Origin of the sequence: Methanolobus sp. (assembly GCF_016278385.1) — an archaeon.
Classification (GTDB): Archaea; Halobacteriota; Methanosarcinia; order Methanosarcinales; family Methanosarcinaceae; genus Methanolobus.
Map to the genome: position 1 here is coordinate 1 of NZ_JADQBY010000015.1, position 57,671 is coordinate 57,671.

The following is a 57,671-nucleotide window of genomic DNA, read 5'->3' on the forward strand; positions in this document are numbered from 1 at the left end:
CCAGCTCCGGGTATATCAATTGGATTGCAGGTCTGGGATTTATTCTGATGCTTGGGCTCATCGTCACAAGGAGAAAAAGGGATGAAGGAGGGCTTTAAGACTTCCATTCATCTTACAAATTCATGAACTTGCCAAAAAGTTAAATCGGAGACAGAAATAGAACTATTAAAGAGGGTAAGCATTGGACTGCTCGTTGCGCTCTCTTCCTGAGCGTTGAATTTTTTTGTAGTTGTTTTTTTGGTTCTAACTGATATGCTGATGCAAGAATGAGGATAAACTACAAGATGAATCACATGATTATGTGTGTGCAGTTATAAGGATATTCTGAACACTCTTTTTTGGTAATGCTTTGTGATAATAATAGTAGTTATAGTCGAACGATGATTTCAATAAGTTTACTCCACAGAACCACAAAATAGAAAAATAGAAGCACTTCTCTTTCATAAAGTGCAGTCATTTTCAGTATTGGACAGGTCACTGTCCTCATTTATTATGATCTTATTCCGTAGTCTTTCCGTCGAATTCCTCGTCATTGGCTTCGGCTTCTTCCTTTGTGGCACGCACGATTCCATCCTTGTGATGCGCCGGTGAATAGATTGTATAGAGCTTCAGTTCCTCAGTTTCCGAAGTGTTGATTATGTTGTGCTGCGCACCTGCTGGCACTACTACTGCAACTCCATCACTGAGTTCATACTCATTGCCGTCAATTATGCACTTTCCATGCCCATTCTCAAAACGGAAAAACTGGTCATTTTCTTCATGTACTTCCATCCCGATCTCTTCCATGGGCTTGAGGCTCATAAGTACCAGTTGGCTGTGCTTTGAAGTGTAGAGAACTTTACGGAAATTGTCATTTTCCAAAGTAGCATCTTCGATATTGATTGAAAATCCTTTCATACTAATTAAATTGGAATTGATTGCATATAAAGTCATTCTCATTAATACTTGCTTAATATTAAATAATTAAACTATATATTAATACTAAAATAAGCAATGTATAGTTAATTTATTTTTATATTTTATCATGATCATAGGAACTATTTTGGTTTAATAGGCTGAGTTTGGAAACTCTGTAAATATTGATTTAAATATGTATTTTATATAACTAAGAAGATACCATAGTAAAAAATGCATATAAGTTTCAAGTCCGTTCTAAGTTTTAGAAGAGGCTAAATAATGCTAAATGCTAGTAGAATATGAGGAGCAAAAATACATGATGAGCCCAAGGAAAATACTGACTGTTCTTTTAATATGCGTTTTAGCCGCAGCCTCTCTTTTTGTATCCGGCTGTGCTGAAAACGGGACTGATGGTGGGGATGCTAATGATAGTGAAATAGAATCTGAAATCATCTCTATAGACGATATAGCTGAAGTAAATTGGGAGTGGTCAGGACTTTTTGAAAATGAAACTGCGAACCAATCAAACATCATTTATTCGGAAAGATACACTATTTCCTTTGCCAAGGATGGGGTATATTCCATAAAAGCCGATTGCAACAGTGGTAGCGGAAGTTACATTTTGGAAGGAAATGATCTCACTATAGAACCAGGAGTAATTACACTTATGTACTGTGGTTCCGATTCACTGGATAGCCAGTATCTTTCGCTATTAGCCAGCGTGACAACAGTCTCAATGGACAATGATCAACTTGTTTTTGGAATAGGGGAGAATGGCGAGAGAATGGTTTTTGTTAAGGAAAAGTAGTCGAGCAGTTAAACATTTGTATTGGCTATCTTTTTTTCTACTATTTTTACTCGAAGCTTTCATCATCCTCTTCATATTCGTTGTTATTAATATCCAATCCTATTCTTAATGTCCTTAACCAAATTTTAGGTATTGTCTGCCTGTTCTATATACGTTAACTCCATATAGGTGGTGTGGGAAATAGCTCTCAAAGGTGCTGCTTTAGACCTATATATTAGGAAATTTAGGGATATTTGTCATGGATGCAGCATTAATGGGATGTAAAATTTTCGGATCATAATTTGGAAGTCACCGAAATGAGGATATAAATGGCAGCAATTGAAACTCAGGAAAGATTAGGACGAAGTCTGGGCTTTTTCTCGACTTTTGCAATTGGTACTGGTACAATGATAGGGGCGGGAATATTCATCCTGCCGGGTGTAGCTATGGCAAATGCCGGTCCAGGAGCAATAATTTCATTCATGCTAGGCGGGATTATTGCAATTGCTACCGCTATTAGCATGTCAGAGCTTGCAACAGGAATGCCTTCTGCAGGTGGAAGCTATTATTACATTAGCCGGACAATGGGTGCAGTTTTTGGTGCAATTATCGGGCTTGGTTCATGGCTTGCATTGATTTTCAAAGGCTCATTTGCTCTTGTCGGGCTGGCGGCGTATTTTCAGATATATTATCAGTCCCCTCCATATCTAATTGCAGTTGCTGCAGGATTAATTCTACTTGTGATCAATTATCGTGGTGCAAAGGTCAGTGGCTCACTTCAAAATATTATTGTCGCGATGTTATTAGTGGTCCTTGTAGTATTCATATTTGAAGTAATGTTCAGCGCAAAACCAGGCAATTTCGTGCCTGTAGTACCTTATGGCCCGGTCTCTGTCCTGACAACAACCGGAATAATATTTATTTCATATCTTGGACTTGCAGAGATTTCCACCGTTGCAGAGGAAGTAAAGAATCCATCCCGAAACCTGCCACTTGCTTTTATTGCTTCAGCAGTGACAGTTACTCTGTTCTACGTCGGCATAATGGCAGCAGTTGTGGGAGGCTCAATCCCTGGCCAGGCTACATCTATGTTTACTCCACTTGCAGATATAGCCGGTCTGATAGCAGGAGACGTTGGCAGGATTGTTATTGTAGTAGGTGCACTGTTTGCCACGCTTTCCACAGCCAATGGAGCAATACTGTCATCTTCAAGATTTCCTTTTGCCATGAGCAGGGATGCATTAATGCCAAAATGGTTTATAACAATCCACAAGAGTTTCAAAACACCATCCAATGCAATACTGGCGACATCTATCGTTATGATTTTGCTCTTGTTCCTGTTCGACATTGAACAGCTTGCAAGGCTTGGAGGTGCTTTCAATGTCATTATCTTTGTTTTGCTTAATCTTGCTGTTATAATCCTCAGAAAGCGGACTTTACCTGGCTATGCGCCTACTTTCCGTGATCCGTTCTTTCCATTTACCCAGATCGTGGGTATTGTTGGAAGTCTGATGTTGCTACCATTTCTCGGTATTATGCCATTGTTTTTTGTATTAGTGATGGCTTTTGTTGGTGTTGGATGGTTCAGATACTATGGAAGGGGTAAAGCCATTCCAGAGTATAATTTATTCGATCTGCTGGAAGACACGGTTGAACAAAAGAAGGTAAAGCCAGAATCAATTGTTAAGGTTTTAGTGCCCATCTCCAATCCCTGGCATGAACAGGATCTTCTCAAACTTGCGGATTGTCTTGGGAGTGAGATAATTGGCCTTCATGTGATAAAGGTACCAGACCAGACAAGTTTGCAGGTGGCCCAAACCTCATATCATGATAAATGTATGGAGATAGATCACCATTTCAAAAAGGAGTTTGACAGATATCCTGCGATCGTTGGCCAGAAAAGAAATTATATTGTTGCATTTGACCATGACATTGCAAACTCAATAATAGAACAGGCAGAAATGGAGAACGTAGATACTATTATTATGGGATGGCATGAATCAGGCAAATTTCAGTATTCACTTGGGGAAGTTGCAAGCTCTGTCTTTGCTTCATCTAAAAAACAGATATTGCTCTTAAAAGACCATCTTCCGGATAAAATCAACCGGATACTTGTTGCCTATAATGGAAAAGAGAACTCAATATATGGATTTTATATTGCAAGAAAACTTGCTGCCAATACCGGGGCTAAAATAGTGGTACTAACAGTGATCAGCCCTGATGAGGAAGAGGAAAAGAAAAAGGAAATAGCTGCAGATGTTACCGAGTTGGTTGTGAAAGATGACATAATAAAGGTTGAATTCCGGATATTGGAAAAATATTCCGTAGAGGATGCCATATTGGATGCAGCTGTTGATAGTGATGTGACGATAATTGGAGATTCCAGCCGGAGATTCAAGATAGCCATGCTGGGGACCATGTCGCAAAGAATCGCCAAGCATTCCAAAAAACCGGTCCTTATCATTAAAAAACCTAGGCCGATATCAAAGGAAAGCCTGAATAATCTGATGAAAAAAATGGGCCGGTAGAATACCTACCTCCTATTTTATCTTAGTATGTTAATATATTGATAGTCCCTATACCTAACTTTCCCTTAACATAAATTTAAAGCAAATGACTTATCAGCTTCAGTGTTCCCTTATACTAATCTTCATGTTCTTAAATATACTAGATTTATCATGGTATCTAGAATATGACAAAGATGCTCATGAGGGAGTACTTCTGAAGATACCGATAGCTGCTTACAGGAAATAGAGGGAGGGGGACATTTGTAAGATTATCCAGATTGTCGTAAAGAGTTAATAAGCGTCCTTAAAATGCAGAGTTATTATGGGAAGTTTGAATATGAGGCCTTGCGCTCAGATGGTAGGCACATATGGCTATTAATCAATGCGAGAATAAGCAATGAATTAGAGGGAGATACATTTACAATCGATGATTTCGCCCCTGATCTCATCGTGTGCAAAAACGCAGAAAAGCAGATGTTGTTTGCAAGGACTGTTATTGAGAATGCAAATTACTTTAAGAATAAGTTTTTGTTTATCTGCCTCATCACTATTTTCGTCATCTCTTTATACTCAAACGTCGCAACTATTCATGTATAAGGGGGATTAGTTTGCAAAGAATCGTTCCACACTTGTGGTTTGACAAAGAAGCCAGCGAAGCTGCAAAGCTCTACACATCTCTTTTCAGTAACTCAAATATCAAGGACACAACAGTCATTCACAACACTCCGTCTGGAGATGCAGAAATAGTCACCATTGAGCTTGCAGGTCAGGAGTTCATGCTTCTTTCAGGAGGTCCTTTTTTCAAATTCAATCCAACCATATCGTTCCTCATTGCCTGTGACACAAAGAAAGAGGTAGATATGCTGTGGGAAAAACTATCCGAAGGTGGCACAGCACTTACACCTCTGGATGCATATCCTTTCAGCGAAAAGTATGGATGGGTGCAGGACAGGTACGGTCTTTCGTGGCAGATAATGTACCTTGAAAGCAATGATATGGTGCAAAAATTCACTCCTACGCTTATGTTCACAGGTGAGCAGTCCGGGAACGCAGAAATAGCAATTAATTTTTACTCATCTGTGTTCCATAATGCAAAAGTTGGGGACATCCTACGTTACAGTGCAGGTGAGGGACCCGATAGGAAAGGAACGATAAAGCATGTTGCTTTTACGCTTGAAAGCATGGAATTTGCGGCTATGGATAGTGCACGTGTGCATAATTTTGTTTTCAATGAAGCCATCTCATTTATAGTGTACTGCAATAATCAGGAAGAGATTGATTACTACTGGGGGAAGCTGTCGTCTGTTCCTGAGGCAGAACAATGCGGCTGGCTCAAGGACCAGTTTGGGGTTTCGTGGCAGATAGTTCCCACAGTTATGAACGAGATTATGCAGACTGAAGATTCAGATAAACTGGCACGGGTGACAGAAGCGTTCCTTAAGATGAAGAAGTTTGATATTGAAGACTTGAAAAAAGCATACAACGGACGATGAAGATTAATTAATCCAAACATAGTGACCTAGCTATCTGAGTATTTAAGAGTCGAATCACCATCGATCCATTGAATTCTTTCATTATCTTACCGATTATTTTTTGTTAGAATTCGGGATGCTATGTAGCCATAGACTATGGAGTCCGCGAGGGGTTCAATTGAGTGGTAGGGAGCGACTTCTGTAAGGACGCTTGTCTGTGTAAGACTTGAAAGAAGTGGTATGAATGCACCGGGGATGAAAAGGAGGGCTGCAGCCACTTTGATGTTTAATTTCTTTTGTTTTTTCAGGCTTGCAAAGACGGCTGTCAGAATAATTGCATATATTGCGCCTCTCAGAATCTCAACCGGTATCATGACTGAGAATGAGGGGATTTAAAGGCTATTTTTTGGGTCTGTGTATATCGGAACCACGACGAGGGATACCATAAGGCCAAATGTAAGTATACAGGGAAATAGACAAGAGCTGCAGTTGTAATTCGCAGCGGGTAGTTTTTCATTGTTTTTACGTGGCTGTTTATAGCAGTTTTCAGATCCATGCTGCCATTGGGTTTCAGAAGAATGATTGCCAGGGCACTCTGGATAAGGGTAGTTATTAACGAGATTACAATGGCTGCGACCAGAGTAAAGGTTTCGTTGAATATGTCCATATAAAAGTATGCTTCAATTAGATTATTAAGGTCCCTGACAATGAACAACATGATGCCTGTCAGGATATATGCATCTATTTTTCGCAGGTCAAGGACAGAAATGAACCATACCAAGTAGAATGCGAGTAGAATTGAACTTGCTATCGTTAGCAGATACGTCTCTTTGGCAATGTGGCTTCTGATTAGGACACACAATATGTTGAGATTACAAAAAAAGGAAAATCAAATAATTTCATAAAAAGCATTATATATTGTAGCATCAATATAACTAAAAGATATCTAGAAATGTACTATGTCAGCTGTATAGTTTCGCTAAGTGGTTAGTTGCCATTAATTCATCTTACATTGCCACAGTAAGATGCTGGTAAAGTGATAAAATCCTGGCACAATAGTCAGTTACTGATCATGTATCTAATTTCTGTACCAGGAAGGATTGAAACTCACAAAAATAGTATTATTGATAACTCAGGAAGTAGAGATGTATTTTAATATTTATTCCCTCCCTTTGTTCACATCGTGCTTCATCATTTGTGTTCTTCTGTATTATCTTAAAGACTACAGGACAACTCCCGGTTCAAAATACATTAATTTGCTTCTTTGTTTCATAGCATTTTACTCTTTCTTTTACGCACTTGAAATATCTTCCACCAGTATTGAAATGTTTCTGCTCTTTTACAAGATGGAATATATAGGAGTTTCCTTTATCCCTTTATTCTTCCTGCTGTTTGCAATGGGCTATAGTGGGAAAAAAAACTGGTTGCCTATTCCTTTGCTAGCTCTTTTTACAGGCATTTCCATCACGACAATTCTATTTGTCTTCACAACAGAATATCACGTATTGTATCACAGATCCTATTACATAAATTATGATGGCATCTTCCCGGTATTCGGCTACGATCCTGGTATGTGGTACTGGATACATTTTTCATATGCTAATCTCTGTATCATTCTTGGCCTCAGTTTATTGCTCGGCATGTTGCAGGGAACTCTGCCGGTTTTCCGAAAACAGATCAGCATTGTAATAATTGGTTCTTTGATGCCATTTCTGACCCTTCTTATTCATCTGAGTGGAATGGATCCGTGGGGTATTGATCCAGCTCCTTTTTCCCTCACGTTGAGTGCAATCATCATCTTTATAGGATTTACACGATACAAATTATTCAATCTAACTCCTCTGGCCCGAGGTCTGCTTTTTGAGAATCATCCTGACAGCGTTATAGTTTTTGATAAGGAACAGAGGATAGTGGATTATAATAATTCTGCTATGAAAAGCAGGTACATCGGAGCCAGGAATATAGGAATGCATGTATCGGAATTACCTGAGCCCTGGTGTACAGTTTTAAAAAGAAAACCAGATAAAAGCACCAGAAGCAGTATTGATGTTAGGGAAACAATCGAAAGGTTGGATTTCTGGTTCAATATTACATTCCTGCCATTGCACGACAAGCGCGGGAACACAATGGGACAGATGGTGATTATAAGTAATATAACTGAACGCAAGAATGCAGAGGCAGATCTCCGTGAAACAACTGTAAAAGCCAATTATCTGGCAGCTAAGGCAGAAACGGCAAATATTGCCGAAAGTTCTTTTCTTGCTAACATGAGTCATGAATTGCGTACACCACTTAATTCGATAATTGGTTTTTCAGACATCCTTCTTGAAAAGAATATAGGAGCACTTAATGAAAAGCAAACCCGGTATTTGAGTAATGTGTCTAACAGTGGGAAGCATCTTCTCTGTGTTATAAATGACATACTTGACATCTCCAAAATAGAAGCAGGAAAAATGGAACTTGTACATGAGAACATCCATCTTCAGAAGACTGTTGATGATGTTTTAACTGCTTGTTTTTCTCTTGCAGCAAGAAAAGATATCGAGCTTATATTGAATATGGATTGTAATATAGAAGTTATCAAAGCTGACAAGCTTCGATTGGAGCAGATATTATACAATCTTCTCAGTAACGCTGTCAAGTTTTCTCCGAACAACAGTAAAGTAACCTTGAATATAACATCAGATGACAAAAAAGTAATATTTGAGATCAACGATGCAGGCGAAGGCATCTCCATAGATGATCAGGAAAAGCTGTTCACAGTCTTTGGTCAGCTTGATGATGCAAATAATAAGAGATATGCAGGAACAGGACTTGGTCTGGCTATTGTAAAAAAACTAGTGGAAATGCACACTGGCACGATTTGGGTTGAGAGCAAAGTTGGAAAAGGATCGACCTTCTCTTTTGAAATACCAACTGAATGACAAGTATTTTTTGAGATTTTCGACAATTTAGATCCAAACACTTTATCATATGATGTACGATACCATATAGCAAAATAAACCTCTGGCCAAATCTGAGATCCGTTTTCCTTTTTGCTTACTCGATTGCGTTCTTTTCAGACAATATTAGCCTGATAAATCAGGCAAATATGGCGATACAATCGAATCTTACAGTACCTATATTGGTCCAGTAACCACATACTTTACAAAACTGTACATTTTCGTTTTCATGCAACTTTGAATTACATTCAGGACAATTCTCTAATTTTTTCATTATTTGTACCCCTTTAAAGCAGAAGGATTCCCTAATCCTGTTGCTATAATTTCAGCATTCATGCCGTATTTTTTACACTCTGGTTAATATGCCAGTCATGTAGCAGACATTTTGTTGACTTTATTGCATTCGATATTTGAATTACCCCCATAGTAATTCCTATATCTTTATTATTTAGAAGGCCAACGTTCTCCACTAACCAACTACAATTTGTCCATAATACTATTTATATCCACCATATGTACTACCATCTGTTAGTACAACAGATACTATAATGTCTATATAATGGTGCATAATTGTTTATTTTTATTTTGATTAAGTAGTCTAATTGTATTACACATCTCACAATTCAGAATAATTTATAAAAACTTAAATACATCTTTGATAATCCTCAAGATTGAGGCACGGTGATATGTGATGAAAACATGTCTTTAGCAAGAACTCGCATACCAACCAAATTTTATTGTGGGGCACGTGTCTTCTTAATCTCTTTATTATATTGTTTTTCCGCAAATTAGATCATTTATCTGTGGTATTATTTTTGATCTATTTGTATCGCAAAAAGTAGAAAGATGAAGAAGGACATTAAGTTCTTCTTTGTTATATTTTATAAAAAATATTTTCTATTATTCATTAGTACAGTTTAAATATTTGGTATGTTCATAATTTAAAGTATAAATGAAAATTATGGACATGCTTCTTTTATATGTCAACATAAATACCCATTATATTGCCAAAGGATTATTCCTGAAATCTTCAGTATAACTAAACCGGGATGAAATTGTAATATGAGTGAGGAACTTTTTTACCAGAATCAGCTCCAGAATCTTGAAGACATCAAAGCCACATACTTCAGTCAGCTTGATGAAATTGAGGTAAAGCGTGCTGAAATTGCTTTAAAGAAAGAACAAATAAAAGCAGATGAATCCTTGGTCATGGAAGAGTATCATAAGATTCGTGATGCAAAAAAACTGATTGCTGTGGAATATGAAAAACTGGTTGTTAAAAACGGTGAGCTTAAACTGGCAAAGAAGGAATATGAGAAAAAAAGAGTTGATTTTTTAAAGCAGGAAACCGAATTAGCAGTTTGGTTGGACAGGTATGAAATAAATCATGATGCACTTCAAAAAAGAAAGTCCGAGCATTACAAAGTTATGCACTCCCAATTAGAAGAAGAATTAGCTCTCAATAAAAGACAAAAAAGGCTTGTAAGGACTAAATCAAGGCTTGATGCAAAAACCAGGGATATTGCTGCTCAGTTGAAAGAAATAGATTCCTGTGGACTGGATATTGAAGTCCAGACTGAAAAGATAGAGCGCAGACGTGAGTACGTTAAGCATCTGCAGCAAACTCACTCTACAAAAGAGGAGGAATTTAAGTCCCGGGAAAAAGAGCTTTCAGAGCTGCAGCTTAAAACCGAAGAAGAGATTGGCAAGCAGGTAACAATCCACAAACAACAGATCAATGTCATTAAAAAGGATGCCAGAATAGAACAGCAACTTGCTTATATCAAAATACTTGAAGATGAGGTTTTTGAACTAAAAGACAAACTGGATAGCAGAAATAAGGAACTAATCCATCTTAAAATATGTTCTAAAATATTTGAACATAATCTCGAACTTTTAGTCAGTTAAATATCTGCCAGATGGGTTTGAGAAATCCATTTATCAGTTTCAAATTTTGAAAGTCAGTTCGAATTCTGATTATTTATAGTAAATGTAAAGGTGCTACCTTTACCCTCTTCACTTTTAAGCCATATTTTCCCGTGGTGCATATCCACAAATTGCTTGACAAGAGCAAGTCCCAGACCGGTTCCACCATATTTTCTTTTATTCGATGCATCAACCTGTGTAAAGGGGCTGAATATGTCTTCCTGCATATCCTCGGGAATTCCAATGCCTGTATCTGAAACAGAAACCTGTATATGATCATCGATCTTTTTAGCAATGATAGAAACTTTTCCTTCATCAGCAGTGAACTTAATGGCATTACTGAGCAAATTTAGCATTATCTGTCGGAATTTCATTTTGTCAGCATAAATATTATCATTTTCAATTTCATTGATAAATTTTAGTTGAATACTTTTCTTTCTTGCGAGTGGGCACATAGATGCTTTAACTTCATCCAACACATCAGAAACCGGAAAATCTTCACATTCAAGTTCCATTTTTCCTGATTCTATTTTAAAGAGGTCAAGAATATCATTTATTATTTCAAGCAGATGTCTCCCACTTTTGTTGATATGATTTACATATCCAAGCTGTTTTTCACTAAGATTACCGGCTAATCCTTCACCCAATATATCTGAGAATCCAATAACAGTAGTAAGTGGAGTTCGTAGTTCATGACTCATATTTGCAAGGAATTCCGATTTAATACGGCTATTCTCTTCTGCCAATATTTTTCCCTTTATCAAAGAGTGCTCTGCTTTTTTCTTTTCAGTTATATCACTTGCAAACACAATGTACCGATTATCCGAAAGTTTTGTAGCATCTCTTCTTACCCAGTTTAGTGTCCCGTCTTTATGCTTAAAAAGTAGTTCCGTCGATGTAAATCCAATATTTTTAAGTTCATCGAAACTCTGCCCTGCTTTAATCAGGGATTCAGGAGAGATGAGATCAATGACGTTCATTCCTGTCAGTTCCTTTTCATCATAACCAGTAAGTTTGCATGCAGTCCTATTAACTTCCAGATAATCTCCATGTTGATCTACAATAAAAACACCATACGGAGCATTTTCGATATAATTTCTGAATTTTCTTTCACTTTCACGCAGGGAATTTTCAGTTTTTTTGCGTTCAGTAATGTCATGGTAATTCAACATTACTCCATTGATAACAGGTTCGTATAAGAGGTTAGAGATTGTATATTCAATCCATTTATAACTACCATCTTTGCAACGATATCTGCTTTCTGAAGTCTGCATTGCTCCTGGTATAGTGAGGAACATGGGGAAAAGTTCCTTTGTATATTCAAGATCATCCGGATGAATGTTATCCCATACTGAATTACCGACAAGTTCCTCCGGCTTCCATCCAAACCATCTTTCTACATTTGGACTTTTGTATCTGTTCATTCCTTTCTCATCGATGATGGCAATAACATCGGTGCTGTTGGTAATCATTGCTCTCTGTTTTGCTTCACTTTCACGCAGAGCATTTTCAGCTTGTTTACGTTCAGTGATATCATGGTAATTCAACAAGAATCCTTTGATTGCAGTTTCTTCCAGTAGGTTAATAACTGTAAATTCAATCCATTTATAGCTGCCATCTTTGCAACGATACCTTGACTCTGCAGTCACTGTGGCACCAGGTCTCTCCATAATTGAGAAAAATACCTTTTGAATATGGTCCAAATCATCAGGATGGATGTTTTCCCATGTGGAAAAACCAACAATCTCTTCAGCTTTCCATCCAAACCATTTCTCGATATTGGGACTTTTGTATCTGTTTATTCCATTCTTATCGATAATAGCAATCACATCTGCAATATTTGCTATCATTGCACTTAGTTTTGCTTCACTTTCCTTAATGGCCTGTTCTGATTTTTTCTGCTCTGTTATATCCCTGAATTCCACAGATCTTATCTGTTTTCCTTTGTATGGAATCTTTTTTCCATGAATTCTTACTGGATATTCTGTTCCATCCTTTCGAAGCCCTACAGATTCAAATGATTCTTCGTAACCTTTCTGCATATTGCTTATTATTTCATCTCTGCATCTTTTGGTCACGAGGAGAAGTCCATTCATCCCTAGTAGTTCCTCAACTGAGTACCCGGATATTTCTGAAAGACCCAAATTGCAGTCAATAATGATACTATCCTTGTGTATGAAAATACCGCCAAAAGATGCTTTGTGAAGTGTTTTGAACCTTTCCTCACTCTCTATTAGAGCTTTCTCGGAGTCTTTCTGTTCTGTTATATCTCTTATTTCAGTTACTCTTAACTGTCGTCCTTTATGAGGTAGGTTTTTTGCTTGTACTCTGATGGGATACTCTGTTCCGTCTTTACGGCGACCAATTGCTTCATATGGTTCTTCGTATTTGGAAGCTAATTTATCCATGATTATGGCTTTTGACTCTTCAGCAACAAGTATGAAGCCGTCTTTTCCGATTAGTTCTTCCTTTGAATAACCACTCATGTTTATCAATCCCTGATTACAGTCAAGGATTATGCTTTTATCATGAATGAGGATTCCACCAAAGGTTGCATTGTGTAATATTTTGAATCTCTCTTCACTTTCTCTGAGTTCATCTTCTGCATTCCTGCGGTTAATCGATTCGCCGATAACGTAAGCAACTATTTCGAGAAGATTCATGTCATCGTCGTGCCATTTGCGAACTTCGCCACAATCATCAAATCCAATAAAACCCCATAAGTCCTTCCCTTTGAAAATTGGAATTATCAGTATCGAAAGAATACCCTGTTCAGCAAGAATAGTTTTTTCCGGACCGTCGAGCTCTTCTATAATATGAGCAAAGTGTTGTTTTGATTTTAAAATAGGCAGTATGGTTGGTGCACCTTCGCTGTATGATAGGTGCTGAAGGTTAGGGTTATCTATCTGTGGTTCAATACCTTCTGAAACAACTTCATATATCTGTGACATGCAAAGACCCAATTCTGGATCATCTTCGTTTTTGAAAATGTAGGACCTGCTATTTTTCACAGTTTCATGTATTATGCTAAGAATCCTGGGCATAATCTCATCCATACTTCCAGGCTCAAGTAATAAACGCATGCACTTTACTGTTGCCAGCTCATAAGCCAATCTTCTTTTGAGTGACTTTTCAATCTCTACCAGATCTTGAGTTTTATCAGAGATAGTCATTTCATCAAGTTTCCTTATTAATACCGGATGCTGGTGTTGTGCAAGTTAATATTTTATTAGAATGTAGTGATTTAAAATTGGGTATTTATGGAAATTTTGTTAATCTTCATATATAATGCATGTATTCCCTATTTATATAATTTTATGTATCTATTTTAACATTCTATCTGATTTTTTTGATATTCATCATATATTGAAACAAAACCTTTAAGCCTGTTTAGTAATATGGCACTAAAAGATGCTGTTTCTCAATGAGTTTCTGGTACTTGGAATAATTCTTGGTTTCACCGCAGGCATATCTCCGGGGCCATTGATGGCAATGACAATATCTGAAACTCTTCAGCATGGATCACGAGCAGGGGTAAAAGTTGCAATATCCCCATTGATAACAGATAGTCTGATAGTTTCATGTATTCTGTTTTTTCTGTTGAGTATTGAAAACCATGGTCCAGTGCTTGCTTGGATAAGTTTTGCCGGTGCATTTTACCTGATTTATCTTGGTGTATCGTCACTTAAGACCAGTGTCATTGACATTGTTATTACAAAAGAACGTGAAAATTCATTTAAAAGGGGTATTTTAGCCAATTTCCTGAGTCCTCATCCTTACCTGTTCTGGATCACCATTGGGGGTCCTATTCTATTTCAGGCTCTTGATGTTGATATATGGGCAACTGTTTTTTTCGTTGCCGGATTCTATTCTATTCTTGTAGGATCGAAGATTATGATTGCAATGGTTGTAGGAAAATCAAGATATTTCCTGAAAAGTAACTATTATCTTTATATAATTCGCTCTCTGGGGCTTGTTTATTTTATATTTGCCTTATTCTTCATTGAACAGGGTACGAATCTGCTGGGTTTGAAGATGTGATGTAACTAGATATATTATATATGACTAAGAATATAAAATAATACGTTTTTTACTGAGACTTTTCATTATTTTGTTAGAATTAAATTAAGCTTTGAATCTGCTTTGATATATGCTGTATTTGCCTCTGCCATTATCTGCGCAAACTCAGCTTCATTTACAGTGGCAGGAATTGTGCTTGTATTATCTTCACTTTTAATCTGTTCATCAACGCAACCTGCTATGAGGCAGGTTTGAGCATAATAGTAAGGCACAAGGGAAGTAACTTTAGTTTCATCGATTTGCTCCACTAAAAGCTAAGCTCTGCCACAATATAAATTGATATAATTCCATCACTTCTAACTCTTAATTTGATTCTGAGGTGTGTGTAGTAATTGACGTGAACAGCTAGGAGGATTCAGAGAAAGAAGCCACACCTCAGAACAAATGCTTACTATACCATGCCCTCATTATATTTCATGGTTTTAATAATTTATGGTATATATTTTAATAAATAATCCTTTTATTTAGAGGTACATTTTTGGTCCATATACTTAATACCCCGTTGAGCCAATGCTTACAGTACAGGAATAACCGTTCTTCTGAAATCAGTAAGTGAATATTCGACTCTAGGAGGATTTTCAAGATACATCTCACGACGGACAAGGCCATCATTCTCCAATTCCCTGAGTTGCTTTGTAAGCATTTTAAGGGATATTCCCGGTAGTGTCTGCTAAAGAGAATTAAAGCGCATTATATCTTCTTTCAGCTGCCAAAGGCTGAGTGGTTTCCATTTGCCTCCAATCACTTCAAGGGTGGCTTCAACAGGACAACTGTACTCTTGACCGTTTGCATTATTTGTGTTATCCTCAGTAACCATAATATATATACTATACTTTTTGTTAGCGAATAACAAAAATAAGTGTATGCATATAAATATAGCATAAGCTCATTTAATCTTCGAATACTTTGCATAAAAGTAATCATTCAAGCTTAAGAGGAAATGATCGAAATGAAAGTAGTAGGTTTTGTTGGAAGTCCTAGAAAGAATGGAAATACAGATGTACTTGTTCAGCAGGTTCTTGACGGGGCAATAGAAGCAGGCGCTGATGTAGAGAAATTCTATATCAATGATATGGACCTTAAAGGATGCCAGGGGTGCAATTACTGCAGAGCTGTGGAAGGATGTAAACTCAATGATGACATGACAAAAGCCTATGAAGCTCTCAAAAGTGCAGATGGTTTTGTTTTTGGCTCACCCATATACTTCTTCCAGTTAACCGGACAGATGAGACAGTTCATTGACCGCTGGTTTGCACTTATTAATCCCGATTTCACATCACGTCTGGATGCCGGTAAAAAAGCTGTCATAGTAGGTGCACAGGGTGCTCCGGATGCAGAAGCTTTTAAGCCAGTCTATGAGGAATTCTCAAGAGTTCTGCAAATGCTCGGTATGGATGTAAAAGGCACTTTTGTGGATATAGGACACCATGCACCGGGTGAGGTTAAGGAAAATGTTGAGCTCATGGAACAGGCAAAGATAGCTGGAACTCAAATTTTTGAGTGATTACCTGAAGAATGAACATGTATGTAAATGCGTGTTCTTATCATTTTTTAGTAAATTTATACTTATTCTTCAGCGTTTTTTCATTGCATAAAACTTGTCTTATAATCCCTGGTAAACGGATTGCTGACAAAAATAAAATTAGAATTGGTAAATCTGCACGGGCGTATCAAGACAGCAATTCTGTTCTCCTTTTCAAGAACAAAAATGATCTTTATTATCCGGTGACTTCTGTATATTGCATATTTTCCGATGTATTCAGACTGGTGTTTGAAACTGGACAGTCCAAATGTATACTTTCGTTAGCGGGAATAACTGGCACAGGATTAATCATTTCCGGATGTCCACAATAATAAGCGGTTCCGACTCTTGTCCTTCCTGGTATTCCTGCACATTTGGAATATAAAGGAATATGTTTTCTATAGTTGCATTTTGAGCATTCCATTTTTCTACTTCCTTGTTTTTTACAACCATAATATTGGTCGTTTTTATATTCTCTCTTTATATTAGTCAGAAAATCTGAATTATATGCATAGAAAATATATTTATGTTTATATTGTATTATGTTTTATAATATTTAGGTTAATCCCTTGGAGAACTATCAAAATATATTAATATGTATCTTTTATAGTGATGCTTATGTATGATTTACATATTATACATGCATGTAATATATTAACAAACCGAGAGTATTGTATAATCACCATCATCTCTCATTATTGTACCATACTAACCAGTTTTTCGTATTTTGAGAATACGGTCCTCCCTAATTGTCATTTGTTTTTGTTCCTGAACGCAGAGATAATAATAAGAAATATGGATGGATATATTGTCTTTATTGAGGGAAATTTCAGATGGAAAGAGTTTTGTATGGATTAGTGATTCTGTTCGTGGGAATTTTAATTGGTTCGAGTGGAGATACTTTATCGTGTGGCCCCGTACCTGTGGAAGGGTTACTTATTGTTGATGGAAGTGCATGGGGAGGTTCTTCAGATGAGAATCAGTCTATTCATCGTTATAACTATGAATTTACTCTCTACAATAATGGTCAGGATGATATCTATATAACAAAGGTTGAGCCTTTACTAGCCGAAAGTCGATTTATCATTTCATCACAGGATTCAGTTTCTCGACTGATTAACAGCAATGTCGCAGCAGGGTACAATATATCAGTTAATGGTAGCATTGAATTGTTTACTGAAAACTTATCAAAAGAGGAAATATTGGATATTCAGCCTATAGTGTACGTGAACATTTCTTCTACACAGACAATACCATATTTAATCCATGAAACATAAAATAAATGCATTTTAAATTTTTGCCGAGCGATTTCAAAATGAATATATGTACACTTATTTTCAATAAAGGAAATTAAGTGCGTGATACATAATATTTGTGTTTAAGGAAAGTTAGTTGTGTATACCTTACTTTTTATGATGTACCTCATACAATATAGATTCAGGGTTTAATTATAACCAATGTGTCAGGTTTATAATTGATAAAACTAATTTCCTCCAGATTATAAGTAATAATTTAATAATCAGATTGATATTTTTCTTTATTTTAACAGATGATTACAGATATATAATTAAATGCCATAAGCCTCATTATAAGCGCAGGTGTAAAAATGAAACTCAATCACAAAGATAGGGATCGAATGGTATCAATAGTAGCGTCCCGCTATTTCTCTGAACAGGGATGGAAATGGATTGATCTTAATTCAGATATCTCAAAGATATACAAGGCACGTGAAGATCTTCGGGATCAGTATTCTGAGTACCCATACATGTCTAGAGACTGGTATGTGAGCAACTCTGCCACAAAAAGCATTCATATGTGCGAGAACTGGAACGAACTGAGTGAGCTTGTAGAGTTTCTGAACGCTTACGGTCAGTATTTTGATTTCCTTGTCAAGGATACGAAGAAATCATTATGTATAGCAAGCACAGATGGATGTCTGACATCAGATGAAAAAAATGCTATATCTAATGCACGAAGATCCCGATACAATGTCTTTGTGTTCAGGGTAGATGTACCCGATTCGATTGATTTTGAGCTCATGCAGATAGGCGGCGGGGTATAATAAGTACCTTTTCTATCGATAGATTCATATTATATGCATCCTTTTGCGGCCCTACTTTTATATAGTATATATCTGTATTATACCCGACGTGGTTACAATTATGTAGTAACTCATTCTGTCAATGATTTACTACTTTATGAATATTATAAAGGTAAAGTTGACTAAAAATCTATCATTAAATAAAGTATATTGAGAGGAGTTTTAATATGGTATCTGAATTTTTAATTTATCTTGCCCCTCTTGCTGGTTTAGTTAGTTTGATATTCGCCGGTATTTTCGCGCGCAGTGTCCTCAAAGAAGGAGCTGGCTCAGAGAAAATGCAGGAAATATCAGGCGCAATCCAGGAAGGTGCAATGGCGTATTTGAATCGTCAGTATAAAACAATCGCAGTAGTAGCTATTATTCTCGCTGTACTTATCTTTGTTCTCCTTCCAGATGGAGGAAAGGTTGCACTCGGCTTCATTGTCGGTGCTATAAGTTCAGCAGCAGCAGGATATATAGGTATGAACGTTTCCGTAAGAGCAAACGTAAGAACAGCACATGCAGCATCCAAAAGCTTGCAGAAAGCAATGTCTGTCGCGTTCCGTGGTGGAGCTGTAACAGGTCTTGCAGTAGTCGGTCTTGCACTTCTTGGTACAAGTGGTTTCTACATCCTTTACGGTGATGTGGATCTTGTAATAGGATTTGGTTTTGGTGCCAGTCTTATCAGTCTATTTGCAAGAGTTGGCGGCGGAATCTTTACAAAGGCAGCAGATGTAGGTGCTGATCTTGTTGGTAAGATCGAAGCTGGAATTCCAGAAGATGACCCACGTAATGCAGGTGTAATTGCTGACAACGTAGGTGACAATGTAGGTGACTGTGCTGGTATGGGTGCTGACCTCTTTGAGACATATGTAGTAACAGTTCTCGCATCAATGCTTCTTGGTTCATTTGTCCTTGAGGCATTTCCAAACGCAATTCTTTACCCGCTCATTCTCGGTTCAGTGGCAATCTTCACATCCATCATATCCGTTTTCTTCGTAAAAGTTGGAAATGATGGCAAGATCATGAAGGCATTATACAAAGGTGTGGCAGTTTCTGCAGTCTTAAGTATCATAGCTTTCTATTTCGTAACAGATTACCTTATGGGTGATATTAAATTCTTCTATGCAGCTATTGTTGGTATCATCATCATGGTGCTCATGGTTGTATTCACAGAATATTACACTTCAACATCTTTCCGTCCGGTGAAGACAATTGCAAAAGCATCCGAAACAGGTGCTGGTACAAACGTTATATCCGGTCTTGCAATTGGTTTTGAAAGCACAGCATTTCCAGTGATGATCATTGTTATGGGTATTCTTGCTTCATACTTCATTGTAGGCGGTGTAGGTCCTGGGGCAAATCCTGCTCTTGGTATCTATGGTGTTGCAATTGCAGCAGCTGCAATGCTTTCAACCACAGGTATGATAGTCGCACTCGACTCATACGGTCCTATCACTGACAATGCTGGTGGTATTGCTGAAATGGCTGGTATGCCTTCAAACGTCCGTAAAATCACCGATGCGCTCGATGCAGTAGGGAACACAACAAAGGCAGTTACAAAGGGATATGCAATAGGTTCAGCAGCTCTTGGTGCTCTGGCACTTTTCGCAGATTATACCCACAAGGTAGACCTTAGTAATGCAGATCTCAGTCTTAGTGATCCATTAGTTCTTGTGGGTCTATTTATTGGTGGACTACTTCCATTCGTATTCAGTGCAATCACAATGCGTGCTGTAGGTAAAGCAGCCTTTGAGATCGTGAACGAAGTTCGTCGCCAGTTCCGTGAGATACCTGGTATCATGGAAGGAACCGGAAAGCCAGAATACGGCAAATGTGTGGACATCGTAACAGCAGCAGCTATTCGTGAAATGGCAATTCCTGGTTTCCTTGCTATTGCTACACCACTAGTAGTTGGACTTGTACTTGGTCCTGCAGCTCTTGGTGGCCTTCTCATTGGTATCATTGTATGTGGACTTTTGCTCGCACTTACAATGGATAATGGTGGTGGAGCATGGGATAATGCAAAGAAGCTTATTGAAGATGGAGAGCACGGTGGAAAAGGTTCAGAGGCTCACAAGGCAGCAGTCGTTGGTGACACTGTTGGTGACCCATTTAAGGACACATCCGGACCTGCACTCAACGCTTTGATCAAGGTCGTGAATATGGTTGCAATCCTGTTCGCATCCCTGTTCATCGGTGCAGGAATCTTCTAAAGCAAATAACAAATTCTATTTCCGGCTTTTGCCGGAAATCCTTTCTATTTTTTGAGTAGCTTCATCTGCAGTTTTTACTCTGCAGTATCAAGAAATATGTGTTATTCTATTTTGTAAACTAAAAGTACAGTATAGTATGGACTACGGAATCTAGCATCTTATTCTTTCAGAAAGGTTGCAGGATGAAAGAATCTTTAAAAATAAAAGAAAATAGAATCTGCTTGCAGATCCTTATTTTCTTCCAAGGAAGTAGTAAGCTACAGCACCCAGGATACCAAAAATAAATGCAACAACTATCCAGAGCACTTTCTTTATTGGTTCAAGGCCCTTATTGCGGGTCATAATATCGTAGATTACCCAGATAAAAGATACCAGGGTGAGCAATCCCCATAAGTTATATAACAACGACATATTTTACACCTCTAAAAAATAGAGTTTGTACTACATATATATTTATCTGAGAGTTTAAACTGCATGTCACATATCATAGTCCACTATGCTAATACACCTGTGTGGTAAGTATAATTAAAAGCATTTCAGTCATCATTCTCTGTTTAACCATGCTTCTTGGCAATCTTCTGCAAGAACTAATACGAACAGGTTAAAAATCAAGAATATCAGAAAAAACGTTTTGCACGGGTGGTTGGGTTTAATGAATTTGGGGAGTGGGGTTTAGTGTGGGAGTGGGTTTTGTGTATGAAAAGAGCCAACCGTGCAAGAACAAAGTGAAAAGTACATTATGGTATTTAAAAGTTATGATTTTGTTCTGCGTTTGCTGAAGTTGATCAGTTCAAGGTACATTATTATTCTTTCCTTATGTTTATCTTATGGGATGAAAATAAATAAGAGTGCTACATAGAAAGGCAATATACCTGGAGTTATAATAATGGTTGAGGACATCGGAACGGTTATTAGCAAAGGTTTTGATACCTGGATAAAGAATCTTAATATATGTGTTCCCTTTATACTAGAAATGATAACAGCAATTGCATTCTTTGTTTTTGCACTGCTCGTTTTTACACTGGTATTCATTGTTCCAATGATTTCAGAGCAAAATATTGATCCTGAAAGTATATCCCCGGAAGAAATGCTGAACATGTTCTCTAGTGTATTTTCGGAAAGTATGTTATTGTTGATCATTGTAGGGATTGTTCTTCTCATGCTCTATATGCTTGTACAGTCATTCTTTGCGGCCGGAGCCATAGGAATGGCAAAAGTAGCTTTAGAAAAAGGACATACAACTCTCAGTGACATGTTCCGTGCAGGCAGGGATAATTTTCTTAATCTTTTCCTCGTAAATATACTTGTCTCCATGCTGGCGATTGCAGGACTTATATTCCTTGTTCCTGGTATCATCTCAATAGGTGACATCAGTCTTTTCCTGTCAAATCCTGACAGTGAGGCTGCAGGTGTTGCAGCATTGATAATAGGCATGCTGGTATGGGCACTATACATAATAGGCCTGAGTATTATCTTTTTCCTTGTGGATTATGCCCTTGTAGTTGATGGTCTTGATCCCATCAGTGCAATAGAAAAAGGTATCTCTGTTTTCAAGCATAACATCTTTTCAGTTTTTATCATGTGGCTTCTGGTGGTCGTAATTAGTGCATTTCTGACTCTAATAGGGGAAGCGACATCTTATGTGGATGTAGTAGCCCAGACGTGGTCATTTGTTGAATTCATCCTGAGTACAATAGTGATACAGCCACTGATTACCGTTTTACTGACACGTTTTTATCTCACCAGAACAGAAAAGAAACTCTATTCTTTTGATGACTACATTCTTGACTACTGATTTCTTTTGAGAAGTTTGCAGGCCTGGCATACATCTTCTGTACATGCCTGTCCGCATATGCGACACTGTGAAAGTCCTTCCTGTGGAAATTCACGTCCAAGAATGCCCGATATCTTATCAAAACCACTCAAAAGGGCATATTTTGTGCCAGGATGCCGGACTTCAAAATCGTTGAGCATGACTCTAATTTCTCTTCTCATTGCTTCATGGGCGTATGGACATCCTCCAAAACCCAATGGAAGGTCGTGCAGGTAAGCATAGAGTGCAACCTCTTTTTCCGGGATATGCCTGAGTGGTTTCATTCTCAGCACAAGTCCTTCCAGTTCTTTGGGAGGAGCAAGTCTTACCATGCGTGAAACATCACCTTTCAGGTGATTCAGAAGAAGTGTCTGTGCTTCGTCGTCAAGATTATGTCCGATAGCCAGTTTTGTCGCACCGACTTCCAGTGCAATCTTGTTGAGCAATGATTTGCGAAGAACACCACAGTAGCTGCAAGCACCCTTCTCTCTCTGTTGCGGTGCTATCTCGTCCATGGTGGTATCATATTCTTCCTTAAATGAACGGACGATGTGCCTTATACCAAGTTTTTCAGTCAGTTCTTTTGCGGACTCTATAGTATCAGGGCGATATCCTTCGATACCCTCATCAATGGAAATACCCACCAATTCGATATCCGGTCTTTTACCGAATATCTGGTGCAATATGTGGAGGGTGGTACTGCTATCCTTACCACCACTCAGGCCCACTGCAATTATCTCATTCCTTTTGACGCTGTAATGTTTCCTTATTGTAAGCTTAATCTTACGTTCAACGTCTTCGATGAAGTGCTTTCTGCACAGGTGCATGCCGGAGTATTTCTGAAAAATAATGGCGTTATTGTTACATTTGTTGCATTTAATCGTTTTTGTATCCATTCCTGTAAGGACATGGAATCTTAATATATAAATTTGTCCTGGCAAATTAAAGTATACGAATTATTACGATACATTTATTTTAAAATCAAAAAGCAAAAGTTAAATACTAATCACATATTTTTATGCAAAACGTAAAGGAAAACGATAATGAGTATACTTACCGATGTTCCCCTGTGGACATTTCTGGTATCAGTGCTTGCTGGCTATATTTTAGGAGTCGTCTCAGGTCTGGTACCGGGCATCCATACCAACAATTTTGCATTGATATTACTTGCATTCTCTCCTTTTCTTTCAGAAAAAGGATTACCTGTTGTCTGTGTTGCATCCATGATACTGGCAAATTCCATATCTCATACGTTCCACGACATAATTCCATCTATTTTTCTTGGAGCACCCGGCGAAGATACGGCACTGGCAGTCCTTCCCGGTCACACTTTGCTACTTGAAGGACATGGTCCACAGGCTGTTCGCCTCTCGGCTCTGGGAAGTGCGGGTTCAGTGGTTTTATCAATGCTCACTGTTATCCCACTTTCACTTATATTTGTGAAAAGTTATACTCTCATCCAGGAAAACATGGCTTATATTCTCATCTTTGTGATACTTTTGATGGTCATGACAGAAAAAGGTGAATATTATCCTGGGGAAGGACGGCAAAAAGTATGGAGAAAAAGAGCTTTTGCAATTTTACTAATTGGTATGAGCGGTCTTTTAGGCATATTTGCATTCAGGATGGAGTACATGTCAGTTCCCTTAGTTGACTGGGGGCAGGGGTCAATACTATTGCCACTGCTAAGTGGACTCTTTGGTGCATCTCAGCTTATAGTAAGTCTTTTCTCAGATCCTGTTATTCCTGCACAATATGATTCAAAACTGGACCTTGAAAAAAGAAGGATGATCAGAGGAGTATTCACCGGAAGCATCTGTGGTTCTATTGTAGCATGGCTACCGGGTATTTCTTCATCAATAGCAACAGTCTTTGCCCGTCTTTTTGTTAAGCAGGAAGAAATGGGCAAAAAAAGTGGATACAAAAACGATGAGGCTTTTCTGAGCTCGTCAAAAGAGTTCATTGTATCCATTTCAGGTGTTAATACAAGTAATGCAATATTTGGTTTAATGGCACTTGCATTCATCGGAAAAACAAGAAGTGGTGCAATGGTAGCTATAAATGAACTGATGAACGGTATCTCTCTGGAATTTTCACTTGTATTACTATTTTTGTGTGCAATACTACTGACATCATTGCTATCATACTTCTCTACTATATATCTTGGTGATAACATCCATAATGTGCTGGAAAAAATAAATTATCCCAAACTTTGCTACAGTATTATCTTTTTCCTTGCAGTCATGGTATTGCTGTCAACAGGAATATTTGGTTTGCTGATATTTATCATATCGATTCCCATAGGAATGCTTGCACCGTTTCTGGGTATAAAAAAGAGCCATGCAATGGGCGTGATATTGCTACCTGTAATCCTGTATTTTATCTAGCTTGTTCAAGGTTGATATCATTATAAAAACAAGCAGTGAGGAGTAGTAACAGAATAAGGATCCCTGAAGGCATTACAGATTTATCGATAATACATAAAAAGTGATTACAAAATATAGCTTAATGATTAGGTGGCTCTAAATATATCCTTAGAATATCTTTCATGTTATCAACAGTCATAGGCTTAAATATATATTCTGAAAAACCGGATTTCAAGTAGAATTCCCTGTCGTCATTTCCTCTATAAGAAGCGGTGATTGCTATTACAGGTATACTTGAATTTAATGGTATTTCAAATATAAAAATACTGCCTTTTCCAAGTTCACTTTCAATCCGGATATGACCACCATGCATCTCGATCCGTTTTTTAACCAGAGCCAGACCAAGTCCTGTACCATCAATCTTTCTTGAGATGGATCCGTCCATCTGTACAAACGGTTCAAATATCCTTTCGATATTTTCGTTTTCTATACCGATGCCAGTATCATGTACTAAAAACAGGACGACGTTATTATCTCTTTTTACTTCTACATTTATCGAGCCTTCGTCGTGTGTGAACTTGATTGCATTTTCAACAAGATTATACAATATGTTCTTCAACTTTTCCCTATCTGCAACGATATCTTCAATGCCCTGATCAATTTGAGAAGTAATTTTAACGTCTTTCTTTGCTGCCTTTGTTAAAAGAACATTCCTTGTTTCGTATATTAGATCCCCTATATTGATTGATTGCAGTTGAAGGGAGCCATAAATCCATTTTCTATATTTGTAAAATCGAGTATTCGGTTGACTATAGTTAGAAGGTCCTGTCCACTTTGATTTATGCATTTGATATGCTCTTTAAATGTATTTTCATCTTTTTCATTGCCATCACAGAGCAGCAAATCAGAAAAGCCGATTGCTGCAGTTAGCGGCGTTCTGAGTTCATGAGTGACGTTCTTTAGCATCTCACTTTTCAAGCGGTTAGACTCATCTGCAGCAGCCTTTGCGTACAAAAGAACTTCTTCTGCTTTCACCCATGGTGTGATGTCTACTTGTGTTCCTATCAGATGATGTGGCTTACCACTTTCATCAATTTCTGTAGCCTTTCCTTTTATTGACACCCACACCCAATCTCATGATATGTGTTTCATTCTTAATTTGATATGTAGTGGTTCCAACAAATTATTACACTTTCCGTTTTAGTGATGGAACACCTAATACTGTGATTTCTATAGATGAAGGGGAGACAACTTATCTGGATGACTATATTTGAAAGTTATCCAGTTAATTCTTGAAAAAAGGAATCGATTGTTTTCTGAAAATGTATTTGATACTACAATTTCACCTTACATTCAAGTATCTCAGTATTATCGTGTGAATAAACAGGAGAGCAATCTAAACTCGTCGTCTCCTATATTTTTGATATTGTGGGGAGTTCCGGGGTGAATGCAGATGGATTCTCCTTCTTCGACTAAAATTGATTCTTTCCCAAGTGTCATCATACCACAGCCCGATAAAATGCGATATATCTCTTCTGTGACTTTGTGTCGATGTAAAAGTGTTGTACTTCCTGCAGGTACCGTGGCATCAGCAAGACTCTGAGCCGCGTTACCATGCACAAGAGAATGTATTAGTTTCCTGATGGATGAACCATCTGTTGTGATGTAGGCTTCTACCATCTTGCAGGAAGTACTGATCATCATGGAGATCATATTTTTTCTTCTTTCTCAAAACCTGCTATCATTTCAAGCATCTTATCCTTGATATCAGTTACAGAGTCAACCCACTTGCCTCCGACATCAATTGGTGCGAGTCCATTGAAGTCAGCTTCCATAAGATCAGGATCGTATGGAATTTCTCCCAGTACGAGAATGCCAAGTTCTTCAAGTTTTGGTTTAATATTTGCGGAAGTTCCTTTATTAATAATTGCAGCAAGATGTTTTACATCAATACCTTCGGAAAGTTGTTTGATCCTCTGGGCAGTTTCAATTGAACGCATTCCCGGTTCAACAACCACTATCATAAGATCTATTCCACGGGTAGTTCCTCTTCCAAGATGCTCAATTCCTGCTTCCATATCCAGTATCACAGCACTGGAATCTTTTAGCACCACATGGCGCAAAAAAGCTTTCAAGAACGCTGAAGCAGGACACATGCAGCCACTTCCGCCTCTCTCTATAGTTCCCATAACGAGCATTTTGACATTGTCAGGGCCAACAACACCGAACTTATCCACAATGTCATCGACCTTCGGGTTGAACTTGAACATGCCTCCCTTTTCTCCTGCTCTCTCTTCAATGAGATCCTGATAGTCAGTAAGTGGTGCGGGGGCTTTTTCTATACCCAAGGAAGAAGCAAGATTCATATCAGCATCGGCATCAATGGCAAGCACATCATACCCATCCCTTGCCAGCATTCTTGCAAGAGTTCCGGAAAATGTTGTCTTGCCTACTCCACCTTTCCCTGTGACTGCAATTTTAACCATGCTCAGAACTGAGAATTTATGTGAATTATATCTTCCGGTTGCACTCATTCTATAGTACGTACAAGTTCCAGCATTTCATCCAGTTCACTTTCTCCGTCTATTGAGAACAGTGTGTCATTTATCGGCCAGACTTCAATACGGTATTCCCCATCCGGGACAAGTCCCATAACAATGGTGCTGGTATCTTCATTTTCAAATGCAGTGACAAAACCCAGCATTCTCATTCCCGAATCAGTAGAGTTACCTGATGCTGAGAATATCTTCACCATCGTTTCAGTCCCGTCTGCCAGTATAAGGTTTCTCGAAGTTTTTTCCTGAAGGTTTTCAATATCACTGCCATCCTCTATTTCATCGATCTTCTTTTCCATTATTTTGGATACAAGTCCTGTTGGAAGTTTAGCTCCGGAGGGCAAAGACAGGCGGTATGTGATTATCTGTGCGCTCAGGTTTTCTGGTATTGGTATGGAAAGAGGCAGCTTGTTAGATTCCTGGAAATCACTTACCTGTTTACTTATATCCTCGCTCAGTCTATCATTATGATATTTTACAGTCGTGGAATTGAGAACTATACTTGTTGAATCAGTAACTGTTTGCTCTAATGAATTTTCTTCGATGGATACCTCTGACCATCCATAAGCCAACAGTGCATTATCATCGATAACTGCGGGACTTGCCTGTGGAGTTTCAAGGCATCCAGAACTCAGGGAAATTATGAATAATAGTGAAATTAATAAATAAATATTCTTTATATTCAAAACCAAAAGTATCACCTGAATCTACTATGATTCTATTTATATATATATTAAAGCACTTGTTGTTAACGATTGTTGGTTCCCCTTCTTTTTTTAGATATAAAAATCATATAGTTTATATTGTTGATGTTCAATAACTCCTATTGATGTATGACATGGAATCCCGTTTCAGGCAAATACGAAAAGTAATGGTCTATGTGCTTTTCCTGAATCTGGCAGTGGCTTTTGCCAAGATTGCCTACGGTTTTTACACAAACGTACTCAGTATGCAGTCAGATGGTTTCCATTCTCTTTTTGACGGTGTTTCCAATATTGTAGGTCTAATTGGTATTCAGATCGCAGCAAAACCTCCTGACAGGGAGCATCCTTACGGACATCGTAAGTTTGAGACACTTGCCTCTATTGCGATAGCAGTAATACTGGCTGTTGTTGCTTTTGAAATAGTTCATTCAGCATTTGAGCGCTTTGGAAATAATAATCATCCGGAGGTTACTGCAATAAGTTTTGTAGTGATGCTTGTAACAATGCTGGTCAATTATTCAGTGACTACCTATGAAAGCAAAAAAGGCAAAGAACTGAACAGTGAAGTCCTTCTTGCAGATTCTGCCCATACGAGAAGTGATATTTATGTTTCACTTTCTGTTATTATCGGCCTAATAGCAATCCGCCTTGGTTATCCTATAATCGACCCGGCTGTTTCAATACTAATAGCACTTGTTATATTGCATGCAGGTGCAGAGATTATTTTCTATAGTGTATCTATTCTGGCCGACGAATCCCAGATAGACACTGAAGAGATTGCAGAGGTGGTTCGCAATGTTGAGGGTGTGTTAGATTGCCACAAAATACGAACTCGTGGACCACCCGGAAATGTTTATGTGGATCTGCATGTGGAAGTTGATCCTGATATGAGTACCTACAAATCCCATACCATTTCCCATATTGTCCAGTATCGTATCAAGGAGAGTTTTGAAGGAATAGAGGATGTCCTTGTGCACATTGAGCCAGCTCATACACGGTCCATATAAATATTATCAGGAACTCTATACGATTATGCCAGGAAATTCATTCGGACATTCATTCAGGATAACAACCTGGGGCGAATCTCACGGGAAAGCCCTGGGAGTAGTTGTTGACGGAGTACCGGCAGGACTTGAACTTTCAGAAGCCGACATTCAGAAAGATCTCGATCGCCGCCGTCCTGGCCAGAGCGAAGTATCAACTCCCCGCTCAGAAGCCGATTCCGTGGAAATATTGTCCGGTGTACTTGAGGGTGTTACAACAGGAATGCCCGTATCCATGCTTGTCTGGAACAAGAATGCCAAATCCAGTGCTTATGATTATATCAAGGATATTCCGCGCCCAGGCCATGCAGACCTTTTCTATTCTGAGAAATATGGCATCCGTGACCATAGGGGCGGCGGAAGGTCGTCAGGTAGGGAAACCATTGGCAGGGTTGCCGGTGGTGCTGTTGCTAAAAAGATCCTCGCTCTGGCTGGCATAGAAGTATTCGCCCATGTCATCGAACTTGGCTGTATAAAAGCAAAGCAGCTTTCTTTTGATGAGATACGCTTGAACGTTGAGAAAAACGTTGTACGTTGTGCAGACCCACAAGCCGCTGAAAAGATGCTTGAGCAGGTGAATACTGCACGTCTTGTAGGTGACAGTATTGGCGGTATCGTGGAAATAATAGCCACAGGTGTGCCTGTGGGTCTTGGAGAACCTGTATTTGGCAAGCTGGATGCAGATATTGCCTGTGCAATGATGAGCATAGGTGCTGTAAAAGGTGTGGAGTTTGGCGCAGGCTTTGAATGCTCCAGGATGAAGGGAAGCCAGATGAACGACCCGTTCACACTTGAGAATGGACAGGTAGTTCCAAAAACGAATAATGCAGGTGGCATGATTGGTGGTATATCCACAGGGATGCCAATAATCTGCAGGATAGCAGTAAAACCAACGCCTTCTATCTCAAAGACCCAGAAAAGTGTCGATATGGCTGTAATGAAAGAGATAGACCTTGAAGTCCATGGCAGGCATGATCCCACAATTCCACCAAGAATGGTGCCTGTAGCACAGTCCATGATGGCAGTGGTGCTTGCTGACCATATGATCAGAAGCGGACGAATAGATCCGGATTCCTTGCTGAGGTGAATGCTCCAGCACTCATCTAACCTTTTTCGGCTTTGTTAATCAAACATAGTTATATGCTAGTATGATTGTTCGTCGACAACGCTACAAATACCATGATTGTGGGTACAATTATTCAGTAGAGATAAAATAAACTGCTATCCTATGTCTGTTAAACGGCAGGCTTTACAACTATATCTTGAAGGATTAGGATTTCGTTCAGTTGGAAGGTTTTTAGGTGTTAGCCATGTTTCGGTTCAAAAATGGATTCGAAAGTTTGGCAGTGAATTAGATGATCTAAATAGTGAAAATGAGATATCTGTTGTAGAATTGGATGAGATGCACATATATCGGGAACAAAAAAACTACTGTTGAATCTGGATTGCTGTTGATAGAGATGGAAAGAAATTCATCGACTGCTCTTTTGGCAGCAGATGAACAAAAACAGAACAAAAACTCTGGAAAAAGCTAAAAACAAAAGTGGTTGGAGAAGTAATGACTGATTACTGGAGGACATATGTAGAGTTTCTTCCCAGGAATATTCATACTCAGTCTAAAACAGAAACATATATATTTGAAGGATACAACAGCATATTTAGACACTTTCTGGCGTGATTAAGAAGAAAGTCAAAGTGTTATACAAAGAGTCTTGAAATGCTGAAATATTCTGTTTTGCTTTTGATAAAATACAGAAATAAGGAATTAACCATGTTTGGTTAACAATGCCAAAAAATCAACCCCTTATCGCTGGGAAAGGTCGTTGCAATTATCTTCGGACTTATAGGTTTCTTCTTAGGGATATTTGGGATACTAGTAATGATTGCACCTTTTAAAATCCTGTCAATGATATCTATAGTCTTGCTGCCGCCTGTGTTCTTTACTATATGTGGTTTAATCACAGGTTTAATTATCGCAGTCATGTTCAATATTATGAGCGGTTACATAGGTGGTTTGGAACTGGAAATTGAAGAGACAGAGGAAGAGAAACAGCATGACCTTTGATTAATGTCACATGAAAAAATGAGTGTTAAATATGGCAACTGTGCATGTTAAAAAACTCAATGTTCTGTCACTGGGAAAGACAGTGGCAATTGTCTCTGGAATTCTAAGTTTCTTACTTTACACACTATTTCCACTGGTCATAATACCACTATTAATAGAAAACGCCAGTCGGATGAGATTGTTCATTGGTGTTGCACAAACCGAAATTATGGTGACGATAGCCATGTTCATACTGGTCCCACTTATTTACGGATTCTTTGGAGGATTTCGATATCCCTCATTTTTGATTATTTAATTATTCAAACTTAACTATACCTTTTTTTTTTCATTCTGTGTATTTCTCTTCCTAAATGACCAGACAGTTGTACTGTCTGATATATATTCAGGAAATCCCAGGAATTTGCTAAAGGATATTCTCAAAAAAAACGTAAAAGATGGATAGCCAGGAAATAGTGGATTATGACAAACATAAATTATCGGCTGCTTAAAGAAAGAGGATCGATTCGATTGCTCTATGAAGATTCATTTGTTCGAAAATTACAGAATTTATCGTATATGAAAATTTCATCCTGGTGGAAGTGAGCTAGGCTGAATAGTTACTTATAAATATGTATAAATCGATTCATATGTAGTATTATTATATAAACATACAAACATTCCTGCTAAATAACAAAACCGTTAGTTATATAGAAAACATGAAACATTTTTCATATAATTTTCCAATAATGTTAGATCCATGAAATTTAATAAAAACGAGTGAACTTGAATGTCGCAAATATCAGTAGTCATCCCACTATATAATAAAGAAAATAGTATAGGGAGAACTATAAAGTCTGTTTTAAGTCAAACATATCAGGATTTTGAACTAATTATTGTAGACGATGGGTCCAGAGATAAAAGTGCTGAGATCGTACGAAGTTTCACAGACAAAAGGATCAGATTGATCCAACAGGAAAATGCAGGAGTTTCGGTAGCACGCAATACAGGAATTGAAGCTTCAAAAGCTGAAATTATTGCTTTCCTGGATGCAGATGATGAATGGCTGCCTGTATTTTTGGAAACGATTATTCGACTACGGAAAAAATATCCTGATGCCGGGCTTTATGGCACAGCATATGAGGTACATTATCCAGGATCGATTGTACAGAAAACATATATTGCAAACGAAGGAGAAAGGATTTTACCTTCTAATTTTGGTGCATTTGTAGAGTTTGGAGGACCTATTTTTAACTCTTCATCTTTTGCTGCTCCTAAAGAGGTTTTGGAGGAGATAGGAGGTTACCCTTTAAGAGTTAAATGGAGCGAAGATACAATGGTATGGGGTAAAATCGCACTTCAATTTCCAATTGCCTACAGCCCTTGTGTTTGTTCTATTTACCACCAATATTCAGAGAATAACTCAACAGGCATCCCGGAATATTTGGAAAATCCATTTCTTAAATATATATCTACAATCGAAAAAGATGAACTTTTAAAACTTAATAATGAACAAGATTTTGTGATGTACTGTGATTTATGCCGTATAGCAACCATAAGACGCAATATATATTCAGGCTACTGTGTAAAAGCAAGACAGGAACTATCAAAGGTGACATCAACTCCATATATACAGAAAAAGCGTCAACTCCTTTTAATGTCATATCTTCCCCGTTATATAGTAAATAATGTACATAAACATGCAAAAGTCCTATCATATTTAAAATGAAAATTAAAAAGGAATAAAAGCTAATTTTGTATTTTTTCAATTAAAACCTTATCAAACTCACCTTGAACTCTCTTTTTTGTTAATTAAGATTATTTTCTGTAACCGAATGTATTGAATATGCTGCATACCGGTGAAGCTGCTGCTTTTGTACAAAGAACTACAAGTATTTTCTGAATTGGGAATTTGGAGAAGAACATTGGATGGTTCATTGCGGCAAAACCATCATCAACACTTCCGTCTATACACTTTATTATGCGTGTGTTATGAACTGCTCTGTGGATACTAATGAGAATGTGGGCAAAGTACATGTTATGTTACCAATGATGAGAAGTCCATCCATTGTTTCTGTTACTGTGAGCTGGGTCCATATGATGCAATTGGTACTAAGAAAACACCACTTATGCAGCCGAAGGGCAAAATAAAAAAATGATAGAAGCTTACAGCCGTTTAAGTAAATTCTAAAACAAGCCATTTTTATATTCGAAATCAAAAGTAATTAGTTAGATCATAAATTGGAGATCTTAAAAATTACCATTGCTACAAATGTCATCAATAATGGCATAGTTACCATCTTCAAAGAAGAATCCAAAGATTCATTCCATCTTTTAGAACGAGACAAAATCTCTTTTGCCGAAAGCAACCAAATTAATGTGGCAACCACCAGTATCCCATATTCCGGTAACCCTGTTGGCGTCACCATTGTCACTATCCCTGCATCGGCAGTAGATAATATACTGATTGCTAGTGCGTTTAATAACATCATTATACTCCATTAAAAAGTCCAAAACTACTTATGCGTTTTGAACTATATAAAACTGGTCTGAAGTTGTCCTTGGGCTTTCTTCAAACGCTGCGCACTCCATACAGTGAAGTGTGCAGAACATTTCTTCACGAACGCAATTCTCATACACATATATTGGACTACCACACATTGAGCATTTTTTTTCTATAACTTTCATAGATACCACCGTAATTTTCTATATCACAATCTTAAATTGAATCCAATCCAGGATGGATTGAGATTGTGATATTACCACCATTTGAAAGTAGTAAGATTCTACTATATAAATATATGTATAGTCGAATAAATGATGCTCATCATTATGATGATATAACCGAAGATACATAAAGAGAAAGTACATACTGAACAACACATAAAGAAAGAATTTTAAAATTCATGAGTATGTGCAAAGAAAAACTCATATACCATTTTTAAAAGAAAAAAGACATGAGCAAAATAAACAATGGTAGCTGAATAAACTTTATGAGTTGAGGTTTGTAAGCCTTGTTATACTGATGCAGTTCAAAACATATATATATAAATCCCTATATGTAGCACGTATCATCTTTCTTTGTGAAAGAAATACCTGTATCAAAAAATACATATCCATTCTGGTATATAGTGTGCATACTTCAAGAACTCATCAAAAAACTCCTATGACCATCATATGGCAAATATACAAGATTCACTTTTAGATTAATCAATACCAATGCACAACATATAGTCAATTGAGAGGGAAACCAGTGGTAAGTAAAAAAGAAATTAACTTGGATTTTTTGGTAGTTATTTTATATGTAATCATCACTGCTGCATTTATACTAATTCCTCCCCTAAATGAAACATCAACACGCACAATACTTGGTTTACCCATGATTCTTATCCTACCAGGATATGTTATGGTTGTACTCCTGTTTCCACGTAAGGAAGATCTTGATGGAGTCGAAAGGGTAGCTCTCAGTTTTGGACTGAGTATATTAATAGTTCCACTAATAGGGTATACATTAAACTTCACACAATGGGGTATAAGATTAGTACCTGTTGTAATGGCACTTTCATTTTTCATCCTGTTTATATGCATATTAGCCATAATACGAAGGTCTTTGCTACCTGAAGATGAAAAATATTATGTGGATACAAAGTCAGTTGCCAGTTCTTTGAAGAAAATCGTTTATACAAATTCTTCCCCGAGAATTAATCAGTTACTCAGTGTATTCCTGGTGGTTTTAATAGTAGCATCCGTGATGAGTATAATCTATATAGTAGTAACCCCTAACGAGGATGAAACATTTACAGAATTTTATATTAAAAATAAAGATGGTTTATTGAGTGGATTTCCTTCATCCATGAAAACAGGAGACAATGTTGTAGTTATAGTAGGAATTAAAAATCATGAATATGCAACGACTACCTACAATCTGGACATCCAGCTTGAAAACCAATCCATGGTTTTACCTTATGACTTGAATCATGTGCAAATTGCCCATAATCAAACTTGGGAGCAAATGATCATAATTGAACCTACATATACTGGCAAAGTATCAGAACTCAAATTCTTACTCTACAAAGATAACAACTTTAGAGAACCATACCGAGACTTGCATCTATGGATTAATGTATCAGAGGTTGAAAATGTCAATTGATTCAGATAATCTCGGAAACACTGAAGTTTTGCAGCAGCAAATGCCTCGCACAACTAATCCTCAAAATAACCGAATAATACTGATTCCAGTCTGCATCATAATAATAGCAGAAATCCTGTTGTATTTAAAGCAGCCTTATTATTCAATATTGTTGCATGTAATGACAGTTATCGGGCTGGCACTATCAACCAGTAGCCTTAAAAGCAACACTGTCAAGAAAGCTTTCCAGGCACTGATGTTATTACCAATTCTAAGACTATTAAATATGTCTATGCCCGTATTTTATGATATAATGCTATATTCCCTTGTGTTTATATATGCTCCAATGTTTATCTCTTTGTACTTAATCATCAAACATCAGATGTTCACAAAGAAGCAGCTTGGAATACGCTTTAAAATGTTTGGATTATACGCAATATTGGGACTTGTTTTGGGCATAGCTCTGGCAGAGGGAGAATATAGAATAATCACCACAGAATATATGATACCAGACCTGTCGATTGTTAATATTATTGGGCTTTCAATTGTGATGATTTTTTTTGTAGCATTGATTGAAGAACTTATTTTCAGATCGATTCTGCAGACGAGATTAGAAGAATCTTTTGGAATGCTTCCAGGCCTTATAGTAACCAGTATTTTATTTGGAATTATGCATTCAGGATATGGTAATCCCTATGAAATTCTGCTGACTGCAGGTGTAGGCCTTTTACTTGGTTATCTTTTCCAGAGAACCAGAAACTTGCCATTTATAGTCATGACCCATGGTTTCACCAATATTTTCCTTTTCGGCATAATACCTCACCTTGGCCCAGGATTAGGATTTTTTTAAAAATAAACGATTTGAATATAACTAAACCTATAACGGAGAAGATGGGGTTAATAGTCATATTGAATGCCCATACTTCCGCCCCATCCCAAAAACAAGTTGCAGACAATATTTCTTTTACTGACATGAAAAATTGATTATTGTGACTGTGATATATAGTTATGTTCAAAGAGAACTACATTTATCATTCTGAGTGCGGCCTTTTTCATTGCAAAAGTAATAAAATGATATACTCTAAAAACCTTTACTATCCGGACAATTCCAGCAGTTTAATCTTATCCCTATAGTAGAAAGTAACCGCAAGGATAGCACACAAATAAATCAAAACCGAAAAACAGAACTAATTAAATATAACCCTGACAGATATGCCAGGATTATAACATGTTTAACTACAGGTTTGTACCTAGTTTATGTTGCAGCTGCTGCCCATCACACGATTGCATTCCTGCATATCAAACAACATTGCAAACAATGTGAACTGTATACCAGTTATCAAAAACACTGCATCCAATAATGGCAGATTTGGAGACACATGCCAACCTACTAACAGTGCCAGCAGGATATATCCACCTAGCAATGCACCTAGAGGCACCAGTATCATTCCAAATATATAGAATAATACCAATGGATGGAAACTCAGTACCATATACTTCGTCTTGAGCCTCCATAGGAACTTGCGGAAGAGCATTATTGAAACCTTCCCCATGTAGTTACTATACTTGATAGAAGATTTTTCCTGACCATAACGGGCAGGCATTGAAACATCTACCGTACGGAAACCGAAAGTGTTTAGCTTAACCAACATATCATTACAATAACCATAGTAGGTGTAAAGGTTATGAAGGTCCATATTTGAAAGAGCTTTTTTGGAGATGGCCGTATATCCGTTCTGAGGATCCATTATATGCCAGTAGCCACTGGATATTTTAGTAATCAACGTCAGCAGGCCGTTTCCAAATGACCTCCATTTACTCATCCCCACACGATATTCCTCATGGAGAAGACGATTACCTTTGGTGTAGTCAGCCTTGCCTTCGATGATGGGCATAAGCAAGTTAGGGAGCTGCAAAGGATTCATTTGATTGTCACCACCCATCACAGCAATTATATCCATGTTCTCTTTCAATGCTCTCTGGTACCCATGCAAGATAGCTGCACCAACACCCTGATTAACTTCGTGATCGATTATATAAAGACGTGGATCATCAATGGCCTCAAGGACTTCTTTGGTACTGTCAGTACTACAGTCATTTATAACATATATCCTATCAACATATCCAGGAATGCCATCTACAGTAAGTTTAATCAGTTTCTGTTCATTATACGCAGGAATAACGACCCCTATACGGCGATCCATGAATTGTTCATAATTCAAATTACAGAAGCAAGATGCAGGAAGCATTTTTATGTCATGGCCTTCTTTTTTGGCATCTTTGAGAAGAGAAAGCTCGACTGCAACACCATTTTCCCTGAATTTAAGACAGCTAAAAGTGTTTGATGAAAATGCATTGAATCCCATGTACTGATCAATCATATCTGCATTTACTGCCACATCACAAATTAAAGAGCCTTCTGGACGTTTATCATCATCTATTAACGACAAAACATCCTGATTATTAAAGAGCGCATTGCCACAAACAACATCAGCTTCAAGCCAGAATATAGGTTCAAGTAGTTTGGGTATATCGTCAGGATTGTGATAACCATTTGCATAAAGAGTGACGATTATCCGGGGGTCGTAAGCCATTGCGGCATTAAATCCCGACCTTAAGGCTTCGGCTTTTCCCATGTTGCGTTCATGCTTCACAACTCTTGCTCCAAGACCCTTGGCAATAAAAGCAGTAGCATCAGTACTGCAATCGTCTACGACAACTATCTCGTCTACGTAATGCTTGGTTCTCTTGATCACATCATGTATATAAACTTCCTCATTGAAAGCAGGAATTAAAGCAACTATTGTCATAATACCACCATTTTTCTTCAATCGCACATCAACTGCGTCTCCCAAAAAGCATAGATATGCGAGTGTACTTATCATGTACATTACATGAGTACTTCGCTTTGTGTATGCATACTTACTAGATAAATATATGTTTTAAAATAATTTGACTACGTCAAATATCTGTACAATTGATGTTAGTTTTATTAATAGAGCAAAATCAATGATAAAGTATGCAACACTTTCATCTCCAACACCTGTCGTATTTTTTAACACTGTCAATCTGTGCACACCATTACATGTACTATTAATATACTTAGATACCTATATAAATATAATACTATATATTACTGTTGGTTTTGGCTGATAAAACAATCATCAAATGGATACCCATTAAAGAGAATTAATGAATTAATCACCCAAAATTGAATGCTTTAAATATAATATACTGCAGCACACTGAAATATTGTATTTACGTTTAAAACATGCAATCGACATCATAAACAGGTTTATATAAACTTAAGTTATTAAAAGTCTAAAGGTTGATGGGAGTATGGTAAAAACTACATATATTCATAAATCTGCAAAACTTTATGGTTCCAGTAGTGTGGGAGAAAACACAGTAATCATGGAAAATGCTATCATAGGATATCCACAACATAATATTTTGATGGAGATTACAAAAGCTGGCATTGAAATTGAAGACCATGATTTTACAGGTGCTAATCTGGGAATGAATTCTTTTATCAGAGCCGGTACTACACTTTTTAGCAATGTTCGCGCCGGTAACAACTTCAAAACAGGACACAATGCTATGATTAGAGAGAACACCTTGATTGGCGATAATGTACTAATTGGCACTAACGTCATCATTGACGGGAACGTCAGGATAGGAAACAATGTCAGCATCCAGGGCAATGTGTATATCCCAACACATGTAACAATTGAAGACAATGTATTTATTGGACCATGTGCTGTGTTGGCTAATGATAAATATCCCATCAGGGGGGAATATCACCCAGAAGGACCAATTATCCGGAAAGGAGTATCTATCGGAGCAAATGCTACTCTAGTCCCCGGAGTAGAGATTGGAGAGGGCGCGATGGTGGCTGCCGGTGCATTGGTTACAAAAGATGTACCTGCATGGAAACTGGCAATTGGCTGTCCTGCAAAAATAGTTGATCTTCCGGAAAAACTGAAACTTATAAATACCATATAACAGATAAATATATAAGTCAACCTATATTATATAGCTGCATTTGATAATTAATATTTGATTCTAATTTATAGTACGTGATATGTATGATACCTATTGCAAAACCACAGCTCGATGATGCTGAGATAAAAGCTGTCACTGATGTGCTGCGTTCCGGGATTATAGCCGAAGGACAGCATGTGGCAGAATTTGAGCAGGCTTTCGCCGAATATACTGGCACAGAACATGCTGTTGCTGTAAACTCAGGTACTGCAGCGCTACATGCCGCATTGCTTGCACATGGAATTGGAAAAAACGATGAAGTTATAACAAGTTCATTCAGTTTTGTTGCCACTGCAAATTCAATTCTTTTCACAGGTGCAAAACCGATATTTGCAGACATCAAGGCCGACACTTTTAATTTAGACCCTCGGTTTATTGAGGATAAAATAACTTCTGCAACAAAGGCCATTATGCCTGTGCATCTCTATGGACATCCTGCGGACATGGAAACTATAACTGATATCGCAGAAGACCATGGATTAATACTGATTGAGGACGCATGCCAGGCACATGGAGCTACTTTCAAAGGAAAGAGAGTTGGTTCTTTTGGTACAGGTGCCTTTAGTTTTTACCCTACCAAAAATATGACCACAAGTGAAGGTGGCATTATAACTACAAATGATGAAAAAATTGCAGAAAAAGCACGTATGATACGTGCTCATGGTTCAAAGCAGCGCTATCTGCATGAAATGTTAGGATATAACCTGCGTATGACAAACATATCAGCAGCCATTGGACTGGTACAGCTCAAAAAACTTCCCAATTACACATCAAAAAGGCAGCATAATGCGAAATTACTTACTGAGAAACTTAGTAATATTGCAGGCATACAATGCCCCATAGTTAAAGAGAACTGCAGGCACTCCTTCCATCAATATACTATACGTACTCAAAATCGCGATGAACTCTCTGAATACCTGAAAAACAAGGAAATTGGAACCGGTATTTACTATCCGATACCAATTCACAGGCAGCCATATTACAAGGAACTTGGATACAATGACTCATTGCTTATAACAGAAAAAGCTTCCAGGGAAGTACTCTCCCTTCCTGTGCATCCCGGTGTGACGGATGAGGATATAACCACCATAAGCAATGCCATTGCAGACTGGGGTGGCCCTAAATGCTAAGAATTGGAGTTATCGGCGCAGGAGCCATGGGAAAGAACCATATCCGCATCTACAGTGAAATGCCTGATGTGGAGCTTGTTGGGATTGCAGACATTGATAAGGAACTTGTGGAAGGACTTGCACAGCAATACCATACAAACGCTTTCACAGACTATAATGAATTGCTTGCAAGAGGCCTTGATGCTGTGAGTATTGTTGTCCCTACAAAAATGCACAGACAGGTGGCCATCACAGCCATTGAAGCTGGTGCACACGTACTTGTAGAAAAACCAATTGCAGACACTGTAGTGAATGCAGAGGCCATAATAAAGGCTGCTAATGATAATAATCGCTTTGTGATGGTTGGCCATATAGAGAGATTTAATCCTGCGGTCATTAAGTTAAAAGAAATCATTAATAAAGGACTGCTGGGAAAAATAGTATCACTATCTACAACAAGAGTAGGATCTTACAACCCAAGGATAAGAGACGTCGGAGTAATTCTTGACATTGGTGTACATGACATCGACATTATTTCCTACCTTTATGGCAGACCCGTAAATCAGGTTTATGCTGTTGCAGGTGCAGATATACATTCTTTTGAAGATCATGCTACCATCCACATGCGATTAGGCCATGAATTCTCAGGACTCGTAGAAGTTAACTGGCTGACCCCACATAAAATAAGAAAACTAACTGCTGTAGGTATTGATGGTGTTGCATATCTGGATTACATCGACCAGACGGTGGAGTTGCATGACAGCGGATGGGTAAGACAGGCAAAGATAGAACCTAAAGAGCCTCTTAAGAACGAACTTGAATATTTCATTGATTGCATTAGAAATGGAAAACAACCTGAACCATCTGGAATAGACGGTCTGCATGTCCTTGAAGTCAGCTTAGCTGCCATCCGTTCCTATAAGGAAGCAAAATTAATAGAGATTAAAGAGTTGTGAACATGAGCCAGAAACTTGAGAATATACTTAAAGAAAAAGGTCCCATAAAAAAAATAGGTGTTATTGGTATGGGATATGTAGGCATCCCTGCAGCAGCATTGTTTGCGGATTCAGATAAATTTGATATTGTACTTGGATTCCAGAGAGATTCAGAATCATCTGGCTATAAGATTGAAATGATCAATCGTGGAGAAAGTCCCCTTAAGGGAGAAGAACCAGGTCTTGAAGAGCTGCTGAAAAAGGTTGTTGATGCCGGTAAATTTGTATGTACGCCTGATTTTTCAAGGATATCCGAACTGGATGCCATAACACTGGCCATACAGACTCCATTTGCCGATCCAAAAGCGCTTGAACCCGATTTTGGTGCACTTAAGGAAGGTATCCGCAATGTAGGAAAATATCTCAAGCCAGGTATGCTCGTAGTGCTTGAATCTACAATTACACCCCGGACAACAGAAGGTATGGCCCGGGATATACTTGAAGAGGAATCCGGCCTTAAAGCAGGAGAGGATTTTGCACTTGCACATGCTCCAGAAAGAGTAATGGTAGGAAGATTACTGCGTAATATACAGGAACATGACCGTATAGTCGGAGGTATTGACCAGCCAAGTACTGACAGGGCAGTGGAGCTCTATAGCCCCGTACTTACAAAAGGTAAGGTTATACCTATGAGCGCTACAGCTGCGGAGGTAACAAAAACAGCAGAGAATACGTTCAGAGACCTGCAGATCGCAGCTGCAAACCAGCTTGCACTCTACTGTGAAGCCATGGGTATCAATGTATATGATGTTAGAACCGGAATTGATAGTCTCAAGGGAGAAGGCATAACAAGAGCTATTCTCTGGCCAGGTGCAGGTGTTGGAGGACATTGCCTTACAAAAGACACTTACCATCTTGAACGTGGTGTTAAACTTGGAACAGAAGCTCTTGATTACCCACAGGATGCAGAGTCAATCTATGTACTTGCACGCAGGGTCAATGATTTCATGCCTGTGCATATGTATAATCTTACGGTTGCTGCACTTAAGAGAGTCGGCAAGGAGATTAAAGGCTCAAAGATTGCTATGCTGGGATGGGCATTCATAAATGACTCGGATGATGCGCGGAATCCACCTTCAGAACCTTACAAGGATATGATCATTGCAGCAGGTGCAGAACTTATGGTTCACGACCCTCATGTATTGAACTATCCTAATATCGAAATACACAAGGATATGAACGAAGTTATTTCAGGTTCCGATGCTGTTGTGATCTTCACTGGACACAAGGATTACTTCAGCCTGAACCCAGATGATGTGAAAAAGCTTACCACAAAGAAGTGCTCTGTGATAATCGACGGCAGAAACGTAATTGACCCTGATACTTTTATTAACGCAGGCTTTGTGTATAAGGGAATAGGCCGTGGCGATCAGAATAGTCACGAGATCATAAATTAAAAGGCACATAATTCAATGGAAGAATGACCAGGATTAACTCCTGATCTTCATTCTTACTCTTTTCTGCCAAAAGTATTATCCAGATGTTTGCCGGATGATATCTTCAAGACCTTTGTAAAGGTCTACCTCAGGCTGAATCCAATCATTTTTGCCTTTGAAATGTTCAGAGTAACTCTCTTTTATACAGGCTGTGAATTTAGTAATCACGTAGAAATAAGGAAGAAAATGTTCTGGACCGTATGCGGTAAATTGTCCAGTACACAAAAATAAAAAACAAACAAATTTAAAATGCTAACTCTAAAAATGGAACTTAACAAGTCGTTTTGACCTGATTTAAGCCCCTTACAACACTCCCGAATGTGGCACGTTCCATACAATGGAGAGTACAGAACATCTCTTCACGAGCACTTTCCTCATAAATGTATATAGGACTACCACACAATGCACACTTTTTTTCTATTATTTTCATTATTAATACCACCTAAAGAATGCTACATCATTGCATAAATTAATAATATAGCGACAATAACCCGATTGTCATTCATCCTAAAACAACAATACTATATAAATTTATGCACACTACAAATAAATTATACTCATAATGATGGTGCGGATTTGAAATGTTAAAAATATACCTACTGCTAGCAAATATCCTTCTTACACACCTACACTTAAAATTTATACAAGTATCACGCTTTTATATTTACGTGGCCATAGTCCTTGGATACAAACCTCATGTGATCAAAACGCCCCGTGAGTAGGCATATAATATGCATTGAGTATCAATTTTGGTATGTCCTCGATGATAATCAATTCAAGGAGAATTCTATCACCCAAACAATGGAAATGCCCCCTCTGTCTCCTAATTAAGGTATTTAGCCATCAGGCCATGCTTCCCCTTATATTGATAGTAAATACATATAGTAATATGAGCTTATGATACGACATGCTATTACTTGCTCACATAGGAATTACCATAGGGATCTTTTTTGTAATTGGCTTCCTTATGCCTGCAATTAAACCCCACATAAAGTATCGATATGTAGCATTTGGATCCCTGCTACCAGATATTATCGATAAACCAATTGGAAGATTTCTCTTTGCAGATTCTATTGCAAACGGAAGAATCTTTGCACACACCCTTGTTTTTTTATTCTTTTATCGTTGGTAAGTTGGTACATTTACAAAAGCAGAAAAGACAACCGAATGCTAATCATATCTGGAGCATCACTCTGCCATTTGCTTGAAGATAAAATGTGGACATACCCAGTTTCATTGTTATGGCCGCGATATGAATGGAATTTTCCTTCCAGTCCATCTTATGGAGAGGGACTTGATTATTTGATTAGGATGCTGATCAGATCATTTTCACTAGATTCTTCCAGTATTTTTAACTTTTAATTTGTAGGCCTTGTTATCATATTAATTGTAATAATAAGCAACTTCATGAAAAAGTAAATTCATGTTGATGAATCACCTATCATATATACCAGCAGAGGACTCAGACAACTTAAACTGTAACAGAGTATCATCATCTATTATTCAAAAATTCTACCATTTTAGTTAAAATGAATAACTATTTACCATGGATACTGTCTAAAGGGATTATATGATAATAATTATTATTATGATGTAATCAATAACAGTAAGCTTTATATTCGTAACCTATATAGTAAAGAATATCAAGTTACAAATATATTTCAAATATCGCACATAAGTAATCAGGAGTGTATTAATTAATGATTCAGAAAAATAGAAAATTTCAGCTTTCTGAAAATCATATCAGAACAGTTATGATGTTATTTGCTGCAATTGGCATAGCTTTAATCACGATGTCATCTGCAACCCTTGCACAGGTGTCAGATTACACAGTCTCTCCAGAAGATCCATCTCCTGGAGATAAAGTAATTATTACAGGAGAAGCAAGCCCGGGGGAAAAGATAACTATAACTGTTACATTTGAAGACACAACATCTGTTTCCGGCGGAATGTACAGTTACCCCCTATATGGCATTACTATCCCAGGAAAATCAGAATCTTTCAGTGTTGCTTCAAAAACAGTGAATGATCTTGATGTCGAAATTAAAATGCCCATAATAGGCTTTGTATCAATTCCACAAAGCTTAATTAGTGTCAACAATGGCGTCGCAACATTTGGAACAAGCAAGATTAATAGTGGTACATATGATATCATTCTCAGTGGAAGCACCCCCAATGAAGCAGTTACCGTTTCATTCTCAGCTAAGACAACTACTAATGCTGATTCAAATGGATACTTTGAATATACTTATGATGACACTATGAATATGCCAGAAGGTAACTATACTATCACCATTGACGGCGTCACAAAGGAGATTGCATTCGACAGTACAACATCCTCAGGCAGAATAAATGGAGGAAGTAACACAGGAACTGAATTTAAGATTGTTCCTGCGGACTCACTTGGCTCAAATGGTGAAGGGACAGGAGAAGAAGGTATAAGCAGATCTACAACTGATGGGGCAGATACAAGCACTGAAGACACATTGGAAAGTACACCGGAAGATGATGTGGAAGGTACCATACTTGAGCAGCAAACTCCCATATACTCTAATCTGAAAGTCATAAGCATTATTGGTGTTGTCGGTGTAGCCATTGGACTTATTGGACTTGGCGCCATTCGTAACAGGAAGAAGATTTAGTAACTCCCTCAACTTTAAATCGGATTCTTTTTTAGAATCCTTTTCTTCATTTTTACCAGGAAATTATTATGACAGAGCGGAAGCTATGAGAATACCAGAAGTAAAAATCATAATTATTTATAGTGAGTCAATTACCAGAGAGAATCATTAATTCTATAGAGTGAGTACATATGAAAACGTTAAATGTGGGGGCAGGAGTCATATTAGAGAACACTGCCAATAATACATCTTTCTGCAACATAAACTATTGCAGAATAATTGGTTTAGCAGCTATTTTGTTGATTGCCAGTGCTTGCCTGGGTAATGCTGCAACGATAACCGTAGATGATGGCATCAGTAGTGCAGATTATAGCTCAATACAGGATGCTATCAATGATTCCAGACCAGGAGATACAATTCTAGTATCCCCAGGTATATACAATGAAAATGTAAACGTTGACAGGCAACTAAACATTAGCTCTACAGATGGCGCTGTAGTAACAAAAGTTATTTCTGCCTCAGTATATGATCATGTTTTTGAAGTGACAGCAGATCGTGTGACAATCAGCGGTTTCACTGTGAGCAGTGACACCATAGGCAATAATGAAAACGAAATTGCAGGTATTTACCTCAGATCCAACGACAATAAACTGACTAACAACATATTATATGAGAATTACTGCGGTATCGCCCTTAACGACTCTAATAATAATGAACTTACTGGAAATACAGCGTTAAGCGATGGTGGTGAATATGGTATTCATGTATATTCCTCCAGTAATAACACAGTGAGTAATAACGTAGTATACTTTACCGGAACATACATCACCTATGGAATTTCCCAGGAAGATTCTAATAACAACAGACTTTTCAACAACTCAGTATGCGGAAGTCGGTACAGTGGAATCGAACTACGTAATTCCAACTACAATATACTAACCGGCAACTCAGTCACTAACACTGATGAAGGCCCAGGCATACACATATCGTCTTCCAATTACAACCTATTGACAAACAATGTTGCGAATGGATATTCCGGTATACTGGTAAGTGGCAGCAACAATTTACTGGACAGCAATTCAATACGTTATTGCGTTGACTACATCATTTCAGTAGATGGTAGCAATAACACACTGACAAACAACACAGCAACTGATAATACAACATACAGCAATTATGACGATTTTAACATCGATCAATCTTCTTCAGACAACACTATAATGGAAGCAATATTACAACTGCCGTTTACAGTATCGACCTGGTAGATAACAATTACTTGAAAATTGACAACAAATATGTGTATTATTGTCCTGTAGAGTTTCTGTATTTAAGATCATAAATGCAGAAACATGGTTTCTGTTTTTATTCTTTGACTTTTTCCTGACTCTAACATTTATATTCTTTCAACCCCCTTTTTCTGAATATTATTGGAAGATGATTAACATGGAAGAACTAATAACAAAGTTATCAAATGCTCATGGCATATCCGGCAGTGAAAATAATATCAGAGCAATTCTTGAAGAAGAACTCAAACCATATGTGGATGAAATGAGAGTTGACAAGATGGGAAACCTCATCGCCACAAAAAAGGGAGAAGGTCCATCAATAATGCTTGCTGCACACATGGATGAAATCGGCCTGATGGTCAAATACATTGATGACAACGGATTCCTTAAATTTGTGAAGATAGGAGGATGGTATGATCCTACACTGCACAGCCAGAGGGTTGTCGTCCATACCACAAAGGGACAAATTCCAGGAGTAATTGGATCAAAACCACCACATGTCATGAAGGAAGAGGACAGGAAAAAGCCTCCAAAGGCAGAGGACATGTTCATTGATGTTGGTGCAAAGGACAAGGAAGACGCCACCAATATGGGAATCATCATCGGAACTCCGGTTTCCATGGACCGCGAGGTCAAGAAACTTGCAAACGGCAAGATAACCGGAAAGGCATTTGACAACCGTGCAGGATGTGCCATAGTTATCGATGCCATGAAGCAGATAGCAAAGCTGGATATAAAAGCAACCGTTTATGCAGTAGGCACTGTGCAGGAAGAGGTTGGCCTAAAAGGAGCACGTACATCTGCATTCGGACTTAACCCCGATATTGCTATAGCAATTGACACAACCATACCAGGAGACCACCCCGGAATCAGTAAGAATGAATCCGCACTTGACATCGGCAAAGGTGGGGCCATCACCATAGCTGATGCAGCAGGCAGGGGCATAATATCTGCACCACAGGTTGTCAAATGGCTTGTAGAGACAGCAGAAAAGAACGATATCCCATACCAGACAGATGTAGGGGATGGAGGTACGACTGATGCAACGGCTATTCACCTCACAAGAGAGGGCATACCATCCACAGTCCTCAGTGTCGCAACAAGATACATACACTCACCTGTAGAAGTTCTGGACCTTGCAGACCTGCAGCACTGTTCTGACCTTGTAGCAAAGGCAGTCCTCAGTGTTAACGACTATTTCTAAATCGGGAGATAATCTCCCCTTACTTTTTTCCGTGATGGGCTATCAAAACAGTACAAATACTACGCAAAAGGCTGCACAATCCATCAATGCTGTTGAGGAATAATTCATTTTGTAGCATTAAACTGAACTCATTAACAGCATATTTAAGTTCATATTACACCCTTTATATATGTACATATATATTTATCTCTAACCATTCAAAAAAGATATGGCACTATGGGCTGGATTTCAGGAAAATAATATGGCATCCTCATGACGAATCATGATAAATTAATCGTTATACATATATAGCACCTCAGTGTATCCCTCTAAGCTGTTGCTTTACTAAGTAGCAGACAAATATTGTGAGGGATTGTATTATTCGAAAATGTCCGGTTTTTAGACACAACTCTTAGAGATGGCGAACAGACACCCGGTGTAGCACTTACCAGCATGGATAAGGTAGCCATTGCTACAAAACTTGATGAACTTGGTGTAAATGTGATCGAGGCAGGCTCAGCCATAACCTCAGAAGGTGAGCGCGAGTCCATAAGAGCCGTGGTTGCTGAAGGACTTAACGCAGAGATATGCAGCTACTGCAGGATTATGAAGCCAGATGTAGACTACGCACTGGCATGTGATGTAGATTCCATCCACCTTGTAGCACCCGTATCAGACTTACATATTAATGTAAAGCTCAAGAAGGACAGGGAAACCGTCAGGCAAATGGCTTTGGACGTAACAGAATACGCAAAGGAACATGGCCTTATTGTTGAACTTAGCGGAGAAGATGCTTCAAGAGCAGACATTGATTTCCTGAAATCATTATACATTGATGGTGTTGAAGCAGGAGCGGACAGGTTATGCTTCTGTGATACCGTAGGATTGCTTGTTCCTGAAAAGACAGAAGTCATTTTCAGCGACATCTGCTCCGCAGTAAAGGCACCAGTCAGCATTCATTGTCACAATGACTTTGGTCTCGGAACCGCCAACACCTTAGCAGCCTTAAAGGCAGGTGCACAACAGGCCCATGTGACGATAAACGGCATTGGCGAAAGAGCTGGTAACACGGCTCTGGAAGAAGTTGTAATGGCAATTGAATGGTTATACAAATGTAAGACCGGAATTAATACAAAAGAGATTTTCAAAACTTCAAGACTTGTAAGCAGGCTCACAGGATTGCCCGTAGCACCTAACAAATCACTTACCGGCGGAAATGCATTTACCCATGAAGCAGGCATTCACGTACATGGACTGCTGGCAGATACAAGCACATATGAACCCATAAAACCTGAAGTACTTGGCAGGGAAAGAAAGATCGTGCTTGGAAAGCATGCAGGCAAAAGTTCAGTCACATTGGCAGTCAAAGAAATGGGATTTGAGGTGGATGATCCACAGCTGCATGAGATCCTCAATCGTGTTAAGGAACTTGGAGACCACGGCAAGAAGGTCACCGATGCAGACCTGCAGTCAATTACCGAAACTGTGCTTAATATCCAGAGCGAGGCAAGAGTCACCCTTGAAGAGTTCACAGTCGTGTCAGGTAACAAGGTAACACCAACAGCTTCTGTCAAACTCATAGTAGACGGAAAACAAGTGGTGGAGGCAGCTACCGGAGATGGACCTGTGGATGCAACACTTGCAAGTATCAAAAAGGGCATATCAGGCATTGCAGATGTGCAGCTTGAAGAATATCATGTAGATGCCATCAGCGGAGGAACCGATGCTCTTGTAGAGGTATTGGTGAAACTCTCAAAGAATGGAAAGATGGTTACATCAAGAGGATCACGCACAGATATAGTCATGGCTTCTGTGGAAGCAGTACTTAATGGGATTAACCGCCTTATCTGAAAGTAGCAGATTATTTCAGAAACTTTTAAGATAGATACTGGCAATTTACAGGCAGATTTGATTTGAAATTTGATTTACCATTAATATTAATATTTCGAGGTTTTATATGACTGAATCGACGGAAAAAATGACAGGTGCAAGAGCCTTTATCGAGTGCCTGTACAGAGAAGGTGTTGATACCATCTTCGGGTATCCGGGAGGCGTACTGCTCCCCATATACGATGAACTTTATGATGCGGATATCCGTCATATACTAGTCCGCCACGAGCAGGCAGCGGTCCACGGGGCGGAAGGATATGCAAGGGCAACCGGAAAGACAGGAGTCTGCCTGGCAACTTCAGGACCCGGTGCAACAAACCTTGTAACAGGCATTGCAAATGCGTACATGGACTCCATACCAATGGTAGTCTTTACCGGACAGGTTCCAAGTAACTTACTCGGAAATGATGCTTTTCAGGAAGCAAACATCACAGGCATCACAATGCCAATTACTAAGCATAATTACCTTGTACAGGATGCAAATGACCTTCCTAGAATAATCAAAGAAGCATTCCACATAGCATCCACTGGCAGACAAGGACCTGTACTCATAGACCTTCCCAAGGACATCACTGTTCAGGAAATTGATTTCTATTATCCTGACAAAGTAAACCTTCGAGGATACAAACCCACATATCAGGGCAATCTCCAGCAGATAAAAAAAGCAGCTTCAGAGATAGGGAAATCAAAGAATCCTGTTATCTATGCAGGTGGCGGGATCATTAGTTCAGAAGCAAGTAAAGAGCTTCGCGAATTTGCAGAGAAGATCAATGCACCTGTAACAACAACCCTCACAGGGATGGGCGGATTCCCTGTAGAGCACCCACTGTTTTTGGGAATGCCTGGAATGCATGGGACCAAGTATGCCAACTATGCCATCCAGGAATCTGATCTTTTGATTGCAGTAGGAGTCAGGTTTGATGACAGGGTAACAGGTAAGCTCAAGGCATTTGCATCCAATGCAAAGATAATCCATATAGACATCGACCCTGCAGAGATATCAAAGAACGTAAAGGTCGACATACCAATTGTAGGAGATGCAAAGTGGATACTGCAAAAGCTTTTGAAATACGCATCCCCGTCACAATCCGAAGCATGGATAAAGAGGATAGACAACTGGAAAAAAGATCATCCCCTCTACTACGTGGAACCTGCAACCGGCAATGGAATTAAACCCCAGTACATCATCGAGCAGATAAGCGAAGCATGCAAGGATGCCATTATAGTCACCGAGGTAGGACAGCACCAGATGTGGGCTGCCCAGTATTTCAGATTCAGTAAACCTAGGACCTTTATCACATCCGGAGGACTTGGAACTATGGGTTACGGATTCCCCGCAGCCATCGGTGCCAAGATAGCAAGACCGGACAAAACAGTCTTTGACATTGCAGGCGACGGTTCATTCCAGATGAACTCACAGGAACTTGCAACAGCAGTCCAGGAAAACGTGCCGGTCATTGTAGCAATTTTCAATAACGGTTACCTTGGAATGGTCAGGCAGTGGCAGGAATTGTTCCACAACAAGAGATATTCCTCAACTTGTATACAAAATAGCGTTGATTTCGTAAAACTTGCAGAAGCCTACGGCGCGCTGGGACTTCGAGCCACCAAACGTGAAGAAGTACGCCCCGCGATCGAGGAAGCCATTGCATCAGGAAGACCGACGGTCATTGACTTTATTATCGAATGCGAGGAGAACGTATCACCGATGGTACCAGCAGGTGCTGCAATTAATGAAATTATGGACCTGGAGAGGAAAGAATGAGACATACACTTGCAGTTCTGGTTGAGAACAAATACGGAGTACTCTCAAGAGTCGCAGGCATGTTCTCAAGAAGAGGCTACAATATTGACAGCCTTACGGTAGGAGTTACTGAAGACCCAACCATTTCCCGCATGACTATTGTAGTGATGGGAGATGATGATGTTCTGGAACAGGTCATGAAACAACTCAACAAACTCATTGACGTCATCAGAGTCACAGACCTAAAATCCGAAGAGTCTGTTGATAGGGAACTGGCACTCATAAAGGTTAACTCTGAAGTCACCAACCGTCCCGAGATAATGCAGATAGCAAATATATTCCGTGCCCGTATCATTGATGTTGGTTCAAAATCCATGATCATTGAAGTTACAGGTGACGAAGGAAAAATAACTGCTATCGAGCAGTTACTCAAGCCATTTGGAATAAAAGAAATGGTAAGGACAGGAAAAGTTGCCCTGCGAAGAGGACAGAAGAATTCTTAATTATTCAAGAACTTATAGATATTTCAATTAAAGAGGTACATACAATGGCAGAAATGTATTATGATAACGATGCAGACCTTAACTTACTGAAAGGTAAAAAGATCGCAGTGATGGGTTACGGAAGCCAGGGACATGCACAGGCACAGAACCTGCATGATTCAGGACTTGATGTGACCGTAGGCTTAAGAGAAGGCAGCAGACGCTGGAAACAGGCAGAAGAAGACGGACTCAAGGTCATGACAGTTGCAGAAGCAGCAAAGATGGCAGACGTCATCCAGATTCTCCTTCCTGATGAGACACAGTCACAGGTATATTACAATGATATCGAGCCAGGACTTGAAGCAGGCAACGCAATCGTATTCTCACACGGATTCAACATCCACTACAACCAGATCATCCCACAAAAGGACATCGATGTCTACATGGTAGCTCCAAAGAGCCCAGGCCATCTTGTCAGAAGGACATACGTAGATGGCGCAGGAGTTCCTGGTCTTGTAGCAGTCTATCAGGACGCAACCGGCAAGGCAATGGAAATGGCACTTGCACATGCAAAGGGTGTCGGATGTACCCGTGCAGGAGTATACAAGACAAGCTTCCGTGAGGAAACCGAGACCGATCTTTTCGGTGAACAGGTAGACCTCTGTGGTGGAGTCGCTTCCCTTATCAAGACTTCATTCGAAGTACTTGTTGAAGCAGGCTACCAGCCGGAAATGGCATATTTCGAGACATGCCACGAACTTAAGCTCATCGTTGACCTCATCCACGAGGGAGGCCTTGATAAGATGTGGTACTCAGTATCCAACACTGCAGAATACGGTGGAATGACAGTTGGTCCTAAGGTCATCAACGAGCTTTCCAGAGAAGCTATGTACGAGGCACTTGAGAGAATACAGAACGGAGAGTTCGCCCGTGAGTTCGTACTTGAAGGCAAGGCAAACAGACCAGTTCTCACAGCAATGGAAAGACAGGACAGGGAACATCCACTGGAAGTCATAGGTAAACAGATCAGAGCTAAGATGCCCTGGCTGAACAGTGAACTAAACGAAAAGTAGGCCTTTTGGTCTACACTATATTTTTTTGTTATTTCCTGAATTTGAATCTGATTTTATATTGATTTTGAAATTAGAATGAATTGAGCAATCTTTTATTAAGCTCGTACCTTTCATCTTTAATATCTGCGATCTCACACTTGATCGTCTCTTTTTGACTTATAAGTTCCGCTTTTTCGTCTTCATTGAGAGCATTTCCTATGCCCTCGATAACAATATCTAATTCGTCTTCGAGATCCATTAGTTCATAACCCAATCTAGTTGCCTTTTTATTAAGTTCAGCAATATCTTCATTCATCTTATCCCACGTCCCAATTACAGTTTAAATGATAGTATTTTAATAAAATCGAGTCTTGGAGAATATATTGCACCTGCATTCCTTAATGCAGCAATAGCATTTGATAACTCAAAAGGACTGAGCAAGGATATTGTTTCAACATCCTTCATAGAGATTATCACGTCAATACCAAAAGTATCTTCAAGTTGAAGATATAATTGAGCTGCTTCTTTGGGTAAACGGAATATTTCCCCGGAAGAGAGATTTGATTTCTTAAACTTTGAAGCATGTACGAACATGTCCATCCATATATCAAAGCCTTCGCGTACATTGGCAACGGAAACTTCATTGCTAAAGTTCATTCGGGCAATACTTGAACCTAATTTGGGAGCAGCATCACCAAGGTCCTGTTTGTAAACAAAATTATGCGAGCTTGTGAAGGTTTCTGTCATTTCATAGATACGATCGGTCAAACATTTTTCTGCCTTCTGTGTAATCTCTGGCTGAAACATTAAAGTATCCAGAAGATGAGCCCTTACAAATGGAATCTCAAAAGAGACATCTGCGGAATAATCAGACTTTGGGCGCATCTCAGCATCAAAAACAATAGGCAAATGAACAAATGTTTCTTTTGGCATTAATATTGAAAGGTTTACCTCCATACTGCCTAATGGATTAATTTTCTTTTCAACTGCAGAAGAACTGTAAAAATAAGGAGATTTTACACTTTTAAATTCCCGTGGAATTACTTTCTGTAAAGAAAGAAAAGAATTCCATCCACTCTTCTTTGCAATTATGCCAGAATCTATACCGCCTTTTTCATTGATACCAATTGCATTTGATGAAACGGAACATATTGCAAGACACTGAGAAATACTATCAATGTTTTCGTCTGCCCTATTAAATGGGTGTTTGAAAAAATTAATATACTCTTCCTGATCCATTACCTTTCTGTGAAGAAGCTTGTTTGGATCTATTTTGATCCATGCTTTGACATACCGGACATCGATGTTAACAAGATTATCAAATGTACCTTTGACAACTCGCTCTGTTTCAAATGATGTAACCTTGATCAGATCATTCATTTTTGGTATCGGAACAGATTCATCAGCTATTATGTATATATCCCTTTTTGGCGTGGAGAGAAAAGGAGAAGGATCAAGATAAAAAAGTCGTCTGCTTCGGCCATCAAATCTAACAAAGCCCATCTCATCACTTTCAAATATGAGTTTGTGTTCTACACCAGAAAGCTCATAACCAAACTCACGATTTTTCAGGGTTTGTCTTTTGACCATAACACGACCTTCTCATTATTGATTGATAAGGTTTATTCAACTTGAACTAAAAAGAGCAGTGATTTTAACTATTAACTGTAATTCTATAGTCTTTAACTATAAGTGATCAGGAATTATTCTTTTGATAAGTGGCACAAAATACAACAGAGGGCAAAATATGAAAGAAACAATAGATACGATTCTATCAAGACGCAGTGTTCGGAAATTCACATCAGACGAGGTAACAGATGAAGATATCAAAACCATACTGGAAGCAGGTAGATGGGCACCATCCGGCCTGAATAACCAGCCATGGAAATTCATTGTCATTAAAAATAGAGAAAACATGAATGAACTGGCAGAATGCACGCATTACTTCAAAATCATCCAGAATGCACCATTACTGATAGCTATTTATCTTGATACTGAAACCATGTACAACAAGACAAAGGATATCCAGGCAATAGGAGCATCCATACAGAATATGCTTCTGGCATGTTGTGATCTTGATCTTGGTGCGGTCTGGCTGGGTGAAATATTAAATCAATCAAATAAAGTAAACTTGATTCTTAATTGTCCTGATACTATGGAACTTATGGCAGTGCTTGCACTAGGTAAACCTGCAGATATTGGAAAGAATAGTACCAGAAAAGATCTGAGCGAGATAACATACAGTGAAAAGTATGGAGGCAAATTTTAACTAAAAGATGGAGGCAGAGACGAATTGAAAATGGTCATTGGTTTTGTGTAAATTGATTGGAGGTAGTAGATTTGCATGACCCATTTATAATAGATTGTAATCAGGAAATAGGCCTACAATCCGTCTCTAAGTCATAAAATGGATTTTATCATATATAAGTTTATGTCAAATATAGCAGTAAATCAAGGAAAACTGATTTACCACCAAATCAATTTTGATTGATTCAGTGAGACGTTCTTTTCTTCCCGGCACATTGGCGATTGGCACAGAACTCCACAGCATCTTGTTTTTGCTCTTTAACACGCAACATGTGCCATCCGCAGTGTTCACACATTTTATCCAGAACTGTAAGTCTACCGGATTTAGGAACTGACTGTGTGTGTCCACACCTCTTAGTACAACCAAGGAAACGGGAGTCTTTTACAGATATAACGAACATTGAGCCATCACAGACAGAACAGGGACCAACTACTTCAGGAGGGAAACATTTTTTTTCCAGCTCACATGTGAAGCAGGGACCAATACCTACGGCCCAGTTGTATTTATTGCCAACCTTGAGAACAGCAACTCCACCTTTGCTGCACTCCTGAGAACGCATGACTGTAAGTGCACCGGCCTTAGGCAAAGGATATGTTTTTTTGCAAACGGGATAACCAGTACAACCCACAAACCTACCCTTATCGGTTTTTATCATATGAAGCATCCGCCCACACTCAGGACATGTCCCCACTAAATTCTTCTTGTCTGTAGCAACCTGTTCATCAGTGATAGTACCTGCCATCCTGGAAGCAATGGCATCCTTGCTGGATGTTAACTCAGAATACATCTTTTTGATGAGCAAAGTCCCTTCACCAAGGGCAATTTCAAGTGACTTTTTCCCGTCTTCCACTTCCTGTATGAGAAATTCTATGCGGGCCCTTATTTCGGGCTGTACGAGTATTGGAACCGTTGAATCCAGCGTATCCATAAGAGTGAAACCGGTGTCAAGAATGGAAATCGTTTTTCCCTTTGTTTCAAAATAACCTCTTTTCTTATTGGTCTCAATGTGACTCGGAGCTGTTGCCTTGGTACCAATACCATGCTTGTCCATCAGAGTAAGCAATTCTGCCTCTGTAAGACGTTTAGGAGGAGTGGTTTCAGATTTGATGTTCTTTATCTCCTTTACGCCAACCTCTTCCTTTTGTTCAATAGCAGGGAGAAGTTTATCAGTTTTTGTTTCAAAAGGATAGACATAAAGCCACCCTGCATCCCTGAGCACAGAGCCAGTGACATCGAAGATTTCCCCACCTACAAGGATCTCAAACCGTGTTTTCTCAAATATTGCAGGCCCCATGAGATTTGCAAGAAAATGTCTTACAATAAGGTCATAAATTTTCCACGCATCGGGCATTCTGATACTTTTTTCAATATCATCCTTTGAAGCTGCCTTTATAGGATGGATAGGAGGGTGATCATGTCCGTCCTTAATGCCATTCCTGCAACTAATCTCCCCGGCAGAGATTATTGAAAGCGCATACTTCTGATATGTACCTGATGAGAATGCCACAAGTTTGGATTTGAAATCAAAATCATCAGCATATTTATTGGTTTCAGTCCTCGGATAGCTGGTAAAACCTGAAAGATAGAGCTGCTCTGCGGTTTCAAGTGCCGTTTCAGGACTTACACCTAGAAATTTGGATGCTCGTTTCAGGAATTCTGTGGTATTCAACGGATAAGGAGGACTTGTTCGAGCCTCTTTCACACTTTTCTTGTCCACAAGACCAGTCCGACAATCCCTAATCCGGGCAAATATTTCATCTGCTTTTGCCTTATCCGGAATGTGCCCTCCCCTGTGAATACCTGTGAAATCAGTGCTATCTGCCACGAAAATAGCTTCGATTTTCCAGAAATCCTTTGACTGGAAGTTCTTTATCAGTTTCTCCCGCTCATAAACAAAACCACATGTAGGAGTCTGGCACGGGCCAATTGAAATAACGCCCTTGGTACGGGCCTTTTCCCTGACTGCCAGTGTCATGAAACGGGTAAAAGCAGCACCCATTTTAAGATCCAATATCTGACGGGCTTCCGCAGACATTGCCATATTATAGTCAGGTTCAACAAGATTCGAGAATGCATTCTTTATCTCACTGTCCGAAAGTGAAGAAAAACGTGCTCTTTTAACTGGAAAGGAAGCTACCTTTTCAGCAATTGTCTTCGCCTCAAATCCAATATTCTCTCCTTCCCTGTCAAAGTCACAGGCAAGAACAACTTCTTCCGCACCACTTGCAAGAAGTGAGATTGCAGTTGCATATGGTTTTTTCGTTACATTTTTAACAGGATCAGTGTCCAGAAGAATTGCAGGATCACATTCACGCCAGTTGTTGAACTGTTCCGGGTAATCGTATCCCATGATATGCCCGGCAAGACCCATTATCCTCCATTCCTTGCCGTTCAGCTTAAAGTCGTATACAGGAAGACCTGCCACCGAAGCACGGTTG

The 57,671-nt window shown here is 38.7% G+C and carries 54 protein-coding genes and 3 pseudogenes (1 of these 57 running past the window's edge); 33 read left to right on the forward strand and 24 right to left on the reverse strand.

The window, feature by feature from the left end; all coding sequences use genetic code 11:
* Positions 1-498: 498 nt before the first annotated feature.
* Positions 499-897 carry a cupin domain-containing protein gene (locus tag QZZ23_RS07040; protein WP_292468193.1) on the reverse strand — a complete coding sequence of 133 codons (399 nt, stop codon included), beginning with the start codon at positions 895-897 and terminating at the stop codon, positions 499-501.
* Between the two features lie 286 nt (positions 898-1,183).
* Here QZZ23_RS07040 and QZZ23_RS07045 point away from each other — a divergent pair, with 286 nt between their 5' ends.
* The 3 genes from QZZ23_RS07045 to QZZ23_RS07055 all read left to right on the forward strand — a co-directional run bounded on the left by QZZ23_RS07045 (position 1,184) and on the right by QZZ23_RS07055 (position 5,684).
* A complete protein-coding gene (locus QZZ23_RS07045) occupies positions 1,184-1,705 on the forward strand; it encodes an META domain-containing protein (RefSeq protein ID WP_292468196.1) in 522 nt (173 codons plus the stop codon).
* A 308-nt stretch (positions 1,706-2,013) separates the two neighbouring features.
* The gene (locus QZZ23_RS07050) at positions 2,014-4,212 is read left to right on the forward strand and encodes an amino acid permease (RefSeq protein ID WP_292468198.1); all 2,199 of its coding nucleotides are present in this window, start codon (positions 2,014-2,016) and stop codon (positions 4,210-4,212) included.
* A 587-nt stretch (positions 4,213-4,799) separates the two neighbouring features.
* Positions 4,800-5,684 carry a VOC family protein gene (locus tag QZZ23_RS07055; protein ID WP_292468201.1) on the forward strand — a complete coding sequence of 295 codons (885 nt, stop codon included), beginning with the start codon at positions 4,800-4,802 and terminating at the stop codon, positions 5,682-5,684.
* 86 nt (positions 5,685-5,770) lie between these two features.
* Here the strand turns inward: QZZ23_RS07055 and QZZ23_RS07060 are convergent, their stop codons facing one another.
* Together QZZ23_RS07060 and QZZ23_RS07065 are read right to left on the reverse strand one after the other, a co-directional pair.
* Positions 5,771-6,037, reverse strand: a complete 267-nt coding sequence (locus QZZ23_RS07060; RefSeq protein WP_292468204.1) for a hypothetical protein — start codon at positions 6,035-6,037, stop codon at positions 5,771-5,773.
* A complete protein-coding gene (locus QZZ23_RS07065) occupies positions 6,034-6,525 on the reverse strand; it encodes a hypothetical protein (RefSeq protein WP_292468206.1) in 492 nt (163 codons plus the stop codon). Before QZZ23_RS07065 ends, QZZ23_RS07060 begins: the two co-directional genes overlap by 4 nt.
* A 310-nt stretch (positions 6,526-6,835) precedes the next feature.
* Here QZZ23_RS07065 and QZZ23_RS07070 point away from each other — a divergent pair, with 310 nt between their 5' ends.
* Positions 6,836-8,587 (forward strand): histidine kinase N-terminal 7TM domain-containing protein, encoded by a 1,752-nt coding sequence (locus QZZ23_RS07070; RefSeq protein ID WP_292468208.1) that lies wholly within the window; start codon positions 6,836-6,838, stop codon positions 8,585-8,587.
* 157 nt (positions 8,588-8,744) lie between these two features.
* Here the strand turns inward: QZZ23_RS07070 and QZZ23_RS07075 are convergent, their stop codons facing one another.
* Positions 8,745-8,879 carry a hypothetical protein gene (locus tag QZZ23_RS07075; RefSeq protein ID WP_292468210.1) on the reverse strand — a complete coding sequence of 45 codons (135 nt, stop codon included), beginning with the start codon at positions 8,877-8,879 and terminating at the stop codon, positions 8,745-8,747.
* 788 nt (positions 8,880-9,667) lie between these two features.
* Here QZZ23_RS07075 and QZZ23_RS07080 point away from each other — a divergent pair.
* The gene (locus QZZ23_RS07080) at positions 9,668-10,513 is read left to right on the forward strand and encodes a hypothetical protein (RefSeq protein WP_292468214.1); all 846 of its coding nucleotides are present in this window, start codon (positions 9,668-9,670) and stop codon (positions 10,511-10,513) included.
* 53 nt (positions 10,514-10,566) lie between these two features.
* On the opposite strand, the gene QZZ23_RS07085 is transcribed toward QZZ23_RS07080, so the two are convergent.
* The gene (locus tag QZZ23_RS07085) at positions 10,567-13,704 is read right to left on the reverse strand and encodes a PAS domain S-box protein (RefSeq protein WP_292468217.1); all 3,138 of its coding nucleotides are present in this window, start codon (positions 13,702-13,704) and stop codon (positions 10,567-10,569) included.
* A gap of 238 nt (positions 13,705-13,942) precedes the next feature.
* On the opposite strand from QZZ23_RS07085, the gene QZZ23_RS07090 reads away from it, so the two are divergent.
* The gene (locus QZZ23_RS07090) at positions 13,943-14,572 is read left to right on the forward strand and encodes a LysE family translocator (protein WP_292468220.1); all 630 of its coding nucleotides are present in this window, start codon (positions 13,943-13,945) and stop codon (positions 14,570-14,572) included.
* Positions 14,573-14,637: 65 nt separating this feature from the next.
* Here QZZ23_RS07090 and QZZ23_RS07095 read toward each other — a convergent pair whose 3' ends face one another.
* From QZZ23_RS07095 to QZZ23_RS07105, 3 genes are all read right to left on the reverse strand, one after another.
* Positions 14,638-14,859, reverse strand: coding sequence for a hypothetical protein (locus tag QZZ23_RS07095; protein WP_292468223.1), 222 nt, complete (start codon positions 14,857-14,859; stop codon positions 14,638-14,640).
* 266 nt (positions 14,860-15,125) lie between these two features.
* Positions 15,126-15,266: a winged helix-turn-helix transcriptional regulator gene (locus tag QZZ23_RS07100; protein ID WP_292468342.1), complete on the reverse strand. Its 141-nt coding sequence runs from the start codon at positions 15,264-15,266 to the stop codon at positions 15,126-15,128.
* A gap of 15 nt (positions 15,267-15,281) precedes the next feature.
* The gene (locus QZZ23_RS07105) at positions 15,282-15,428 is read right to left on the reverse strand and encodes a hypothetical protein (protein WP_292468226.1); all 147 of its coding nucleotides are present in this window, start codon (positions 15,426-15,428) and stop codon (positions 15,282-15,284) included.
* Between the two features lie 123 nt (positions 15,429-15,551).
* On the opposite strand from QZZ23_RS07105, the gene QZZ23_RS07110 reads away from it, so the two are divergent.
* Complete coding sequence (locus QZZ23_RS07110; RefSeq protein WP_292468228.1) at positions 15,552-16,115, forward strand: flavodoxin family protein; 564 nt, start codon at positions 15,552-15,554, stop codon at positions 16,113-16,115.
* Between the two features lie 327 nt (positions 16,116-16,442).
* Here the strand turns inward: QZZ23_RS07110 and QZZ23_RS07115 are convergent, their stop codons facing one another.
* Positions 16,443-16,586 carry a hypothetical protein gene (locus tag QZZ23_RS07115; RefSeq protein ID WP_292468232.1) on the reverse strand — a complete coding sequence of 48 codons (144 nt, stop codon included), beginning with the start codon at positions 16,584-16,586 and terminating at the stop codon, positions 16,443-16,445.
* A 380-nt stretch (positions 16,587-16,966) separates the two neighbouring features.
* Here QZZ23_RS07115 and QZZ23_RS07120 point away from each other — a divergent pair, with 380 nt between their 5' ends.
* The 3 genes from QZZ23_RS07120 to QZZ23_RS07130 all read left to right on the forward strand — a co-directional run bounded on the left by QZZ23_RS07120 (position 16,967) and on the right by QZZ23_RS07130 (position 20,432).
* Positions 16,967-17,410, forward strand: coding sequence for a hypothetical protein (locus tag QZZ23_RS07120; RefSeq protein ID WP_292468235.1), 444 nt, complete (start codon positions 16,967-16,969; stop codon positions 17,408-17,410).
* 359 nt (positions 17,411-17,769) lie between these two features.
* Positions 17,770-18,195 carry a hypothetical protein gene (locus QZZ23_RS07125; RefSeq protein WP_292468237.1) on the forward strand — a complete coding sequence of 142 codons (426 nt, stop codon included), beginning with the start codon at positions 17,770-17,772 and terminating at the stop codon, positions 18,193-18,195.
* 206 nt (positions 18,196-18,401) lie between these two features.
* Entirely contained in the window at positions 18,402-20,432 is a 2,031-nt protein-coding gene (locus tag QZZ23_RS07130) for a sodium-translocating pyrophosphatase (protein ID WP_292468239.1), read from the forward strand.
* 231 nt (positions 20,433-20,663) lie between these two features.
* Here the strand turns inward: QZZ23_RS07130 and QZZ23_RS07135 are convergent, their stop codons facing one another.
* Positions 20,664-20,843, reverse strand: a complete 180-nt coding sequence (locus QZZ23_RS07135) for a PLDc N-terminal domain-containing protein (RefSeq protein WP_292468241.1) — start codon at positions 20,841-20,843, stop codon at positions 20,664-20,666.
* A gap of 475 nt (positions 20,844-21,318) precedes the next feature.
* Here QZZ23_RS07135 and QZZ23_RS07140 point away from each other — a divergent pair, with 475 nt between their 5' ends.
* Complete coding sequence (locus QZZ23_RS07140) at positions 21,319-22,227, forward strand: hypothetical protein (RefSeq protein WP_292468243.1); 909 nt, start codon at positions 21,319-21,321, stop codon at positions 22,225-22,227.
* Here QZZ23_RS07140 and QZZ23_RS07145 read toward each other — a convergent pair.
* Positions 22,221-23,141: a TIGR00269 family protein gene (locus tag QZZ23_RS07145; RefSeq protein ID WP_292468245.1), complete on the reverse strand. Its 921-nt coding sequence runs from the start codon at positions 23,139-23,141 to the stop codon at positions 22,221-22,223. The genes QZZ23_RS07140 and QZZ23_RS07145 overlap by 7 nt on opposite strands.
* 147 nt (positions 23,142-23,288) lie before the next feature.
* On the opposite strand from QZZ23_RS07145, the gene QZZ23_RS07150 reads away from it, so the two are divergent.
* Positions 23,289-24,632: a tripartite tricarboxylate transporter permease gene (locus QZZ23_RS07150; RefSeq protein WP_292468247.1), complete on the forward strand. Its 1,344-nt coding sequence runs from the start codon at positions 23,289-23,291 to the stop codon at positions 24,630-24,632.
* 118 nt (positions 24,633-24,750) lie between these two features.
* On the opposite strand, the gene QZZ23_RS07155 is transcribed toward QZZ23_RS07150, so the two are convergent.
* From QZZ23_RS07155 to QZZ23_RS07175, 5 genes are all read right to left on the reverse strand, one after another.
* Positions 24,751-25,230, reverse strand: a complete 480-nt coding sequence (locus tag QZZ23_RS07155) for an ATP-binding protein (RefSeq protein ID WP_292468249.1) — start codon at positions 25,228-25,230, stop codon at positions 24,751-24,753.
* A 116-nt stretch (positions 25,231-25,346) separates the two neighbouring features.
* Positions 25,347-25,733: a histidine kinase dimerization/phospho-acceptor domain-containing protein gene (locus QZZ23_RS07160; RefSeq protein WP_292468251.1), complete on the reverse strand. Its 387-nt coding sequence runs from the start codon at positions 25,731-25,733 to the stop codon at positions 25,347-25,349.
* 246 nt (positions 25,734-25,979) lie between these two features.
* Complete coding sequence (locus QZZ23_RS07165; RefSeq protein WP_292468253.1) at positions 25,980-26,324, reverse strand: cupin domain-containing protein; 345 nt, start codon at positions 26,322-26,324, stop codon at positions 25,980-25,982.
* Positions 26,321-27,097 carry a carbon monoxide dehydrogenase accessory protein CooC gene (locus tag QZZ23_RS07170; RefSeq protein WP_292468255.1) on the reverse strand — a complete coding sequence of 259 codons (777 nt, stop codon included), beginning with the start codon at positions 27,095-27,097 and terminating at the stop codon, positions 26,321-26,323. The genes QZZ23_RS07165 and QZZ23_RS07170 overlap by 4 nt, the downstream gene beginning before the upstream one ends.
* 44 nt (positions 27,098-27,141) lie before the next feature.
* On the reverse strand, positions 27,142-27,858 hold the full coding sequence (locus QZZ23_RS07175) for a hypothetical protein (RefSeq protein WP_292468257.1): 717 nt from the start codon (positions 27,856-27,858) through the stop codon (positions 27,142-27,144).
* Between the two features lie 137 nt (positions 27,859-27,995).
* On the opposite strand from QZZ23_RS07175, the gene QZZ23_RS07180 reads away from it, so the two are divergent.
* The 5 genes and pseudogenes from QZZ23_RS07180 to QZZ23_RS07200 all read left to right on the forward strand — a co-directional run bounded on the left by QZZ23_RS07180 (position 27,996) and on the right by QZZ23_RS07200 (position 31,273).
* Complete coding sequence (locus QZZ23_RS07180) at positions 27,996-28,877, forward strand: cation diffusion facilitator family transporter (protein WP_366931326.1); 882 nt, start codon at positions 27,996-27,998, stop codon at positions 28,875-28,877.
* A 25-nt stretch (positions 28,878-28,902) separates the two neighbouring features.
* Positions 28,903-30,000 carry a chorismate synthase gene (gene aroC / locus QZZ23_RS07185; protein WP_292468259.1) on the forward strand — a complete coding sequence of 366 codons (1,098 nt, stop codon included), beginning with the start codon at positions 28,903-28,905 and terminating at the stop codon, positions 29,998-30,000.
* 61 nt (positions 30,001-30,061) lie between these two features.
* Positions 30,062-30,696 (forward strand): annotated as a pseudogene (locus QZZ23_RS07190) (IS1 family transposase).
* 123 nt (positions 30,697-30,819) lie between these two features.
* A complete protein-coding gene (locus QZZ23_RS07195) occupies positions 30,820-30,978 on the forward strand; it encodes a hypothetical protein (protein WP_292468260.1) in 159 nt (52 codons plus the stop codon).
* Positions 30,979-31,009: 31 nt separating this feature from the next.
* Positions 31,010-31,273: a hypothetical protein gene (locus tag QZZ23_RS07200; protein ID WP_292468261.1), complete on the forward strand. Its 264-nt coding sequence runs from the start codon at positions 31,010-31,012 to the stop codon at positions 31,271-31,273.
* 20 nt (positions 31,274-31,293) lie between these two features.
* Here QZZ23_RS07200 and QZZ23_RS07205 read toward each other — a convergent pair.
* Positions 31,294-31,395, reverse strand: a pseudogene (locus QZZ23_RS07205) (IS5/IS1182 family transposase); the annotation flags it as partial.
* Positions 31,396-31,744: 349 nt separating this feature from the next.
* Between QZZ23_RS07205 and QZZ23_RS07210 the strand changes: the two are divergent.
* Positions 31,745-32,683, forward strand: a complete 939-nt coding sequence (locus QZZ23_RS07210; RefSeq protein ID WP_292468262.1) for a glycosyltransferase family A protein — start codon at positions 31,745-31,747, stop codon at positions 32,681-32,683.
* A gap of 89 nt (positions 32,684-32,772) precedes the next feature.
* Here the strand turns inward: QZZ23_RS07210 and QZZ23_RS07215 are convergent, their stop codons facing one another.
* Positions 32,773-32,991 carry a hypothetical protein gene (locus tag QZZ23_RS07215; protein ID WP_292468263.1) on the reverse strand — a complete coding sequence of 73 codons (219 nt, stop codon included), beginning with the start codon at positions 32,989-32,991 and terminating at the stop codon, positions 32,773-32,775.
* A 197-nt stretch (positions 32,992-33,188) separates the two neighbouring features.
* Positions 33,189-33,443, reverse strand: a complete 255-nt coding sequence (locus tag QZZ23_RS07220; protein ID WP_292468264.1) for a hypothetical protein — start codon at positions 33,441-33,443, stop codon at positions 33,189-33,191.
* 764 nt (positions 33,444-34,207) lie between these two features.
* Between QZZ23_RS07220 and QZZ23_RS07225 the strand changes: the two genes are divergently transcribed.
* Both QZZ23_RS07225 and QZZ23_RS07230 read left to right on the forward strand, forming a co-directional pair.
* Positions 34,208-35,104: a DUF1616 domain-containing protein gene (locus tag QZZ23_RS07225; RefSeq protein WP_292468266.1), complete on the forward strand. Its 897-nt coding sequence runs from the start codon at positions 34,208-34,210 to the stop codon at positions 35,102-35,104.
* A complete protein-coding gene (locus QZZ23_RS07230; RefSeq protein WP_292468267.1) occupies positions 35,094-35,933 on the forward strand; it encodes a CPBP family intramembrane glutamic endopeptidase in 840 nt (279 codons plus the stop codon). The genes QZZ23_RS07225 and QZZ23_RS07230 overlap by 11 nt, the downstream gene beginning before the upstream one ends.
* A gap of 400 nt (positions 35,934-36,333) precedes the next feature.
* On the opposite strand, the gene QZZ23_RS07235 is transcribed toward QZZ23_RS07230, so the two are convergent.
* Positions 36,334-37,893, reverse strand: a complete 1,560-nt coding sequence (locus tag QZZ23_RS07235) for a glycosyltransferase family 2 protein (RefSeq protein WP_292468270.1) — start codon at positions 37,891-37,893, stop codon at positions 36,334-36,336.
* A gap of 529 nt (positions 37,894-38,422) precedes the next feature.
* On the opposite strand from QZZ23_RS07235, the gene QZZ23_RS07240 reads away from it, so the two are divergent.
* The 4 genes from QZZ23_RS07240 (at position 38,423) to QZZ23_RS07255 (ending at position 42,628) form a co-directional block, all read left to right on the forward strand.
* Positions 38,423-39,088 carry an acyltransferase gene (locus QZZ23_RS07240; RefSeq protein WP_292468273.1) on the forward strand — a complete coding sequence of 222 codons (666 nt, stop codon included), beginning with the start codon at positions 38,423-38,425 and terminating at the stop codon, positions 39,086-39,088.
* Positions 39,089-39,171: 83 nt separating this feature from the next.
* Positions 39,172-40,257 (forward strand): DegT/DnrJ/EryC1/StrS aminotransferase family protein, encoded by a 1,086-nt coding sequence (locus tag QZZ23_RS07245; RefSeq protein ID WP_292468276.1) that lies wholly within the window; start codon positions 39,172-39,174, stop codon positions 40,255-40,257.
* On the forward strand, positions 40,251-41,192 hold the full coding sequence (locus tag QZZ23_RS07250) for a UDP-N-acetylglucosamine 3-dehydrogenase (protein WP_292468279.1): 942 nt from the start codon (positions 40,251-40,253) through the stop codon (positions 41,190-41,192). Before QZZ23_RS07245 ends, QZZ23_RS07250 begins: the two co-directional genes overlap by 7 nt.
* 2 nt (positions 41,193-41,194) lie before the next feature.
* Positions 41,195-42,628, forward strand: a complete 1,434-nt coding sequence (locus tag QZZ23_RS07255; protein ID WP_292468282.1) for a nucleotide sugar dehydrogenase — start codon at positions 41,195-41,197, stop codon at positions 42,626-42,628.
* Positions 42,629-42,938: 310 nt separating this feature from the next.
* Here QZZ23_RS07255 and QZZ23_RS07260 read toward each other — a convergent pair whose 3' ends face one another.
* A complete protein-coding gene (locus QZZ23_RS07260; RefSeq protein WP_292468284.1) occupies positions 42,939-43,097 on the reverse strand; it encodes a hypothetical protein in 159 nt (52 codons plus the stop codon).
* 537 nt (positions 43,098-43,634) lie between these two features.
* On the opposite strand from QZZ23_RS07260, the pseudogene QZZ23_RS14685 reads away from it, so the two are divergent.
* The 8 genes and pseudogenes from QZZ23_RS14685 (at position 43,635) to ilvC (ending at position 52,946) form a co-directional block, all read left to right on the forward strand.
* A pseudogene (locus QZZ23_RS14685) lies at positions 43,635-44,029 on the forward strand (metal-dependent hydrolase).
* Positions 44,030-44,367: 338 nt separating this feature from the next.
* On the forward strand, positions 44,368-45,309 hold the full coding sequence (locus QZZ23_RS07270; protein ID WP_292468290.1) for a hypothetical protein: 942 nt from the start codon (positions 44,368-44,370) through the stop codon (positions 45,307-45,309).
* A 170-nt stretch (positions 45,310-45,479) separates the two neighbouring features.
* A complete protein-coding gene (locus QZZ23_RS07275; RefSeq protein ID WP_292468293.1) occupies positions 45,480-46,553 on the forward strand; it encodes a NosD domain-containing protein in 1,074 nt (357 codons plus the stop codon).
* 178 nt (positions 46,554-46,731) lie between these two features.
* Positions 46,732-47,778 (forward strand): M42 family metallopeptidase, encoded by a 1,047-nt coding sequence (locus QZZ23_RS07280; protein ID WP_292468296.1) that lies wholly within the window; start codon positions 46,732-46,734, stop codon positions 47,776-47,778.
* A 351-nt stretch (positions 47,779-48,129) separates the two neighbouring features.
* Positions 48,130-49,608 carry a (R)-citramalate synthase gene (locus tag QZZ23_RS07285; RefSeq protein WP_292468346.1) on the forward strand — a complete coding sequence of 493 codons (1,479 nt, stop codon included), beginning with the start codon at positions 48,130-48,132 and terminating at the stop codon, positions 49,606-49,608.
* 106 nt (positions 49,609-49,714) lie between these two features.
* Positions 49,715-51,412, forward strand: a complete 1,698-nt coding sequence (locus QZZ23_RS07290) for an acetolactate synthase large subunit (RefSeq protein ID WP_292468299.1) — start codon at positions 49,715-49,717, stop codon at positions 51,410-51,412.
* On the forward strand, positions 51,409-51,894 hold the full coding sequence (ilvN, locus tag QZZ23_RS07295) for an acetolactate synthase small subunit (RefSeq protein WP_292468302.1): 486 nt from the start codon (positions 51,409-51,411) through the stop codon (positions 51,892-51,894). Before QZZ23_RS07290 ends, ilvN begins: the two co-directional genes overlap by 4 nt.
* A gap of 44 nt (positions 51,895-51,938) precedes the next feature.
* Positions 51,939-52,946, forward strand: coding sequence for a ketol-acid reductoisomerase (gene ilvC, locus QZZ23_RS07300; protein WP_292468305.1), 1,008 nt, complete (start codon positions 51,939-51,941; stop codon positions 52,944-52,946).
* 70 nt (positions 52,947-53,016) lie between these two features.
* Here ilvC and QZZ23_RS07305 read toward each other — a convergent pair whose 3' ends face one another.
* The gene (locus tag QZZ23_RS07305) at positions 53,017-53,241 is read right to left on the reverse strand and encodes a hypothetical protein (protein WP_292468307.1); all 225 of its coding nucleotides are present in this window, start codon (positions 53,239-53,241) and stop codon (positions 53,017-53,019) included.
* Between the two features lie 17 nt (positions 53,242-53,258).
* Positions 53,259-54,515, reverse strand: a complete 1,257-nt coding sequence (locus tag QZZ23_RS07310) for a hypothetical protein (RefSeq protein WP_292468310.1) — start codon at positions 54,513-54,515, stop codon at positions 53,259-53,261.
* Positions 54,516-54,672: 157 nt separating this feature from the next.
* On the opposite strand from QZZ23_RS07310, the gene QZZ23_RS07315 reads away from it, so the two are divergent.
* Positions 54,673-55,194 carry a nitroreductase gene (locus QZZ23_RS07315; protein WP_292468313.1) on the forward strand — a complete coding sequence of 174 codons (522 nt, stop codon included), beginning with the start codon at positions 54,673-54,675 and terminating at the stop codon, positions 55,192-55,194.
* A 223-nt stretch (positions 55,195-55,417) separates the two neighbouring features.
* On the opposite strand, the gene QZZ23_RS07320 is transcribed toward QZZ23_RS07315, so the two are convergent.
* On the reverse strand, positions 55,418-57,671 hold the 3' portion of the coding sequence (locus QZZ23_RS07320) for a DNA topoisomerase (RefSeq protein WP_292468315.1). It continues 74 nt past the right edge of the window; only the last 2,254 of its 2,328 coding nucleotides appear in the window; its start codon lies beyond the right edge, outside the window; the stop codon is at positions 55,418-55,420.

What these genes read in the sequence shown, in the direction of transcription:
- QZZ23_RS07040 (WP_292468193.1), bottom strand. Translation starts at nt 897, where the DNA reads ATGAAAGGATTTTCAATCAATATCGAAGATGCTACTTTGGAAAATGAC.
- QZZ23_RS07045 (WP_292468196.1), top strand. Translation starts at nt 1,184, where the DNA reads ATGCTAGTAGAATATGAGGAGCAAAAATACATGATGAGCCCAAGGAAA.
- QZZ23_RS07050 (WP_292468198.1), top strand. Translation starts at nt 2,014, where the DNA reads ATGGCAGCAATTGAAACTCAGGAAAGATTAGGACGAAGTCTGGGCTTT.
- QZZ23_RS07060 (WP_292468204.1), bottom strand. Translation starts at nt 6,037, where the DNA reads ATGATACCGGTTGAGATTCTGAGAGGCGCAATATATGCAATTATTCTG.
- QZZ23_RS07075 (WP_292468210.1), bottom strand. Translation starts at nt 8,879, where the DNA reads ATGAAAAAATTAGAGAATTGTCCTGAATGTAATTCAAAGTTGCATGAA.
- QZZ23_RS07080 (WP_292468214.1), top strand. Translation starts at nt 9,668, where the DNA reads ATGAGTGAGGAACTTTTTTACCAGAATCAGCTCCAGAATCTTGAAGAC.
- QZZ23_RS07085 (WP_292468217.1), bottom strand. Translation starts at nt 13,704, where the DNA reads ATGACTATCTCTGATAAAACTCAAGATCTGGTAGAGATTGAAAAGTCA.
- QZZ23_RS07090 (WP_292468220.1), top strand. Translation starts at nt 13,943, where the DNA reads ATGCTGTTTCTCAATGAGTTTCTGGTACTTGGAATAATTCTTGGTTTC.
- QZZ23_RS07105 (WP_292468226.1), bottom strand. Translation starts at nt 15,428, where the DNA reads ATGGTTACTGAGGATAACACAAATAATGCAAACGGTCAAGAGTACAGT.
- QZZ23_RS07110 (WP_292468228.1), top strand. Translation starts at nt 15,552, where the DNA reads ATGATCGAAATGAAAGTAGTAGGTTTTGTTGGAAGTCCTAGAAAGAAT.
- QZZ23_RS07115 (WP_292468232.1), bottom strand. Translation starts at nt 16,586, where the DNA reads ATGGTTGTAAAAAACAAGGAAGTAGAAAAATGGAATGCTCAAAATGCA.
- QZZ23_RS07120 (WP_292468235.1), top strand. Translation starts at nt 16,967, where the DNA reads ATGGAAAGAGTTTTGTATGGATTAGTGATTCTGTTCGTGGGAATTTTA.
- QZZ23_RS07125 (WP_292468237.1), top strand. Translation starts at nt 17,770, where the DNA reads ATGGTATCAATAGTAGCGTCCCGCTATTTCTCTGAACAGGGATGGAAA.
- QZZ23_RS07130 (WP_292468239.1), top strand. Translation starts at nt 18,402, where the DNA reads ATGGTATCTGAATTTTTAATTTATCTTGCCCCTCTTGCTGGTTTAGTT.
- QZZ23_RS07135 (WP_292468241.1), bottom strand. Translation starts at nt 20,843, where the DNA reads ATGTCGTTGTTATATAACTTATGGGGATTGCTCACCCTGGTATCTTTT.
- QZZ23_RS07140 (WP_292468243.1), top strand. Translation starts at nt 21,319, where the DNA reads ATGGTTGAGGACATCGGAACGGTTATTAGCAAAGGTTTTGATACCTGG.
- QZZ23_RS07145 (WP_292468245.1), bottom strand. Translation starts at nt 23,141, where the DNA reads ATGGATACAAAAACGATTAAATGCAACAAATGTAACAATAACGCCATT.
- QZZ23_RS07150 (WP_292468247.1), top strand. Translation starts at nt 23,289, where the DNA reads ATGAGTATACTTACCGATGTTCCCCTGTGGACATTTCTGGTATCAGTG.
- QZZ23_RS07165 (WP_292468253.1), bottom strand. Translation starts at nt 26,324, where the DNA reads ATGATCTCCATGATGATCAGTACTTCCTGCAAGATGGTAGAAGCCTAC.
- QZZ23_RS07170 (WP_292468255.1), bottom strand. Translation starts at nt 27,097, where the DNA reads ATGGTTAAAATTGCAGTCACAGGGAAAGGTGGAGTAGGCAAGACAACA.
- QZZ23_RS07180 (WP_366931326.1), top strand. Translation starts at nt 27,996, where the DNA reads ATGTATGACATGGAATCCCGTTTCAGGCAAATACGAAAAGTAATGGTC.
- aroC (WP_292468259.1), top strand. Translation starts at nt 28,903, where the DNA reads ATGCCAGGAAATTCATTCGGACATTCATTCAGGATAACAACCTGGGGC.
- QZZ23_RS07195 (WP_292468260.1), top strand. Translation starts at nt 30,820, where the DNA reads ATGATATCTATAGTCTTGCTGCCGCCTGTGTTCTTTACTATATGTGGT.
- QZZ23_RS07200 (WP_292468261.1), top strand. Translation starts at nt 31,010, where the DNA reads ATGGCAACTGTGCATGTTAAAAAACTCAATGTTCTGTCACTGGGAAAG.
- QZZ23_RS07210 (WP_292468262.1), top strand. Translation starts at nt 31,745, where the DNA reads ATGTCGCAAATATCAGTAGTCATCCCACTATATAATAAAGAAAATAGT.
- QZZ23_RS07215 (WP_292468263.1), bottom strand. Translation starts at nt 32,991, where the DNA reads ATGTACTTTGCCCACATTCTCATTAGTATCCACAGAGCAGTTCATAAC.
- QZZ23_RS07220 (WP_292468264.1), bottom strand. Translation starts at nt 33,443, where the DNA reads ATGTTATTAAACGCACTAGCAATCAGTATATTATCTACTGCCGATGCA.
- QZZ23_RS07230 (WP_292468267.1), top strand. Translation starts at nt 35,094, where the DNA reads ATGTCAATTGATTCAGATAATCTCGGAAACACTGAAGTTTTGCAGCAG.
- QZZ23_RS07235 (WP_292468270.1), bottom strand. Translation starts at nt 37,893, where the DNA reads ATGACAATAGTTGCTTTAATTCCTGCTTTCAATGAGGAAGTTTATATA.
- QZZ23_RS07240 (WP_292468273.1), top strand. Translation starts at nt 38,423, where the DNA reads ATGGTAAAAACTACATATATTCATAAATCTGCAAAACTTTATGGTTCC.
- QZZ23_RS07245 (WP_292468276.1), top strand. Translation starts at nt 39,172, where the DNA reads ATGATACCTATTGCAAAACCACAGCTCGATGATGCTGAGATAAAAGCT.
- QZZ23_RS07250 (WP_292468279.1), top strand. Translation starts at nt 40,251, where the DNA reads ATGCTAAGAATTGGAGTTATCGGCGCAGGAGCCATGGGAAAGAACCAT.
- QZZ23_RS07255 (WP_292468282.1), top strand. Translation starts at nt 41,195, where the DNA reads ATGAGCCAGAAACTTGAGAATATACTTAAAGAAAAAGGTCCCATAAAA.
- QZZ23_RS07260 (WP_292468284.1), bottom strand. Translation starts at nt 43,097, where the DNA reads ATGAAAATAATAGAAAAAAAGTGTGCATTGTGTGGTAGTCCTATATAC.
- QZZ23_RS07270 (WP_292468290.1), top strand. Translation starts at nt 44,368, where the DNA reads ATGATTCAGAAAAATAGAAAATTTCAGCTTTCTGAAAATCATATCAGA.
- QZZ23_RS07275 (WP_292468293.1), top strand. Translation starts at nt 45,480, where the DNA reads ATGAAAACGTTAAATGTGGGGGCAGGAGTCATATTAGAGAACACTGCC.
- QZZ23_RS07280 (WP_292468296.1), top strand. Translation starts at nt 46,732, where the DNA reads ATGGAAGAACTAATAACAAAGTTATCAAATGCTCATGGCATATCCGGC.
- QZZ23_RS07290 (WP_292468299.1), top strand. Translation starts at nt 49,715, where the DNA reads ATGACTGAATCGACGGAAAAAATGACAGGTGCAAGAGCCTTTATCGAG.
- ilvN (WP_292468302.1), top strand. Translation starts at nt 51,409, where the DNA reads ATGAGACATACACTTGCAGTTCTGGTTGAGAACAAATACGGAGTACTC.
- ilvC (WP_292468305.1), top strand. Translation starts at nt 51,939, where the DNA reads ATGGCAGAAATGTATTATGATAACGATGCAGACCTTAACTTACTGAAA.
- QZZ23_RS07305 (WP_292468307.1), bottom strand. Translation starts at nt 53,241, where the DNA reads ATGAATGAAGATATTGCTGAACTTAATAAAAAGGCAACTAGATTGGGT.
- QZZ23_RS07310 (WP_292468310.1), bottom strand. Translation starts at nt 54,515, where the DNA reads ATGGTCAAAAGACAAACCCTGAAAAATCGTGAGTTTGGTTATGAGCTT.
- QZZ23_RS07315 (WP_292468313.1), top strand. Translation starts at nt 54,673, where the DNA reads ATGAAAGAAACAATAGATACGATTCTATCAAGACGCAGTGTTCGGAAA.